The 57,671-nt window shown below is 35.8% G+C and carries 50 protein-coding genes (2 of these 50 only partly in view); 42 read left to right on the top strand and 8 right to left on the bottom strand.

Annotated elements, in window-relative coordinates:
* A protein-coding gene (locus IGJ02_RS15750) for a DUF6287 domain-containing protein (RefSeq protein WP_430602676.1) crosses the window boundary here: on the top strand, positions 1-440 show its 3' portion. Its footprint begins 289 nt before the window's first position; only the last 440 of its 729 coding nucleotides appear in the window; its start codon lies beyond the left edge, outside the window; the stop codon is at positions 438-440.
* Positions 441-1,424: 984 nt separating this feature from the next.
* Entirely contained in the window at positions 1,425-2,915 is a 1,491-nt protein-coding gene (locus IGJ02_RS15745) for a helix-turn-helix domain-containing protein (RefSeq protein WP_430602675.1), read from the top strand.
* 346 nt (positions 2,916-3,261) lie between these two features.
* On the opposite strand, the gene IGJ02_RS15740 is transcribed toward IGJ02_RS15745, so the two are convergent.
* A complete protein-coding gene (locus IGJ02_RS15740; RefSeq protein WP_430602674.1) occupies positions 3,262-4,257 on the bottom strand; it encodes a tRNA dihydrouridine synthase in 996 nt (331 codons plus the stop codon).
* A 223-nt stretch (positions 4,258-4,480) separates the two neighbouring features.
* Between IGJ02_RS15740 and IGJ02_RS15735 the strand changes: the two genes are divergently transcribed.
* From IGJ02_RS15735 to IGJ02_RS15725, 3 genes are read left to right on the top strand one after another with little or no spacing between them, the layout of a single operon-like run.
* Positions 4,481-4,906, top strand: coding sequence for a MarR family winged helix-turn-helix transcriptional regulator (locus tag IGJ02_RS15735; protein ID WP_010762238.1), 426 nt, complete (start codon positions 4,481-4,483; stop codon positions 4,904-4,906).
* 34 nt (positions 4,907-4,940) lie between these two features.
* Positions 4,941-6,020 (top strand): LLM class flavin-dependent oxidoreductase, encoded by a 1,080-nt coding sequence (locus tag IGJ02_RS15730; RefSeq protein ID WP_010762239.1) that lies wholly within the window; start codon positions 4,941-4,943, stop codon positions 6,018-6,020.
* Positions 6,021-6,032: 12 nt separating this feature from the next.
* Positions 6,033-6,599 (top strand): NADPH-dependent FMN reductase, encoded by a 567-nt coding sequence (locus IGJ02_RS15725; RefSeq protein WP_430602673.1) that lies wholly within the window; start codon positions 6,033-6,035, stop codon positions 6,597-6,599.
* Positions 6,600-6,622: 23 nt separating this feature from the next.
* Here the strand turns inward: IGJ02_RS15725 and IGJ02_RS15720 are convergent, their stop codons facing one another.
* Positions 6,623-7,234 (bottom strand): alpha/beta hydrolase, encoded by a 612-nt coding sequence (locus IGJ02_RS15720; RefSeq protein ID WP_430602672.1) that lies wholly within the window; start codon positions 7,232-7,234, stop codon positions 6,623-6,625.
* A gap of 41 nt (positions 7,235-7,275) precedes the next feature.
* Here IGJ02_RS15720 and IGJ02_RS15715 point away from each other — a divergent pair, with 41 nt between their 5' ends.
* The gene (locus IGJ02_RS15715) at positions 7,276-8,256 is read left to right on the top strand and encodes a VOC family protein (protein WP_430602671.1); all 981 of its coding nucleotides are present in this window, start codon (positions 7,276-7,278) and stop codon (positions 8,254-8,256) included.
* Between the two features lie 58 nt (positions 8,257-8,314).
* Here the strand turns inward: IGJ02_RS15715 and IGJ02_RS15710 are convergent, their stop codons facing one another.
* Positions 8,315-9,118, bottom strand: a complete 804-nt coding sequence (locus IGJ02_RS15710) for a hypothetical protein (protein WP_430602670.1) — start codon at positions 9,116-9,118, stop codon at positions 8,315-8,317.
* Between the two features lie 189 nt (positions 9,119-9,307).
* Here IGJ02_RS15710 and IGJ02_RS15705 point away from each other — a divergent pair, with 189 nt between their 5' ends.
* From IGJ02_RS15705 to IGJ02_RS15695, 3 genes are all read left to right on the top strand, one after another.
* Positions 9,308-9,730, top strand: coding sequence for an Rrf2 family transcriptional regulator (locus IGJ02_RS15705; RefSeq protein ID WP_430602669.1), 423 nt, complete (start codon positions 9,308-9,310; stop codon positions 9,728-9,730).
* A gap of 70 nt (positions 9,731-9,800) precedes the next feature.
* On the top strand, positions 9,801-10,424 hold the full coding sequence (locus IGJ02_RS15700) for an NAD(P)-dependent oxidoreductase (RefSeq protein ID WP_430602668.1): 624 nt from the start codon (positions 9,801-9,803) through the stop codon (positions 10,422-10,424).
* Positions 10,425-10,601: 177 nt separating this feature from the next.
* Positions 10,602-11,390: a TraX family protein gene (locus tag IGJ02_RS15695; protein ID WP_430602667.1), complete on the top strand. Its 789-nt coding sequence runs from the start codon at positions 10,602-10,604 to the stop codon at positions 11,388-11,390.
* A gap of 53 nt (positions 11,391-11,443) precedes the next feature.
* On the opposite strand, the gene IGJ02_RS15690 is transcribed toward IGJ02_RS15695, so the two are convergent.
* The gene (locus IGJ02_RS15690) at positions 11,444-12,619 is read right to left on the bottom strand and encodes a hypothetical protein (RefSeq protein WP_010762247.1); all 1,176 of its coding nucleotides are present in this window, start codon (positions 12,617-12,619) and stop codon (positions 11,444-11,446) included.
* Between the two features lie 182 nt (positions 12,620-12,801).
* Here IGJ02_RS15690 and IGJ02_RS15685 point away from each other — a divergent pair, with 182 nt between their 5' ends.
* The 21 genes from IGJ02_RS15685 (at position 12,802) to IGJ02_RS15585 (ending at position 38,088) form a co-directional block, all read left to right on the top strand.
* Positions 12,802-14,049: a competence/damage-inducible protein A gene (locus IGJ02_RS15685; protein WP_430602666.1), complete on the top strand. Its 1,248-nt coding sequence runs from the start codon at positions 12,802-12,804 to the stop codon at positions 14,047-14,049.
* Positions 14,050-14,156: 107 nt separating this feature from the next.
* A complete protein-coding gene (gene recA, locus IGJ02_RS15680; protein WP_010762249.1) occupies positions 14,157-15,206 on the top strand; it encodes a recombinase RecA in 1,050 nt (349 codons plus the stop codon).
* 258 nt (positions 15,207-15,464) lie between these two features.
* Entirely contained in the window at positions 15,465-17,021 is a 1,557-nt protein-coding gene (rny, locus tag IGJ02_RS15675) for a ribonuclease Y (RefSeq protein ID WP_010762250.1), read from the top strand.
* Between the two features lie 171 nt (positions 17,022-17,192).
* On the top strand, positions 17,193-18,845 hold the full coding sequence (locus IGJ02_RS15670) for a peptide ABC transporter substrate-binding protein (RefSeq protein ID WP_430602665.1): 1,653 nt from the start codon (positions 17,193-17,195) through the stop codon (positions 18,843-18,845).
* A gap of 662 nt (positions 18,846-19,507) precedes the next feature.
* Complete coding sequence (locus IGJ02_RS15665) at positions 19,508-20,668, top strand: tyrosine-type recombinase/integrase (RefSeq protein ID WP_010762252.1); 1,161 nt, start codon at positions 19,508-19,510, stop codon at positions 20,666-20,668.
* Positions 20,669-20,916: 248 nt separating this feature from the next.
* A complete protein-coding gene (locus IGJ02_RS15660) occupies positions 20,917-21,603 on the top strand; it encodes a winged helix-turn-helix domain-containing protein (protein WP_010762253.1) in 687 nt (228 codons plus the stop codon).
* Positions 21,604-21,647: 44 nt separating this feature from the next.
* Positions 21,648-24,197 (top strand): lectin-like domain-containing protein, encoded by a 2,550-nt coding sequence (locus tag IGJ02_RS15655; RefSeq protein ID WP_430602664.1) that lies wholly within the window; start codon positions 21,648-21,650, stop codon positions 24,195-24,197.
* An 18-nt stretch (positions 24,198-24,215) separates the two neighbouring features.
* Positions 24,216-24,563, top strand: a complete 348-nt coding sequence (locus IGJ02_RS15650; protein WP_010762255.1) for an LPXTG cell wall anchor domain-containing protein — start codon at positions 24,216-24,218, stop codon at positions 24,561-24,563.
* A 7-nt stretch (positions 24,564-24,570) separates the two neighbouring features.
* Positions 24,571-25,374, top strand: coding sequence for a WxL domain-containing protein (locus IGJ02_RS15645; RefSeq protein ID WP_010762256.1), 804 nt, complete (start codon positions 24,571-24,573; stop codon positions 25,372-25,374).
* 28 nt (positions 25,375-25,402) lie between these two features.
* Positions 25,403-26,197 (top strand): WxL domain-containing protein, encoded by a 795-nt coding sequence (locus IGJ02_RS15640; protein ID WP_010762257.1) that lies wholly within the window; start codon positions 25,403-25,405, stop codon positions 26,195-26,197.
* A 92-nt stretch (positions 26,198-26,289) separates the two neighbouring features.
* On the top strand, positions 26,290-27,363 hold the full coding sequence (locus IGJ02_RS15635; RefSeq protein WP_010762258.1) for a DUF916 and DUF3324 domain-containing protein: 1,074 nt from the start codon (positions 26,290-26,292) through the stop codon (positions 27,361-27,363).
* Positions 27,364-27,547: 184 nt separating this feature from the next.
* A complete protein-coding gene (locus IGJ02_RS15630) occupies positions 27,548-28,213 on the top strand; it encodes a hypothetical protein (protein WP_430602663.1) in 666 nt (221 codons plus the stop codon).
* A 70-nt stretch (positions 28,214-28,283) separates the two neighbouring features.
* Complete coding sequence (gene lepB / locus IGJ02_RS15625) at positions 28,284-28,919, top strand: signal peptidase I (protein WP_430604136.1); 636 nt, start codon at positions 28,284-28,286, stop codon at positions 28,917-28,919.
* An 18-nt stretch (positions 28,920-28,937) separates the two neighbouring features.
* Positions 28,938-29,546, top strand: coding sequence for a signal peptidase I (gene lepB / locus IGJ02_RS15620; RefSeq protein ID WP_430602662.1), 609 nt, complete (start codon positions 28,938-28,940; stop codon positions 29,544-29,546).
* Between the two features lie 28 nt (positions 29,547-29,574).
* Positions 29,575-32,187 (top strand): YfhO family protein, encoded by a 2,613-nt coding sequence (locus tag IGJ02_RS15615; RefSeq protein WP_430602661.1) that lies wholly within the window; start codon positions 29,575-29,577, stop codon positions 32,185-32,187.
* A 28-nt stretch (positions 32,188-32,215) separates the two neighbouring features.
* Positions 32,216-32,920 carry a hypothetical protein gene (locus IGJ02_RS15610; protein ID WP_430602660.1) on the top strand — a complete coding sequence of 235 codons (705 nt, stop codon included), beginning with the start codon at positions 32,216-32,218 and terminating at the stop codon, positions 32,918-32,920.
* 174 nt (positions 32,921-33,094) lie between these two features.
* Positions 33,095-33,979, top strand: a complete 885-nt coding sequence (locus tag IGJ02_RS15605; protein ID WP_430602659.1) for an ABC transporter ATP-binding protein — start codon at positions 33,095-33,097, stop codon at positions 33,977-33,979.
* On the top strand, positions 33,976-34,728 hold the full coding sequence (locus tag IGJ02_RS15600; RefSeq protein WP_430602658.1) for an ABC transporter permease: 753 nt from the start codon (positions 33,976-33,978) through the stop codon (positions 34,726-34,728). The genes IGJ02_RS15605 and IGJ02_RS15600 overlap by 4 nt, the downstream gene beginning before the upstream one ends.
* A 9-nt stretch (positions 34,729-34,737) precedes the next feature.
* On the top strand, positions 34,738-35,856 hold the full coding sequence (locus IGJ02_RS15595; RefSeq protein ID WP_430602657.1) for a sensor histidine kinase: 1,119 nt from the start codon (positions 34,738-34,740) through the stop codon (positions 35,854-35,856).
* Positions 35,849-36,448 (top strand): response regulator transcription factor, encoded by a 600-nt coding sequence (locus IGJ02_RS15590; RefSeq protein ID WP_430602656.1) that lies wholly within the window; start codon positions 35,849-35,851, stop codon positions 36,446-36,448. The genes IGJ02_RS15595 and IGJ02_RS15590 overlap by 8 nt, the downstream gene beginning before the upstream one ends.
* 167 nt (positions 36,449-36,615) lie before the next feature.
* Positions 36,616-38,088, top strand: coding sequence for a MucBP domain-containing protein (locus IGJ02_RS15585; protein WP_430602655.1), 1,473 nt, complete (start codon positions 36,616-36,618; stop codon positions 38,086-38,088).
* A gap of 90 nt (positions 38,089-38,178) precedes the next feature.
* Here IGJ02_RS15585 and IGJ02_RS15580 read toward each other — a convergent pair whose 3' ends face one another.
* From IGJ02_RS15580 to IGJ02_RS15570, 3 genes are all read right to left on the bottom strand, one after another.
* On the bottom strand, positions 38,179-38,517 hold the full coding sequence (locus tag IGJ02_RS15580) for a MucBP domain-containing protein (RefSeq protein ID WP_010762269.1): 339 nt from the start codon (positions 38,515-38,517) through the stop codon (positions 38,179-38,181).
* Positions 38,495-39,940 carry a helix-turn-helix domain-containing protein gene (locus IGJ02_RS15575; RefSeq protein ID WP_430602654.1) on the bottom strand — a complete coding sequence of 482 codons (1,446 nt, stop codon included), beginning with the start codon at positions 39,938-39,940 and terminating at the stop codon, positions 38,495-38,497. Before IGJ02_RS15575 ends, IGJ02_RS15580 begins: the two co-directional genes overlap by 23 nt.
* Before the next feature lie 62 nt (positions 39,941-40,002).
* The gene (locus IGJ02_RS15570; protein WP_430602653.1) at positions 40,003-41,931 is read right to left on the bottom strand and encodes a MucBP domain-containing protein; all 1,929 of its coding nucleotides are present in this window, start codon (positions 41,929-41,931) and stop codon (positions 40,003-40,005) included.
* A gap of 377 nt (positions 41,932-42,308) precedes the next feature.
* Here IGJ02_RS15570 and IGJ02_RS15565 point away from each other — a divergent pair, with 377 nt between their 5' ends.
* The 8 genes from IGJ02_RS15565 (at position 42,309) to IGJ02_RS15530 (ending at position 51,169) form a co-directional block, all read left to right on the top strand.
* Entirely contained in the window at positions 42,309-42,989 is a 681-nt protein-coding gene (locus IGJ02_RS15565) for a winged helix-turn-helix domain-containing protein (protein ID WP_430602652.1), read from the top strand.
* A gap of 126 nt (positions 42,990-43,115) precedes the next feature.
* Entirely contained in the window at positions 43,116-43,409 is a 294-nt protein-coding gene (locus tag IGJ02_RS15560; RefSeq protein ID WP_010762273.1) for an LPXTG cell wall anchor domain-containing protein, read from the top strand.
* Entirely contained in the window at positions 43,406-44,254 is an 849-nt protein-coding gene (locus IGJ02_RS15555) for a WxL domain-containing protein (protein WP_430602651.1), read from the top strand. Before IGJ02_RS15560 ends, IGJ02_RS15555 begins: the two co-directional genes overlap by 4 nt.
* A gap of 58 nt (positions 44,255-44,312) precedes the next feature.
* Positions 44,313-45,131 carry a WxL domain-containing protein gene (locus IGJ02_RS15550; RefSeq protein ID WP_430602650.1) on the top strand — a complete coding sequence of 273 codons (819 nt, stop codon included), beginning with the start codon at positions 44,313-44,315 and terminating at the stop codon, positions 45,129-45,131.
* A gap of 71 nt (positions 45,132-45,202) precedes the next feature.
* A complete protein-coding gene (locus IGJ02_RS15545; RefSeq protein WP_430602649.1) occupies positions 45,203-46,366 on the top strand; it encodes a DUF916 and DUF3324 domain-containing protein in 1,164 nt (387 codons plus the stop codon).
* Positions 46,296-46,922 carry a hypothetical protein gene (locus IGJ02_RS15540; protein WP_430602648.1) on the top strand — a complete coding sequence of 209 codons (627 nt, stop codon included), beginning with the start codon at positions 46,296-46,298 and terminating at the stop codon, positions 46,920-46,922. Before IGJ02_RS15545 ends, IGJ02_RS15540 begins: the two co-directional genes overlap by 71 nt.
* A 118-nt stretch (positions 46,923-47,040) precedes the next feature.
* A complete protein-coding gene (locus tag IGJ02_RS15535; RefSeq protein ID WP_430602646.1) occupies positions 47,041-50,823 on the top strand; it encodes a prealbumin-like fold domain-containing protein in 3,783 nt (1,260 codons plus the stop codon).
* Between the two features lie 118 nt (positions 50,824-50,941).
* A complete protein-coding gene (locus IGJ02_RS15530) occupies positions 50,942-51,169 on the top strand; it encodes a family 1 glycosylhydrolase (protein WP_430604134.1) in 228 nt (75 codons plus the stop codon).
* A 117-nt stretch (positions 51,170-51,286) separates the two neighbouring features.
* On the opposite strand, the gene IGJ02_RS15525 is transcribed toward IGJ02_RS15530, so the two are convergent.
* A complete protein-coding gene (locus IGJ02_RS15525; protein ID WP_010762279.1) occupies positions 51,287-51,484 on the bottom strand; it encodes a helix-turn-helix transcriptional regulator in 198 nt (65 codons plus the stop codon).
* A 469-nt stretch (positions 51,485-51,953) separates the two neighbouring features.
* Between IGJ02_RS15525 and IGJ02_RS15520 the strand changes: the two genes are divergently transcribed.
* The 4 genes from IGJ02_RS15520 to IGJ02_RS15505 all read left to right on the top strand — a co-directional run.
* Positions 51,954-52,862: a helix-turn-helix domain-containing protein gene (locus IGJ02_RS15520; protein ID WP_430602645.1), complete on the top strand. Its 909-nt coding sequence runs from the start codon at positions 51,954-51,956 to the stop codon at positions 52,860-52,862.
* A gap of 117 nt (positions 52,863-52,979) precedes the next feature.
* On the top strand, positions 52,980-53,777 hold the full coding sequence (locus IGJ02_RS15515) for a TIGR00282 family metallophosphoesterase (protein WP_010762281.1): 798 nt from the start codon (positions 52,980-52,982) through the stop codon (positions 53,775-53,777).
* Positions 53,778-53,971: 194 nt separating this feature from the next.
* The gene (locus tag IGJ02_RS15510; protein WP_430602644.1) at positions 53,972-55,477 is read left to right on the top strand and encodes a helix-turn-helix domain-containing protein; all 1,506 of its coding nucleotides are present in this window, start codon (positions 53,972-53,974) and stop codon (positions 55,475-55,477) included.
* Positions 55,478-55,766: 289 nt separating this feature from the next.
* Positions 55,767-57,671, top strand: partial view of a MucBP domain-containing protein gene (locus IGJ02_RS15505; protein ID WP_430602643.1) — the 5' portion only. It continues 501 nt past the right edge of the window; the window shows 1,905 of its 2,406 coding nt (coding positions 1-1,905); it begins with the start codon at positions 55,767-55,769; its stop codon lies beyond the right edge, outside the window.

Below are 57,671 nucleotides of genomic sequence, written 5' to 3'. Positions count from 1 at the left end.
TCTCTCAAATTCAACAAGGCGATTTCACAAGCCTCAATGGAACTTGGGTAAATGGATTAGGGAATACAATTTTTGTGGAAAACGCTACAATGAGTTTTACAGACATTTCTAACCAGAAGCAAGCAGGAGAAATAACAGGGCTAAACGTAGATATTCCCAATCTAAACTCAGCAGATGGAACACCTAATTTAGTATCATATATGGGCGATAGTAACAAAGTTAAGTCCTATGAACAGCAATTAGGACTTGAAGAAAATCAAGGATTTATTTCTTTAAGAAGTAATCTCCCTGGTGCAGTAATCTATGTATCATTTTTGCCCAAAGGTGTAATGGGCGATATAATAGAGGGAGATATAAGCAGCGATAAAATTGTTGCGGTGGGTACGCAAAATACCGCGACATCAGTTCGAGCAGAGTATGTCTATTATAAAGCTGACTAAGTTGTTAGGATACCTTGATAACAAAACAGTGGGATATCTTATATGAAGTACCTACAAAAAGTGGGTGCTTTTTTTATACTGTTTTTTTCGTACTTACTAAATCTCGGTAGTAAAAAAGAAAAAGCGCTCTATTTCTAGATGCGCTTAAAACAACTATATAACCGTATTATTCTGATAAAGGCTCATTTGGTTTCACTTTATAAAACGTCCCTAAAATCTCTCGCACTTTATCAAGAAATCAAAAATCCTGATATCGAATTTCGATGGGATCGATTTGTGGATGACTTGTTCTCATTGCTGGATATGTATCAAATAATGATTCAACAAAAAGAAGCCAAATATGATTTTTAAGAGGTACTGATAGAGTTTGTACTCTCTTCTTTTTGAAAGAATATATCTTTTATATAGTATAAAAATGGCAGCGAGAACACCTGTAAAATGGTATTATGAGATTAATATTTCAACATCTTACTCAACTTATGACGGCTTTAGATAATTCTTTAGAAGAGGCTGCCTATTGTTATATCGACTATCTATTAAATCATGACATTCAGGTAGTTCATCCATGGTTATGGAAAGCGTATTTGAAATTGCATAGTCATGTGAGGAATGGATAAAGAGCACAGTTGTTAGAATAAAAAGTAGTTATTCAATCAAACGAATAATATACTATTTCAGATAAATGCATCAAAATGAATGAGGAAAATAAAAAGCCTTCAATTACTTGAAGGTTTTTTTGTCAGTTTTAAAATCGAATAGCTTAGATTCCTTGTTGAGATAAGTTGTATAGAGAGATTATTATTTTTTTTAGAAAAAATTTTAAAAAAAAAGGATTTTTAAATAAAGAAATGTTGTATCATGATAAATAAGTTTTTCAATAAAGTATTCTTAGAGTGAAAAAAAAGAAATTCGTTTAAAAATCTAATGTGTATATTTAGTATAGTGTGTTTGGAAAATGGATATAATAAAGAAGGTGACTAGAAAATGAGATTATTTTTAGATGATATTTATGATAGAAAAATGAAAATACTTAGCATGATTAACAATAGTAAACAAGAAGTAAGCATTAAAGATATTGTAAATGAAACGGGTTTAGTGTCAAGAACGGTTTCAATGATAGTTAAGCAATTTGAACAAGAGCTGGATGAAGATGTGTTTAAAGTTAACTACACGAATAACATAATTAAAAATGTTTACGCTACGAATATAGATATAAATGCGATAGGACGTAAGTACCTACTACAATCAATAATGTACAAAATCATTGAACAAATATTTCTTTATGAAAAAATTGATGTTAGCAAATTTTGTGAGACAGAGTATATAAGTCAGCCAACTTTTTCAAGGCGTAGAAAAAAATTAAAAAAAATTCTTCAAGAGTGTGGATTAAATCTATCCAGGGAAAATAAAATTATCGGAGAGGAATTACGGATAAGAAATTTTTATTTTCAATTTTTTTCTAAAGCGTCAAACACATGGTTATTTAGGCCACAAGAGTTTCACGAATTAAATGATTACTTTTCTCAAAGAATTGTTGAATGGGAAAACAAAAGTGTGATTCAACAGTATCATATTAGTTTAATTACGTATATTAGTATTGTTCGATCCAAACAACGAAATTTTACGAATAATAAAAAATTAATAGAACTCTCAAAAAAAAGGATAAACTCTCCTAATTTAAAAACGCTATTTGATTATTTCTCAAAAAGTAAAAATAAAACGAATGAACAAATTTGGTCTGAAGCAAGTGCAACATTGTTTATTCTTTATAAGGAAAAAATTTTTAACGACCCTTTAGAAGTAGAGCAGTATGAAATGTTTTTTTCAAAAGAGCACTTTTCTTTCATAGAACATAGTAATATTTTTGTCAAAAAAATTATAAATGCTTTTTTTGATGAATCGACTGATAGATATTTATATTTAAGAGTCAGGCAAGAGATCGATTTATATCATCTGATTGTAAAAACTTGCTTTATCGACTCAAAAAAGTTTGATTATGTTTATGATGAAAGAGTATATACGAACATGGATCAATTTGAAAAAACAATACGAGAAAAAACAATAAGGATTTTTCAGCAGTTAAAAACGACACATTATAGTGAATTTTTTAAACAGATCCCTAAATATATCACAGAAACAGCTTTGATTGATTACATATATTTTTCCATTTACGCATTGTTTGTTGAGTTGAAAAATTCAGAATCTCAGTCTATTAAAATTTTTGTCCAAGATGCAGATATTACTATGAGTAATTTGCTAAAACAAAAAATCAGCTGCTTTTTTGGGAGTAAAGTAAAGTGTGTAGATCGATTAGATTTAAATCCAGATCTTATAATTACAGATACAAATATAGTCTTTGCTGACAAGCAAGTAGAACAAGTTTATATTAATAGGGTATCAGAATTTGATTTTTTGGTAGAAAATATAGAACGAAAGATACTAGAAAAACATAGTAAGGAAAAGAGGGAACTTTAAAATACATAAGAAATGATCATTCATTTTTAAAAGAAATATAGTTCTTTATTGAGCCGTCGATTATTTTGAATTGTTAAATAAGTACAATGCAAGGAAAAAATTTATTTGAAGCGATCAAAATTAAATAGAGCAAGTTAGCTAAGTATGTCTGATAAAGAGAATCGTAAAAATTAAATCAAGTATTATGATTGAACTTTGGACCAACTTATTCTTACTCTATATTTGTTTAATTCTATGCTTATCAAAAGTCCTTAAAGTCTTTTGATAAGCTTTTTTGAATCAATCTATGTAGATAAAAAACACTCTCCATTTCTGAAAAGTGTATGAACTTTCATCATAACAAGAATTAATTCTCTAGTTGCTCGGGCAACGAATCACTTGAGTCATCCATGTAAAATGCCCCCAAAATCTCACGAACTTCATCCGTCGATTTCGTCCCCATCAATTTAACACGCAAATCACTAGCGCCAGGAAATCCCTTCACATAAATCTTAAAGAAACGGTGCAAACCAACGATCGAGCGTGGAACCATTTCTGCATAATGATCCTGTAAATCAAGTTGCATCTCTAATAATCCAAGCAACTCTTTCGGCGAATGCTCTTTTGGTTCTTTTTCAAACGCATATGGATTCTTAAAAATTCCGCGGCCGATCATAATGCCATCTACACCATATTGTTCTGCCAGCTTTAATCCTGTTCGACGATCAGGAATATCACCATTGATTGTAATCAGTGTTTGTGGCGCAATGCGATCACGGATTTCCATGATTTGAGGAATCAAGTCCCAATGGGCATCGACTTTACTCATTTCATTCCGTGTCCGTAAGTGAACAGAAAGATTGGCAATATCCTGCTTTAATAGGTGTGTGATCCAATCCTCCATTTCAGCAATTTCCGCATAGCCGATCCGTGTTTTTACACTAACAGGTAACCCACCAGCTTTGGCTGCTTCAATCAGTTCAGCTGCTACTTCTGGTCGTAAAATAAGACCGCTCCCTTTTCCGCGTCCGGCTACATTAGGGACAGGACACCCCATATTGATGTCGACACCTTTAAAACCCATTTCGGCTAATCCAAGGCTCATCTCTCTAAAGAACTCAGGTTTGTCACCCCAAATATGAGCGACCATCGGCTGTTCATCTTCGGTAAAAACGAGACGTCCACGCACGCTCTCCTTACCATCTGGGTGGCAATAACTATCCGAATTCGTAAATTCAGTAAAAAAGACATCAGGTGCGCCTGCTTCTTTGACAACATGGCGAAAGACAACGTCGGTCACATCTTCCATCGGTGCTAAAATAAAAAAAGGCTTTGGTAGTTCTGCCCAAAAATTATTCATCATTCTATACTCTCCACTCTATTGCTTTCGGTTATGTTCTGAAAAACATACTCATTATACTAATAATACTAGAAAGAATCAAAGGGAAGAACTGTACTTCAGCTAAGGTTAGTGTTAGTCGTAATACAAGTTAAAGATAGAAAGTAAAAATAGTTTGCTTATTTTTAGTAAGTATATTATACTAGCGTTATCAGTTTAGTTCTAAACTAAAGAGAGGTTCAGAAAAATGGAAAAACTATCACTTACAGAAAAAGTAAAATTAAGTTGTTGGATGTCCATCTTGCAGTTTGTTCAAAAGAGTAATCTTCAGTCCAATGAGTTTCTAAAACAATATGACCTAAATGCTTCAAAATTCGATATGCTTCATCAGATTCAGGAAAATCAACCAATCACGCAAAAGGAGCTAGGAGAGAAATTACTTATCTCCAAGGGTGGTGTTTCGCAAATGATCAAACAGTTTGAAGCGGATGGCTGGATCACACGCCAACAGGAGTGGAAGGAAAAATACATTTCCTTGACCGCTAGAGGGCAAGAACAACTAGATAATTGTTTTATTGCCCAAAGTAAGCTGCAAGCATCCGCATTTGATAATTTAACGAAACAAGAAGTCCTTCAATTAGCAAAAATCAGTAAAAAATTGATGAAATCATAACAATAGTTAGAGAATGAAAAAGGAGTGTAGGAAAATGAACAAAAAAATGAACGAAAAATTCGGAATCGATTCTTCAAAAGGCATGGAAATCGGGTTATATTCATTAGGAGATCACGTTAAAAATCCAATGACAGGGAAGCTGATCAGCGAGCAACAACGAATCAATGACATTATCGAAGCGGCAAAATTTGCCGATGAAGCAGGCATCGACGTGTTTGGTGTTGGCGAAAGTCATCAAAGTCATTTTATCGGACAAGCGAACCAAGTGATTTTATCGGCAATCGCAGCGCAAACAAAAGATATTAAGATTTCTAGTTCCGTTACCGTTTTAAGTACCAATGATCCAGTCCGAGTGTATGAAGAATATGCCACGTTAGATTTAATTTCAAATGGTCGCGCTGAAATCGTGGCTGGTCGTGGTTCACGTGTGGGTGTTTATGAACTTCTTGGATTTGATTTAAAAGATTATGAAGAATTGTTTGAAGAAAAAATGCACTTGTTAAAATTATTGAATGAAGCGGCACCAAATGAACGAATGAACTGGGAAGGTGCATTTCGTGCGCCGCTACAAAATGCAGAAATTTTACCTCAACCGCTTCGTGGACAATTACCTGTTTGGCGTGCAGTGGGTGGTCCAGCAGATAGTGCTATCAAGGCTGGATTAGATGGTATTCCAATGATGTTGACGACATTAGCAGGACCTGCACCGATTTTCAAACGGGCAGTGGATGCGTATCGTTTATCTCTGACAGAAGCAGGGTATGATGAAAAAGAATTTCCACTTGCAACAACAAGTTTATTTTATGTTGCAGAGACTGGTAGCCAAGCGCGGAAAGAAATGTATCCATTCTTAAATGCCGGTTGGTCAGCGATTCGTGGTGGAACGTATCCAAAACAACATTTTGCTCAATCACAAGATACCAGAGATACGCTAATGGTTGGAGGCGTCAATGAAATTATCGAGAAGATGCTTTATCAATACGAGTTATACGGACATCAACGTTTTATGGCGCAAATCGATTTTGGCGGTGTGCCGCTTGATCTAGTGAAGAAAAATATTGAATTGATTGCGACCAAAGTGATGCCGGAAGTTAAAAAGTATACCAAAGAATAAGGTGGGATTTTTATGAAAATCGTTGCAATAATCGGATCCGCTTTTGGTAGTAAATCAAGAGTGGCTGTTAATTATACGGTCAATAAAATAAAAGAAGTGCGCAAAGAGGTTGTTGTGGATGTTATTGATTTTTCAGAAATACAATTTCCTTTCGCTGACGGACGGGAATACCTTCAGCATGAAGGCGAAGTTGGGGCAGCCTTGAAAAAAATCATGGAGGCAGATGGCTTGATCATTGGCACGCCGATTTTCCAAGCATCGATGCCAGGAACATTGAAGAATTTGTTTGATATGTTGCCAGTTAACGCTTTCCGAAATAAGGTAGCAGGAATGATCGTCACTGCGGGGTCTGAGAAACATTTTTTGATTCCTGAGCAACAAATCCGTCCTGTACTAAGCTATATGAAAGCTAATTTAGTGCCAAATTATGTGTTTATTACCGATCAAGATATTATTCGCCAAGAAATCAAGAATCCCGATATTGAATTTCGATTGGATCGATTTGTGGATGACTTTTTCTTATTGCTGGATACGTATCAAACAATGATTCAGCAAAAAGAAGCGGCGTATGATTTTTAAAATCATACGCTACTTCTTTTTAATTAAAGAGTTGGTGTTGAGTCATTTATTTCTGCTAACGTTGCTTGAACGTCGTCTAGTTCCTGTGGAGAAAGTTGATGTCCACCGTCTACAAGAAGAAGTTTTACCCAAGTAAATGCTGTTTCGAGTTGGTAAGATAGTTTTAAGACGTCCCCAGCAATGCTTAGCGTGTCTTGGGCACCTGTTGTTAAGATCAGTTTTGTGTCAGCTGAAGCTTGTGTATATTGGTAGATTAAGTTACTTGGATGAAGTAGAATAACTGTATCTGCTATGGTAGGTTGTTGCTCTAAAAGCCCTAAAATAAAATTGGCTCCATTTGAATAGCCGAGAAAGATGATTTCTTCATACTCGTGTGTAACAACCGTTGCCCAATCTTCTGTTAGAAAACTTGAGACCGCTTGATCAAATGCCTCTCTATTTAGTTTCCCGTTTTCTAACGGTGGGAAAAATCGTCTATTTTTATCTGTTCCAATTGAACCTAGATAGCTTAGTAAACTTGCTGCAGGAAACAATTTTGCCACAGTTGTAAGTAACTGATATTCATTTCCACCAGTACCGTGAAAAGCCACAATTAATTGTTTTGAGTCTGCTCCTTTTTGAAAAAAATGCTTCATTAAAAAAACCTCCGATTATGTAATAGAAAGGAAAATAATCTATGCCTGCACGTATTCATCATATTTCGATTATAAACCGTTATATCGAGCCAACATTTAACTTTTATCATAATATACTTGGATTGAAATTACTATTAAAAACGATCAATCAAGATGACCATAAGATGTATCACTTATTTTTTTCAGATGACCGTCAAAGAGTAGGTACAGAACTGACCTTTTTTGAAATCAGAGAAGGTGTAGAGCAGACATTTGGAACGAATACGATTGAACGAACAGTTTTAAAAGTACCAACGGTGGAATCTCTTGATTTTTGGCAAGTCTATTTGGAAGAAAAGGGGATTTGTCAATATGGGATCGAGCTGTTTAATGGGCGACCGATTCTTCGATTTGAGGCACCAGATAATACGCAACTAGCCTTAACGCCACTAAGATCATTTGAGAACATAGAAGATTATTTTCCCTACGTACAAGAGACTGTTCCAGCTGAACATGCTATTTTAGGCATTGATGCAATTCAGTTGAGAGTTCAATATGCAGACGCTAGTGAAAAAGAATTATTGACCCTAGACTGGCAAGTGAAAGCTCAAACATCATTTTTTACGAGTGATAATCAAGTGACGATATTGGAAAATCAAGATGATCGATTTTATCAAGAAGTCCATATTATTCAAGATCGAATAAATCCAATTGCCGAACCGGGGATTGGCGGCGTTCATCATGTTGCGTTTGGCGTACATTCTATTGAACGTTTAAGAGAAGTCGACCAAGCGTTAGAGAAGCGGAATTTTATCAATTCCGGCATTAAAAATAGAGAGTTTTTCCAATCGCTTTATTATCGTGAACCAAATCAATTACTGTTTGAGGTAGCGACAGAAGAGGGTCATTTATCATCTGAAGCTTATGCAAATCAAAGCCATGATTTTCAAAAAATCCCACTATATCTTCCAAATTATTTAAATGATCAACGTGAGAAGATCGAACAACTATTGAGCGTCCAAAAACATACTGATAGTAAATGATAGAAAAACTAGGAGCCATGTCTTTTATTGGGTTAAAGACATGGCTCCTAGTTTTTTATTAAACAACTGTCCATTCATTAAGTGTTTTACCGTTGGCATCGACGAGTTCTAGCCAGCTATTTGTTCCGCCAAAATACAAAAACAAGCCCACTTCATTGACACTTTTTAAAATGATATCTTCAGTTGTAACGAAATTTTTCACTTTATCTTGATGATCTTCTCGAATTCTTTGTCCCATTTTTGCGGAAAATCCTAGAGAGCCATCTTTATTAAGTGGCGGTTCTGCCATCATTGTTGCGCCAGCTTTTAGAAGCATTTCATTACGCTTATGCCAAAGTGCGGTGGCTTTGCTTTCCCTAGTATCGATAGAAAATTCAATTTGGCTGACTTCCTTTGTCCACTTGTGACGCGCTTTTGCAGGTTTTGACTTGGCTTTTTTAGGTTCCTCATGATGTTTTAGGTGATAACCAAATGTTTCAAGTACCAAAAGAACTTGGTCTTTATAAGCTGTGACTGTTTTTTCATAACTTGTTGGAATTTTTGTTTCTAGCTCAGGTATAGTAGCAAGTTTGATGTCGTTCTCAATTGCTTCTGTGATGAATTGTTGGACTAAATAGTTTAGCTCGATGTCCCATGATGGAGCGATCGTGATGATTTTATTAAAATCTAATTCGCTTTTGAATGTGCCTACGGAAGATTTTCCTATTGAAGTAATGATGTTATTTTTTAGTAAAATATAAACTACAGGTCGATCTAGTGTGATTGATTCGCTGTTGTCCAATATATTAATAACGTCTTGGTGGTCATTAAATGCAATGGTTGTTTTGTTCTCTGCGATAAGGACAGATAATTTGATTTCCATGTTAAGCTCCTTTAGAAACTAGATTTATAGGTAGTATTTATTTTCTTTATTGAAGTATTACTTATGTTTGATTTTAGCATGAAAATAAAAATAAATCTTTTGACAGAAGTTTATCCATTGACAATTTTAAATAATCGCAGTATGATTTAAATGTAACTTAATTTGTTACTAAGAGTTGGAGTGATAGACATGGCCATGTCGACGAAATTAAGTGTCGCAATCCACATTCTCAGTTTGATTGAGATCGGGCCACCCGATCGTGTCAATTCTGAATTGATTGCATCAAGTGTAAATACTAATCCGGTTGTCGTCAGAAGGTTGATGAGTAAGCTAAAAAAAGCTGGACTTATCCACACAAGCAGAGGCGCAACTCAAACCTATTTGTTGAAAAAACCAGAAGATATTTCTCTGTATGATGTTTATGAAGCGGTCGAGTTAGATCATGAAGTATTCAACATTCATCAAAATCCTAATCCGAACTGCCTTGTTGGAGCGAATATCCAATCTGCTTTAGAAGAACAATATAGTAGAGTGCAGCAAAGCATGGAAGCCGAATTAAAAGAAATTGCCTTAGCTGATGTGATTCATCAAATTAAGCAACAAGAGACTTAAACGTGTCTCTTCTCTTTTTAAGAGTAAATGTAACAAAAAAAGTTTCATTATAAGAAAGGAAGAATAAAACATGAAAGTAGCAATTTTAGGAGCAAACGGTAAAGCAGGTTCAGCAATTTTGAAAGAAGCAAAAAAACGAGGACTAGATGTGACAGCCATCGTTCGTAATGCTGCCAAAATCACAGATGGTACGCCTGTCATTGAAAAAGACGTATATAAGTTAACAACAGACGATATAAAAGACTTTGATGTTTTGGTCAGCGCTTTAGGATTCTGGGGTGATGTGAGCGAATTTTCTGGCTCCACACAACATTTGATCGACATTTTAACGAATCAAACAACACGTTTGTTCGTTGTCGGTGGCGCTGGAAGTTTATTTGTAAATCCAGAACACACTGTACGTTTAAGTGAAACACCAGATTTTCCAGAAGCATTTAAACCATTAGCGACTGCAATGGGTAAAGGGTTAGAGTTGTTAGAAGATGCAAAAAATGTTAATTGGACGTATATTAGCCCAGCTGCAGAATTTGATGCAGAAGGGGTAGAAACTGGTAAATATGTTACGGCTGGCGAAGAGTTAGAAGTAGATAGCGAGGGTAAAAGCTATATCTCATACGCTGATTATGCGATTGCAATGGTAGATGAAATTGAGAAAAATGCACATCCAAACCAACGTTTTAGTGTTCATCAATAGAAAAATATTTGAGAAGTTAAGACAAAGCTGTGAAAGGTTTTGTTTTAACTGCTTTTTTATTTTGAACCGAAATTCCCTGAATGACAAAATTGATAGATTCCTGCAAGATGATTCTAAGGTAAAAAAAGATCCTTTATTTTATAATACGTTAGGTTCATAAGTGAGGAGTGTATAATAATGGATAATTTAACAACAAGTAAGTTTAAGGGGTTTACGACTTTTGATTTAAAAATAATGGGGATCGTTCTGATGTTTATCGATCATATCCATCAAATGTTTGTTCCAATGGGTGCACCGAATTGGTTGGATTGGTTTGGCCGGCCGGTTGCGACACTTTTTTTCTTTGTCAGTGTGGTTGGATTTAGTCACACAAGAAGCAAGGAAAAATACATGCTGCGTTTGTATTTAGGTATGGTCATCATGACATTGGGAAGCTTTGCTTTACAGAAGATTGTTGGATATGAAGAAGTTCAGCTGATGAATAATATTTTTCGTGACCTTTTAGTCGGAGCAATAATGATGTATGGAATCGATAAAATTTCTGAAGGTCGTTCAAGTAAAAAAATTGTGAAAATTTTAGTAGGGATTGCTATTATACTATTTCCAATCATCTCTTCGGGAATTTTAATGTCGCTTATGTCAAATCCAAGCACGATCATGGCAGCTGTCTGGGGTGCTAATTTTATTCCAGCATTACTGTTTGCAGAAAATAGTGTGATGGTGTTGTTGATTCCGTTGATGTATTTGGCAAAAAATCAGCGTTGGTTGCAATGTGTGCTGATAGCTTCAGTAGCAGTGATGTTCTTTTTCCAAGGGTCAACACAATGGATGATGATTTTTGCCGTGATTCCTATTATGTTGTTTAATGGTGAAAAAGGAAGAGGAATGAAGAATTTCTTTTATTTCTTCTATCCGTTGCATATTTGGATTTTGTATTTGATTTCAGCTTATATGTTTATGCATTGATAGAGAAAAAAATAGGCACTTCCAATCGTAGGAAGGCCTATTTTTTCTATAATTTAATAGCATTTAGAGCAAGGTGTTAGACCGCGTGCTTGTGCCTCTTCTAGTGTTGCAGGAGTGTAGGTTCCATTGCCGCACTTGCGATTATGATATTTTTCTCCCGTCCGAGTAACTAGGACCATTTCTCCAGTTCCTTGTGTATCGGGTGCAGGAGTTTCTGGTGTTTGAGCGGCAGTAGCTTGTGCTTGTTGTTGTTCTGCAGCAGCTTTTTGGGCGTCTTGCTCCGCTTTCTTTTGTGCTTCAGCCACTTTTTTTGCTTCTTCTTTTTGAGCTGTAAGTGTTTGTTTTACACTGTTGGCTCGATTTGTTAATTCAGCATTGCCATTTGGCAGTTCTTTGATTCTCGCGATTGCTTGGTTGTAATGATCGTCTGTCGGTTCTTGTTCGGCTTTCTCTACAGCTTCACGAGCCGAGGCGATTTGTTTTTCTGTCTTTTCTTTTTCTGTAATTTTTTGTTGAACAGTTGTTAAACGCTTTAGTAAAGAGTCTTTATTTAGAGTTGCTTTTGCTACTAAGGCAGTTGCTGAATCGACCTGTTCTTTTGTTTGTTTTGTTTCCGCCAGTTCAACAGCCTCGTAAATCGGTACATTTTCTTTTACGATTGCTAAACGTTTTGTGAAGTCTTCTTTTTCCTTTGTTAATGAAGTGATGCGTGTTGCAGCTTCATCGTAATTTTTTTGCGTAGGCTTACTTTCGGCTAAAACTAAAGCAGTTTCCGCTTTTTTCAGGGTTTCTTGATCTTGTTTTTCTTCATTTAAAAAAGCAACGAACGCCTTTGATGGTTTGACTTCGATTGTTTCGGCTTTGTCCTTATCACCGATGGAAGCTACAAATGTTAGTTTTTGAGGTTGATTATCTTTTAAGGTAACTTTATAAGAAAATTCACCGTTTTTTGTTTCGATTTTTTCTCCATCCAGCGTGATTTTACTTTGATCATTCGTTTTTCCTTCAATGATTGCGGTTCCTTGATTGTTTGTTTCTATTGTTTTATCGGTGAGGGCAATATGTGGCGATGATGTAGGTGTTAAAGCTGCACCAATCATTACGGCAAAACTAGCCCCAGTTAAAATTAAAGCCTTCTTTTTCGGTTGTTTTTTGAAAACTGCTTTTAATGAGAGAAATCCTCCAATTACTATACCTAAAAAACTTAATAATCCAATAAGTGCTGTCATTTTGATATGTATCCTCCTTTTTTTATCAATATACAAATTGTATCATATTATTATATAAATGATAATTATTTTCCTGTTTTAAACTATAAAGTAAATAAAGCCGTTTCATAGTAACAAAAAAATTTCCTGTGATAAAATGAAATCAGAATCGTTTACGTATCTTATTAGAGAAGAGGAGAAAAATGAAAGCTGAGATCATTGCAGTTGGTACAGAGTTGTTACTAGGACAAGTCGTCAATACAAATGCGACGTTTCTATCAAAAGAATTAGCAGATTTAGGAATCGAGGTGTATTATCATACCGTTGTAGGAGACAATCCGCAGCGTCTAGAGCAATTGTTGGGTGAAGCTGAGGATCGTAGTGATTTGATCGTGTTGTGCGGCGGATTAGGGCCGACAGATGATGATTTGACCAAAGATACTGTGGCTGAACATATCCAACATGCTTTAGTTCAGGATGAGTTGGCACTTACTCGTCTTCATGAATTTTTTGAGTTTTCAAAAAACAAAATGACCGAAAACAATTTAAGGCAGACTTTGATGATCGAAGGAGGAATCGCTGTTCAAAATCCTACAGGGTTGGCAGTGGGAACATTGATCACTGAAAACGAGACGACTTATTTGTTATTACCGGGACCTCCCAATGAGTTGAAGCCTATGTTTCAGCAACATGCTCGTCCATTATTAGAAGAACTTTTCCCGCAAGCAGACCAATTGATGTCTAGAGTTCTGAGATTTTATGGGATTGGTGAATCACAATTAGTGACAGAATTAAAAGAATTGATCGACACTCAAACAAACCCGACGATCGCACCATATGCCAAACCAAATGAAGTAACATTACGCTTAACAGCTAAGATTTCGGATGAAACAGAAGGTAAGAAGTTATTAGACAATCTGGAAGCAACAGTCATGAATAAAGTTGGCGAGTATTTCTATGGATATGGTGATGAGAACAGTTTAGTAAAAGTCACAGTTGAGGCATTAAAGAAAGCTGGGAAAACGGTAACGGCTGCAGAAAGTCTGACAGCAGGCCTTTTTCAAAGTACTTTGGGAGATATATCAGGTGTTTCGAAAGTATTTAAAGGCGGATTCGTCACTTATTCTGCTGAGACAAAAGCACGATTTTTAGGTATCGATCCTCTATTGCTTGAAAAGGAAGGGACAGTTAGCGAGGCTTGTGCAATCGCGATGGCCGAACAAGCAAGAAAATTAGCAGATGCAGATTTTGCAGTATCATTTACAGGTGTAGCAGGCCCAGATGAATTAGAAAGGCAACCTGCTGGAACCGTCTGGATTGGTTTAGCAGAAAAAGGTCAGCCGACGATTGCTGTACTCCAGCATTTTAATCGTGATCGAAGTTATATTCGCCAAAGCGCTGTAATGAAAGGATTAGACCTGATTCGAAGAGCAGTTGATAAGAAAAAATAAAAAGGCGAATGTTTGTTCGTTTTTCTCTTGCTTTTTTTAAATAAACCAGTTATGATATATTTATTGAAAAGGAATTTAAATCGTTTATATATAAGGAGGATTATCGATTGGCAGATGATCGTAAAGTGGCCTTAGATGCCGCACTAAAAAAAATCGAAAAGAACTTTGGTAAAGGTTCAGTAATGAAATTAGGGGAAAAGATCGATCAACAAATCTCGACTATTCCTAGTGGTTCACTGGCCTTGGATGTTGCATTGGGTGTCGGCGGATATCCTCGTGGACGGATTGTAGAAGTCTATGGACCAGAAAGTTCTGGTAAGACAACTGTTGCATTGCACGCAATTGCTTCTGTACAACAACAAGGCGGAACAGCTGCATTTATCGATGCAGAGCATGCATTAGATCCTCAATATGCACAAGCATTAGGTGTAAATATCGATGAATTACTTCTTTCACAACCAGATACTGGTGAACAAGGATTAGAAATTGCTGATGCATTAGTTTCCAGTGGTGCGATTGATATCGTTGTTATTGACTCTGTAGCGGCGCTAGTACCTCGTGCAGAGATCGATGGCGAAATGGGTGCAAGTCACGTTGGTTTGCAAGCACGTTTAATGTCACAGGCCTTACGTAAGCTTTCAGGTTCGATTAATAAGACGAAGACGATTGCGATTTTTATTAATCAAATTCGTGAAAAAGTCGGCGTAATGTTCGGTAATCCTGAAACAACACCTGGTGGTCGTGCCTTAAAGTTCTATGCAACTGTTCGTTTGGAAGTAAGACGCGCAGAACAATTGAAGCAAGGAACAGATATTATCGGTAACCGTACAAAAATTAAGGTTGTCAAAAACAAAGTAGCACCACCATTTAAAGTCGCTGAAGTAGATATCATGTACGGCCAAGGGATTTCTCAAGAAGGAGAATTACTTGATATGGCTGTCGAAAAAGATATTGTCGATAAGAGCGGAGCTTGGTATAGCTATAAAGAAGAACGTATCGGTCAAGGCCGCGAGAACGTTAAAGTCTATATGACGGAACATCCAGAAATGGTTGAAGAAGTCTCAAAACGTGTTCGTGATGCATTTGGTATTGGTGATGGAACGGCTATTGTTGAGGAAGAACAAGCACAAGAAGAACTTCCACTTGACGAAGAATAATATAGAGTACAAAGTAAACCAATGAGAGCTGTCAAAAGCATTTCATTGGTTTGTTTTTTTGTGTATCGCAAATTCTTTTTCCCATTGAAGACCTTTCAGCGGGAAAGGGCTTTTTTAAGTTGACACACTGGTGTACAAACATTAGAATAAAGTTGTGTGCAAAACACGTATGCAAGTAGGCATATTGATAATTGATTATAGTTTATCAGAAAACTACATGAATATTGAAAAATTGAAGATAGTACGGAGGTGGAAACAATGGTTTTAGGAATTCTCCTCGCTATCATCGGTTTAGTTGTCGGTCTTGGTTTAGGGTTAGTCGTTGCAAAATCACGTCATGAAAAGGCTATAGATGGTGCAAAGTCCTCTGCAGAAGGTATAATTGAAAGTGCCAGTAAAGAAGCAGAGACTCTGAAAAAAGAAGCTTTATTAAAAGCTATGGAAGAAAACCAGAAGTATCGGTCAGAAATTGAAAGTGAGTTGAAAGAAAGCAAAGTAGAACTTAAATCTCAAGAAAATCGTTTATTACAAAGAGAACAAACGTTAGATCGTAAAGATGATTCTCTTGAAAAACGTGAAAACTCACTGGAAGAAAAAGAAGAGAAACTTGGTGCTAGACAGCAATTAATTGATGAGCGAGAAAAAGATGTAGAGAAACTAGTTGAAAAGCAACACCAAGAAATAGAACGTATTGCTTCACTATCTAAAGATGAAGCAAAAGATATTATCATGAAATCAACAGAAGAAGAATTAAGTCATGAATTAACAGTAATGGTTAAAGAGTCCGAACAACGGGCTAAAGAAGAGTCAGATCGGAAAGCCAAAAATTTACTTTCTCTGGCGATTCAACGCTGTGCTGCGGATTCAGTTTCCGAAACAACTGTCTCTGTTGTTAGTTTACCAAACGATGAGATGAAAGGAAGAATCATTGGCCGTGAAGGTCGTAACATTCGTACATTAGAAACCTTAACAGGAATCGACTTGATTATTGATGATACGCCGGAAGCTGTGGTACTTTCAGGATTTGATCCGATTCGTAGAGAAATCGCTCGTATGACTCTTGAAAAATTGATTCAAGATGGACGGATTCACCCAGCTCGTATTGAGGAAATGGTTGAAAAATCTCGTAAAGAAATGGATGAACGTATTCGCGAATACGGTGAACAAGCAGCTTTTGAAGTTGGTGCGCACACATTACATCCAGATTTGATCAAGATTTTAGGTCGTTTACGTTTCCGTACAAGTTATGGTCAAAACGTATTGAACCACTCAATTGAAGTAGCTAAATTAACTGGTGTCTTAGCCGCAGAAATAGGCGAAGATATCCAATTAGCAAAACGTGCCGGATTATTACATGATATCGGTAAAGCGCTGGATCATGAAATCGAGGGCTCGCATGTTGAGATCGGTGCAGAATTAGCTGCTAAATACAAAGAAAATTCAACAGTTATCAATGCTATTGCATCCCATCATGGCGATGTAGAAGCAACCTCTGTTATTTCTGTATTGGTTGCTGCAGCAGATGCGTTATCAGCTGCTAGACCTGGCGCTCGCAGCGAGTCAATGGAAAATTATATTCGACGCTTAGAAAACTTAGAAAATATTTCTAATGGATTTGAAGGAGTTGAATCTAGTTTTGCCGTACAAGCTGGACGTGAAGTTCGCGTAATGGTCAAACCAGATGAAATCACAGATTTAGAAGCTGTTCGTTTAGTTAGAGATATTCGTAAGAAGATCGAAGACGACCTAGATTACCCAGGACACATTAAAGTGACAGTTATCCGGGAAACTCGTGCAGTAGATTATGCGAAATAAGTAAATATTACTTGGAAAGAAGCAAAGCCGTTAGGTATTTTGCTTCTTTTTTTATTATAATTAGAAAAAATTCAGAATATTTTTACTAAACCAGTTGTAATATTTTAATTATCATAGCCTCGTAAATCTGATATATTCTTTATAGATTTTATTAAAATGGGGGTTTTTTATATGAAATTAAAGAAAATTGCCTTACTAGGCTTGGTTACGGTATCAAGTATTGCCCTAGTTGCTTGCGGCGGAAATTCTAAAAATGCTGACAGCGGATCTGGCAGTAATGAAAATGTATTTAGATTCATTGAAAGACAAGAAATGCCAAGTGCGGATCCTTCACTTGCAACAGATGAAGTAAGCTTTGTTGCATTAAACAATGTTTATGAAGGAATTTATCGACTAGATAAAGATAGCAAACCACAACCTGCTGGAGCAGCTGAAATGGCTACAGTTAGCGAAGATGGTTTAACCTACAAAATTAAATTAAGAGAAGATGCGAAATGGACAGATGATAAACCTGTAACAGCGGCAGATTTTGTTTATGGTTGGCAGAGAACAGTTGATCCTGCGACAGGATCAGAATACGCATATATGTTTAACTCTGTAAAAAATGCTGAAAAAATTTCTAAAGGCGAAATGAAAAAAGAAGATCTTGGGATCAAAGCACTTGGTGATTACGAATTAGAAATCACATTAGAAAAAGCTACACCGTACTTTGATTACTTATTAGCTTTCCCATCATTTTTACCGCAAAGACAAGATATTGCTGAGAAATATGGCAAAGACTACACAACAGCGAGTGATAAAGCAGTTTATAATGGACCATTCACGTTAACTGATTTTGATGGACCTGGAACTGATACAAGCTGGTCTTACACGAAAAATGATAAATACTGGGATAAAGATACAGTAAAATTAGATAAAGTTGCAATCGATGTTGTAAAAGAAGCGCCAACGTCATTGAACCTATTCCAAGATGGACAAGCAGATGAAGTTCCATTGTCTGGTGAATTGGCGCAACAAATGAAAAATGAACCAAACTATATTGTGTTAAAAGGTGCGTCAACTTTCTATCTTGAACCAAATCAAAGAGAAGAAAACTCACCCTATCGTAACGTGAATTTACGTAAAGCAATATCATATGCGATCGATCGCAAAGCGTTAGTTGAACAAATTTTGGCAAACGGTTCAGCAGTTCCTACGGGGTTAGTTCCAGAAGGTCTAGCGACTGATCCTAAAACAGATGAAGACTTTGCCAAAGAATCAGGTGACGAAGTTGTTTACGATGTTAATAAAGCCAAAGAATCATGGAAAAAAGCCAAAGATGAATTAGGTGTTTCTACATTATCAGTAGATTTATTGATTGATGATACGGATAATGCGAAGAAAATGGCTGAATATCTTCAAGGTTCATTATCGGATACATTAGACGGATTAAAAGTATCTGTTAGTCCAGTGCCATTCTCTGTTCGTCTAGATCGTTCTAATAAAGGAGACTTCCAAATCTCCGTTAGCGCTTGGGGTGCAGACTATGCGGATCCAAGTAGTTTCTTAGATTTATTTACAACGGGTAATTCTTATAATAGAGGACACTATTCAAATCCTGAATATGATAAATTAGTAGAAAGTGCTGCAACGACGAACGCAAATAATCCTGAAGCGCGTTGGAAAGACATGCTGGATGCAGAAAAAGTATTAATGGATGATATGGGCGTTATCCCGTTGTATCAAAAAGCTGAAGCACATCTTCGTTCTGATAAGGTCAAAGATATTGTCTACCACTCAACTGGTGCAAAATATGACTTTAAATGGGCATATATTGAAGAATAATTAGTCGGAAAATAGAATGTTATTCTGTTGAAAGAGATGAGAGCAACTTATAAAGTTGTTTTCTCATCTCTTTTTTAGTTTATAGTATCTAGGAAATAATGAATAGTAAGAGTTAAACATTGAGGAAATCTAAAAGTGAGTAAGAAAACAACGTGTTTTGATTCGAAAAAGAAAGAAGGAATTGTTAGTTTTACACTATTTATACAGATAAATAACCCGAAATAAAACTGAATCTTCGTTTTATTTCGGGTTATATTGATTCTCATATAAAAAAGGATAAATTTCCCAAAAAAATTCTGGAAATAAATAGTAATGTAATTTATATGCGTTAAAATAGGTACGCAGGGTATAAAATCAGTTTCAAAAATATATTTATTTAAGATATTTTTGATGGAATTTCTTTATTGTTTGACAATATAGAATGAAATATAAATAGAAAATAATTATTTCTATTACATCTACGATTCTAATGTTAAAACGCAAGTAAGTCAATGGGAGGATAAACTTATTATTTTCATTTTTTTAAAAAATATTTTAAAAATTAGAGAATTATTAATAATTATTTGTATTATTTATATGCAAAACACTGATTAAACAGGCTTTAAAGAGGGTTCTAAAAATAAGCCGTCAAAAATACCGTCAAAAACTTGGAGGAAATCAATATGTCGAAAAAAGGAGAAAATATTTATAAACGAAAAGACGGACGTTGGGAAGGACGTTATATTAAAAATCGTACTCCTGACGGGAAAATTCAATACGGCTATGTTTATGGGAAAAAATATACTGAGGTTAAAGAACGTCTGATCGTTTTGAAAGCAAAATATACTGGCAAACAAAATTCACAAAATATTTATTATGGTGATTTCCCAGATTGGCTATTATTCTGGAGAGAAAAATATTTAAAAAAAATGGTAAAACAAACTACATTTTCTGTTTATTCAGGTGTTATCAATAATTACCTTTTAATGTATTTTAATAAAAAAAGATTAACAAAAATAAATTCTATAGATATTCAAGAATTCATTGAGTACTTGGAAAATTTAGACTTGTCTTCAGGATATATAAGGAATATTTTTCATATTTTAAAAATTTGTTTGCGTGAAGCGGAAAAGCAAGGATACATCAATCAGAATCCTTGTTTAGGGATCACATTGCCGAAAACAAAAATAAAACCTGTACATGCGTTAACCATTAAAGAGCAACGTAAGCTTGAGTTGGCGGCATTTCAATCAAAAAGTTGTTCACCTATAATTTTAGCTTTGTATTCAGGAATGAGGATAGGTGAAATAAGTGGATTAAAGTGGAGTGATATTGACTTTGAAACAGAAACAATCCATGTTCAGCGAACGGTTTACAGAATTAGTAAGTCCACAGGTGATAAAATGAAAACGCAACTCGTTGAAGGAACACCAAAAACAGAGAGCTCAAGAAGAATTATTCCACTATCACAAAATTTAAAAAAATATTTATTAGATAAAAAAAAGGAAATGAACTGTGAATATGTTATTGCTGACAAAGGACGAATATCAGAGCCAAGACTGATCAATTATCGTTTTAAACGCTTGCTTTGTATAGCTGGATTAGAGAATATACATTTTCATTCATTGCGCCACACTTTTGCTACTCGTTGCTTGGAAAATGGTGCCGATATTACAAGTTTAAGTCGTTTACTAGGACATACATCAGTGAAAATGACGTTGGATACATATACAGATTCTATGTTGGAAAATAGACGAGCGGCTATTTCCGCAGTTGATTATTTACTATCTTCCTCTTCACAAAACTTTATTGAAAAGCAAAAATTAGAAAAAATCGTAGGGTGATTCCTACGATTTTTTTGTTTTATGCGCCGTCAGTAAAATCGTCAACGGATAGATAAATCAAGTAATATCAGTCTGCATTAGGCTTTATCTATATTGTCAAACAATAAAGATAAAGGAAATAGACTATAGGTATTGTACAGCTAAAAATAGATTTTTGGTAAAAAATAGCTTGGAAATCACTTGTAAAAGAAAAAATCAAGGTAAATATAGGTTAAGAACCCTCAATAGTTGGAAGGAGAGGAACAGATATGTATCACATAGGCTATGTAAAATTAGCAGAAATAAATGAAGAAAAATACATACATTCAATCGAAAAGGAATGTTCGGTTGAAAAAATCGATCAAAATATATCAGCGCAACAGTTAGAAAAGATAGACGGTCTCATCATTTTTATCGAAAACGATGAGACGATTTGTGCTACAAGCGAAATCATTTTAAAAATAAAAGAGCGGTCGAATACGCTTATTTGGATTGTTGCACAAAAAATGAATACTATCAGCAAAGTTGTTTTTCTCCAATTAGGTGCGGATGGAAACTTTGATGATGAGCAATCTCTAGATATCTTTCGTTTAACTATGATCAATGCGTTGAAAAGAAAACGAATAGACCAACAAGAATTATCATCGACAAAAGATGAAGAAACAACATCATTTACTTTAGATAATAGAAACCAAGTTATGAAGATTGCAGGAAAGCCAACTACTCCGCTAACCAATTTAGAGTATAGAACAATACAAGTTCTTGCAGATAACATAGGAAATACTGTAACGTATGCAGAAATTTATGAAGCAGTCTGGCACAAAAAATATACAGACGAAAAATATAAGATCGCTAATGTTATGTTCCATATTAGAGGAAAAATAGAAGAAGATACTTCAAATCCAATCTACATAAAAACGGTACGATCAAGAGGTTATTTACTTTGTAAAACATAAGGAAAAACGTTTTACTTCATTTGGTGAAAGGGGACAACTAAAAAATGAAAAGAAGAACAATAGTATTTGTTTGGATTGTAGCATGTATTTCAGTAATTGGCATTTTTTTTACGATAAAATCATTTTCTCCAATCAAAGCAGCGGAGCAACCAAATGATCAAATCAAAATCGATTCATTTGCTGAAGCGGACTTGGATCAAGCCACTGTAGTCTTAACGATCGGAGATACTAAAAAACAAAATGTAATACTGCAAACAGAAGGAATCCAAGAAGTTGACAAAAAGTTAATAAGCAGTGGAATTGATTCAGGCTTTGACGGGAAAATTACTGTAGAAGAAACAGAAGCCAAAAATCGTAAAAAGTTACGCATTGAGAATGGCACCAAACCACTGATTTTATCGTTCCCCGTAAAAAAAGAAAAAGCTAGCACACAGGGAAAGATTCGTTTAATGGGAGATGCTCAAGAAAATGTAGCAGAAAAAAGTATTGCCTTTGCTGAAGCATCAAAAGTTAACGAATCCATAGAAACTGAAGATTTAAATACGCCGCCAACGAAACAGTCTAGAGCATTGACAAGAGATGCCACAACACCGCCCGTTGATAGCTTACCGTTATTAGAAGTTTTTCGAGCACCGATAGGAACAGGGCCGGAATTGATCAATGATGGAAAAGTCCTACGGGTCACAAAAAATACAGGTAGCCAAATTGGTGCGATCTGGTCACAAAAAAAAATAAATCTAAAAAAAGATTTTCACCTTAAATCTTATTTATATCTAGGCAATCAAGGAGCAAAAGCTGGAGATGGGATTACGTTTACCTTGCAAAATGATCCTAGAATGGCGACATCACCGACATCAGTTATTGGTTCTTCTGGAATGGGATTGGGTGCTTATTATGGCGGACGTTCTGGAAATCCATATGTTCAAAGAGGTTTATCAATCGAGTTCGATACTTATTTTAATAATGGCTCAAGTAATCGCATGGACCGAGAAGTTGGTGAGAATGGTAAAAAGGGACACGTTGCCTTTGTTACACCTAGTACACAAAATAATAGCTATACAGGTCAGCATCATAGTTGGATTTTATCACCTGAGTATTTATCTAACGATACATGGCGAACGCTGGATGTATTATGGGATTCTGCCACTCAAACTTTGTCTTATACTCTATCTGGAGTAGGTTCAGATTCGTATAGAATTCCTGATTTAAATGCAAAATTTGGTGGTACAGAAGTTTATTGGGGCTTTACCGGATCGACAGGTGGATCATATGAAGAAAATGCAATAGCTATCACACAACTACCAGGTGACGTCGAGCAAACGGCACAGATAGAAAATCTTACACAAAATAGTCAAGCGCAAGAAACGATAGCTGCTAAAAAAAATGATACGTTAAAACTGAAGGATACGATCGTTTTTGATGGAAACAGCATCATGAGTACAGACGGAACAAAAATGAGGGTCAATTTAGCCGAAGGTTTAAGCTACAAAGCGGACTCTTTGGTATTAGATGGTGTAAAAATACCAGAAAGCTCTATTCAGCAGGTAAACAATCAGTTGATTCTTTCTAACCTTTCATTTTCACGTGCAGATTTTCCGTATGAATTAAGTCTAGAGGCAACAGTCACAAGTAATGAAAGCGATGTTCAATTAAAGTCTACATTTGACTATCTTTCTTCAGCGGATGAAGTGGTCTCCTCATCAAATCCCGTTGTTGCAAATATTCCGTTAGTAAAAGGAACGGTGACAATTCATTATGTCGATGAAAACAAAGTTGACTTGGCAACACCTAAAATAATAAACCAAAAAGTCGGTACATCGTATGATGAAACGCCTATTACAATCGCTGATTACCTATATGATCGAACAGAAGGAAATGCATCTGGCACAGTTCAAGAAACCGCACAGGATGTTTACTTCTATTACAAAAAAGCGAAAGCAAACCTGACCGTTCAATTTCTAGACGAATCAGGAGCTGAACTTCACGATGCAATTGTAAAAGAAAAAACGATTGGTGAAAAAATTGATTTGACGAAAGATCAAGATGTAAAAGACGCGATCACGAATGTCTTGGCTAAACGATATTTGCTAGAAAACTCAGGACGTCCCACTAATGAGACGACAGTTCAAATCAGTGCTGATGGAGCGAAAGCCACATACACATTTCAAGGAACCTTATCAATTTACTCAGGACCCACAGAAATTAATTTTGGTAGTCATGAGGTCAGTTGGAAAGGGACAAAAGATGCGAACCCAACGTATGATCAACCCTTGATTATTTGGGATAATCGTAAAACCCTTGATAATTGGAAACTATCCGTCAAGTTAGAAGATGAATTAAGTATGCCAAACAATCCTGAACATGTGCTGAATGGCGTGTTGAGTTATCAAACAGCAACAGACAAAAAAACACTATCTGTCGATGCCCAAGAAGTATTACAAACAAAACACGAAGCATCAGGACAATATAACGTTTCAAACAAAACATGGGGACCTGATAAACAAGGCCTTCGCTTAGATGTACCTTCTGGAGCAGTAAAATTGATTGGTGATTATGAAACAACTTTGATTTGGCGAGTAGAAGAAGCATATTAAATATTGGAGGAAAAATCAATGAAGAGAAACAACCTAATTTATTTCCTATTGACCTCTGTAATCTGCTTCAGTTTTGGGTTAAGTAGTTTTTTGACTGTTGATGCTGAAGAAATAGGACAAGTTCAGACAAATGCAGGTGTTGGTTTTTATGAGGAAAGTACACAAAGTAGCAGTTCAACAGAGACTACAGCCGCAACTACTCAGTCAGATATTTCAAAGAAACCGATAGGCAGATATCCTTCTACAGGTGAACTGGTGAAAAAAAGTGTAGCACTTAGCGGAGTTGTTCTTATTCTTTTTGTTGCCTTATTCATTTTATGGAAACGGAAAAAGAATAATCAAAAGGAAAAGACAAAGGGGGAGTGAATCGTTCATGTTGAAAACCAATAGCGTAATTCTTCAAGCAACCGTTACGATCATGATCCTTTCCTTCATTCAGCCGATAAGTGTGAATGCTGAGTCACTTAGTCATTCAGACAGCGGGAAAGTCAAATTTAGTGGAGAGTATCCTAAAGGTATTGTCGATCCAGAACATCCAAATAAAGGTGTCGATCCAGGTCCTAGTCCTTCGACAGATGGTGCGTTGAGATTCGATTTTGTTCCTCAGTTAAATTTTTGGAACAATGTAATTTCAGAAAAAGATCAAGTATATCATGCAAATGCACAACTGTTTTTAGACGGTACAGGTGCAAGAGGAAATTTTGTCCAACTCTCTGACTATCGGGAAAAAGGCAGCGGCTGGAGTTTACAAGTTCGCCAAGAAACCCAATTGATCAATGCATCTACAAAAAATAAAGAATTGAAAGGTTCTGTGATTTCATTTGATCAATCATGGACGAATTCAATCAATAGTCCATCATACGCGCCAAATGTCTCAAAAGAAGTGATCCATATCAATAATATTGGAGAGACATATGATTTAGCACAAGCAAAACCAGGGACAGGCGAGGGGACATGGTCGATCATCTTCGGTGCTTCCATCGATAATGGCCAGGGGAAAAAAGACACATTAAGCCCTAGGATCGACCAATCAGGCCAGCCATTTTTAGATTCGGATTTTAATAATCAGCCAATCTATCAAAACAGCGCAGTCTCTTTATTCATACCAGGTAAAACAAAAAAGGACCCAGTCCACTATCAAACGATGTTAACTTGGATATTATCTGAGTTGCCATAAATAAAAAACATTTTGGGAGGAAACAAAAATGAAATTAGCACACAAATTATGCGGAGCAGCGTTATTAACAGCGGTCGGAATCGGACTTGCTTTACCATCAGCAACAAAAGCGGACGGAGGAAATGAAAAAGTTCACTCTTCAACCGGTAAAGTAAAATTCACCCAAGAAGGTACAGGAACAGATACGGTCACACCACCAGAAACGGATGGTCCTGAAATTACAGAACCAACTGGAAATACAGACAATGGTCCATTGAAAGTGATTGCTATTTCACCACTTGATTTTGGAACAAATGAAATCACTTCAGCAACTGCAGGTGGTTGGGAGTATTATGCAAAAATCTTTAAAACAACTGAAAAAGGCAATGAATCAAATGAAGTTGAGATGCCAAACTTTGTTACATTCAAAGACGAACGTGCAGATGATAAACCAAATAAATACACATTAACTGCAAAAGCAACAACCTTCACCAATACAGCTGGTAAAGAATTGAAAGCTGCTACAATAACATACGACAACATCCGTCTAACAACAACAGGTGATGCTGGGCAAATCAATTCAGCAGCAGCTCCGACAACAAAAGTATTAGCGACTGACGGAACAACACCTTCTGAATTTGTAAACCAAGATGCAGATGATAAAGGATTTGGTCGTTTTGATTTAGTCTTCGGTAAAATAGCTGACGGAAATGCAGATAAGTCAATCAAACTCTGGATTCCAGCAGCAAACAACAAATTATCAACAGCAAGTGAATATACATCAACAATCACTTGGACAATTGCAGATACACGCGCTCCTGAGGTTCCAGAAGAAGGCGAATAATCTAAGAATCATAAAATATAAGTAGGTTTGGGACAGACTCATCAGTTTTATTTTTGTGATGAGTCCTGTTCTCTTTGAAAGAAGGCAAGAGAATGAAGAAAAAAGTAAGTATTTGGTTAATAAGCATTATATACATAGCGTTGCCACTTTTTGCCATCCCTAATTGTGTATCGGCAGATGAAAAAAGTGAACAGGCTGCGGCTGGTGGGTTTACTTATAAAGTAATCTATCCGGAGAATCAACATAAAGAAGTGAGCTATTTTGATTTAAGAATGAAGCCAGGGCAAAAACAAACAGCCGTTATCCAAATGAGCAACAACTCGGATAAGGAAATTACAGTTGATGTTAGTTTGAATGCTACTAAAACCAATAGTAATGGTGTGTTAGAGAATGGGCCATCAAGTTTAGAGAAAGATCCCTCTTTAAAATATGACTTCGCTGAAATCGTAAAAGGAAAAGAATCTGTAGTAATTCCGCCAAAGCAGACTGTTGATTACCCTCTAGAAATTACGATGCCTGAAACCACATTTGACGGTGTTATTTCTGGTGGTATTTATATGATCCAAAGAGACCAAGAATCTGAGAAACAAGCAGGCATGATCAAAAATAAATATGCTTATCTAGTGGGAATGTTACTTACGGAAACGGATAAAAAAATCAAACCAGATTTGGAATTGAATAAAGTTTATGCAGATCTAAAGAACTATCGGAATACAATTATTGTTGATTTTTCAAATACCCAACCGGCTTATCTGGATGAGATGGCAGTGGATGTTCAAGTAATGGGCGAAAAGTCTGATGAAGTTCTGTATGAAACAAAGCAAACAAAAATGCGGATGGCCCCTAACTCTAAAATCAATTTTCCTGTATCGATGAATGGCGAAAAAATGGTGCCGGGAAACTATCGTGCACATATTTTGGTGACAGCTAAAACGGGTGAAAAATGGGAGTGGGAAGAAAACTTTACTATTACAAATGAAGAAGCTGATAAATTTAACCAAGAAGATGTTAGTTTGCTTCAGGAAAATCGAATTAATTGGCAATTGATCGTAATGATTATTTTAAGTGTTCTTGTAGTTATTTTGATCATATTTGTTAGTGTTCGCGTCATAAATAAAAAGAAAAATAAGAAGAAAAGAAAAGTGGTTGGACGTAAAAAACGCTGATGTTGAAAAGAATAAGATGGAGCGTAGTAAGACGTTGTTACCATACAATATCTAGCATCAAGAGCTAGCCTTTCGGGAAAAAGATAAAATATATCTGTGACAAAAAGCATCACGCCTCTATTTTTCTATTTTCCTGTCAAGGCTGACAGAGCTCTTTCAGCTTTTATATTAGGAGGATAGAAGTATGTCATTACTGGATTGGGTATTTATTGGAACATTATCAAGTGCTATCCTCTTTGCACTATTTTCTTTACTAAGCGTTATTTTCCTTTTCAGTACTCGAAATCAAGTTCGGCAGCTAGCGAGAATTAGGACAAAAAACGCACGAAAACGAAAGAAAATCAAACGAGTGTTGAAAAAAACTGAAGCAAAGCGTAAGAAACAAGGTTGGAATCTAATGGTGTTTATCATGTTAGCTTGCATTATGAGTGGGACAGCATTTTATGCACGTTACTACCAAGCGACAAATTTAGGAGAACGAGATTCAGAGGGAATTGTCCAAGGATACTATTTACTCAATGAAACGAAGAATCAAATCAATATTTTGAATGAAAGTAGTAATCCAGAGAAGGCAGAGAATAATTTACGTGAATTAGCAGCGAAACTATCAAGTTTTGGAATGCGTGGTGCCGATGGCCGATTAACAGCAGAAGGCCAACGATTATTGACTCGCTATTATAATCAAGTCAAAGAATTAGGACTAAATTTGAATAATCAAAGTGTGGAAATGGTGGGAAATACTCAAACACGTGAAACATATATCAACGATTTGCAAAAAGCACAAAAAATCCAATCGAAGATCATTACCTATTTTAAAATCAATGAAAATGCATTGAAACAAAAGAAATAAGCTGATGAAAATAATGACTGAAAAACAAAAGGGAAACAATCAGAACCTCACGAAGAAAAAACGTTCAAAAATACAAAGGTACACGACACGAGAAAATAGAAAAAGAATAAGCAACACCTCTTTTAAAAAGAAGCTAAGGAAACGAAGAAAACAACTAAAATCGACAAGAGAACTTTGGAAAGAAATAGGATTGACTATTCTTATCGTGCTCTTTCTTTTTATTATCCTATCGACAACTATTTTTGCTTTGCCAAAAAGTGAAGGCTATGGCATGGCGCCAACAGTCAACGATGGTGAGCGAGTCTTTGTGAATCGGTTTGGCACCGTTAGACGATTTAATTTGATTTATTTTAAAGTCCCCGATAGTGGAGAAAAATCAATTCGTCGTGTGATTGGTTTACCAGGAGAAAATATTCAGTACAAAAATGATCATCTTTTTATCAATCAACAAGAATCAATTGAGCGTTTTTTACAAAGCCAACTAAAACGAGCAGAACAAAATGAAGCGTTATGGACAGATGATTTTCGGTTGTCACAAATTCCTAATAACAAATTTGACCGAATACCAAAAGGCAAATACTTAGTATTGGGAGATAATCGTCCTTATTCGTCAGACTCACGCTACTATGGATTAGTGGATGAAAAGGAAATCATCGGAACGGTTGAAATGAGGATTTGGCCTTTACATAAGCTGAAAAGCTACTAAAAATCAAAGGATAAACAGATGGAAAAGAAAATAAAACATAAAAATAAACGAGCACAAAAGAAGCGTAAACAAAAGCGTAAACAATTATTAAATTTAGTATCAAACAGCGTGTTTTTCCTTTGTGTCTGTCTATGCTTATTATTTCTATTCAAAGTGAAGACACATAAGGTGGAAGGTTCCTCGATGTTTCCAACTTTAGAAAACGGAGATCGAATTTTTGTAAATAAAGGTGCAGAACCAAAACGATATTCGATCATAACGCTAGATCCATTAAAAAAGAAGAAAGAATCGTATGTAAAACGTGTAATCGGTTTGCCAGGCGATTCTATTTGGCTAGAGGGAACGAGTTTATTTTTAAATCAGGAGTCGTCTAGTTTTATTTTTGAGCCGAAAAATAGCAAATCTAGCCAACTTCCAGATGGCACGATCAAGATTACGGTGGATAAAGCAGTTGCCTCAAAAATAAAAGGAATGAATCAAATCCCTAAAGAGCATTACTTTGTGCTAGGGGATAACCGTAATCATTCCAATGACAGTCGCTCATTTGGATTCGTTTCAGCAAAGCAAATTGAAGGTGTGGCGATGTATCGTTATTATCCATTGAATCGTTTAGGAAGACTGCACTAAAAGTCGAATAGCAATAGAAAGGAATTTTATGAAAAAACAACAATCACTATTTTTTTCAGGAAGAGTTCGATATGCCGCAGCAAGTTTTATATTGCCTGTACTGATATTAGTCGGTGTTTATCTGTCCATTGGTATTTATCCAGGAAGTAAAATGAGTATTTTAGCTAGTGATGGATTTGGCCAGTATGCCAACTTTTTTGCTAGTTTCAACAATATGATGAAAAGTGATCAGAGTATTTTTTATACATGGTCAGGTTCATTGGGGTTAAATTATTTGTCACTAGTCAGTTATTATTTAGGTGGTATTTTTACACCGCTTGTTTATTTCTTTGATAATCAGCAAATACCTGATTTCATCTATTATGTAACCTTGATCAAGGTTGGTTTGATGGGTCTAGCCTTTTGGTATTTTTCTACAAAGACATTTTACTTACCTAAGTGGGGCGATCTTTTACTGAGTCTCAGCTATGCTTTGATGGGATTTACGATCGCTAATTCGGAAATGATCATGTGGCTAGATGGGTTGATATATTTTCCTTTTGTGATTTTAGGCATAAATCTTATCATGGATAAACGCAGTCCAGGGCTTTTATTTATCAGTTATTTTCTGCTGTTTAGTTCTAATTTTTATATTGGTTTTATGATCGGTGTGTACTCCTTTCTTTATTTTATCGTGCGATTATTTACGAATCAGAGGCGTTACATAAAACGTCTGCCAAGTTATTTGTTTACTTCACTGTTAGCAGGAGGATCTTCAATGATTTTACTTTTGCCAACGTTGATCGATTTACAAACAAATGGAGAGGCATTGACTGCAATAAAAGGTTGGAAGACAGCTGTTACGGGACCGTGGGATTTGATCATAAAAAATATGGTCGGGGTTTATGACACAACGCGCTATGGTTCGATTCCGTTTATATATGTTGGATTACTGCCGCTCGTTTTTTGCGTGTTTTTCTTCATGAGTAAAAAGATTATAGGACGAGATAAAATTTGTTACGGGATATTATTGATCGTATTGATCGTCAGCTTTTATGTAGAACCGTTGAATTTATTCTGGCATGGATTACACGCACCAAATATGTTTCTTTTTAGGTTTAGTTTCTTATTTTCTTTTACAATTTTGCTACTGGCTGGATATGGCTGGTCGGTGTATAAAAAAACTGATTTTGAGCAGTTAGTCAATATTTTTATTGGTTTGATGGTACTCTTTGTGGTTGTCCGTGTCGTTACAGCGAAAAGTCATGATTACGAGTATTTGACCCATACTTCATTTATTTTAACCTTGACTTTTCTAGCAGCATATTTGCTTTTCTTCTTTTTTGTTTATAAGGGGAAAGGGAAAAAAAAGGTGTTTATTTGCCTATTTGCGGGAATATATTTCTTAGAATTGGGTCTGAATGCGCAATTATTGGTGAAAGGGATCGATGCTGATTGGGGCTATGCACAGCGTTCAGGTTATGACAAAGAGTATAAAGATATTCAAAAGTTAGTAAAACAAACCAAAGATGAAAATAATTCCTTTTATCGCATGGAAAATATCACAGCCAGTTCTCCTAATGAAAGTTTTCGCTATGGGTACAGTGGCATCGGAATGTTTTCATCAATCAGAAATAGGCATTCTTCTTTTTATATGAACACATTAGGTTTTCGCTCATATGATACCAATTTATCTATCCGATATCAAAATAATACTATTTTGATGGATGCACTGATGGGAGTCAAATATAACCTATCAAACAAGGACCTGTCTAAAGCAGGTTTTGAAAAGATAGCTACAAGTGGTGACTATCAATTGTATAAAAACCAGTATGCGTTGCCAATGGGAATAATGGTGGATGAAGGGATTTATGATGAAGATACGGCCAATGATCCTGCTAGTCTATTGTTGGCACTTTCAGGTGTTAAAGAAGCGCTCTATGCTACAGCCTTTCCAGAACTGGTCGAAACTGAAAATACGGTATTAAGCGAAGGGATTAAATATGATCGTAACACGTTGATTTTAAAAGCGAAGGATAAAAATAAGCCAATGAAAATCAAGTGGAAAGTCAATGCCAATCCTCATTCTCAGCTATATCTAGATTTATTTCCAGCTGATTTTACAGGTCAAGATCGTACAAAAGTACATGTGACAACAGCTAAACAGGAAACAAATACGCAATTAACGAAGACCGGCCAATTTTACTCCTTAGGTGACTACGAAAAAGCCCAAGAAATCACGGTGGAAACAACATTTTATTATACGGATCAGCTAGAATTGTTTGAACCAACTGTGAGGGTATTGAATACAGTCAAATTTAAAGAAGCGGTACAAAAAGCCCAAGAAAAAGGCGTGGATTTTCAAGTGAATGGACGAAAGGCAACGGCTGAGGTTACTACGGAAAAAGAGCGTATTCTATTCACAACAATTCCAGCTGATAAAGGTTGGCAAGCGAAACTAGATGGAAAAATAGTACCGATCCGTACAATCAATGACGGCCTGCTTAGTATTACGGTGCCAGCAGGAAAACATCAAGTGGAATTCATCTATCTGCCACAAGGCGTATTAGCAGGTACATTTTTATTTATCCTTTGCGTGATCGTTTTCGGTGTGTATCAACACTATCTAATTCGTCGTGGCAAAGATCCATTTTACGAATAAAGTCCGAAGAAATGGCGGTGTAAGACAGATGAAAAAAGTAAGGATTTTGATGTTTTGTTGCATTTTACTTCTTGTAGGGTGTACTAACGGAATCGAAAAAAATACTTCTAAGCAGAATAAGGATGTAGCAAAATGGTCAAAGCCCCGTACCAATTTATTTAGTTCATTGGATTACCCGGAACTATCTAAGACAGAAGCAGAAAAGTTGATAGAAGAAAAGTTTGAGTTAGTAATACCGTCTTTTTTTGAACAGTCATTAGCACTAACACAAAAATTATTGAGAATCGAGAATCAAGTACAATACTCAATAAAGAGTGATGCAGAAATTTTGACGATTCGAGGGGTTATAGGAAAAGAGGATAAATCGCCCAATTACGTTGGATTAGCAGAAGCTCAGTTTCAAGTGAATCAACAAAGAAAACAAGTTTATTTAACCAAACAATCGATACTGATTCAAAATATAGCAGCAGGCAATGCGCTTCAGGGAGATTCAATCAGGTCACTAGTAAAAAGAGTAGGCGAAGCAATGGAATTGCCTGACTTGGATCAAGTAATGAAACAATCTGAGAAGAAGATGGCCCATGAAAAAAATGAAGGACCTAACCAGTTGCTCGAAATCTATAATGATAGTGAGACAGCAAAAAAACAACAGAGGGCTAGTCGTATTCTAACTATTTCCTATGACGAGAAGCATCTTGTTAAAGAAATATATGGATTGATTTCGATTGAGTAATGATTAAAATAAAGCGAGACTGTGACACAACTCTTTGAGTTAGTTCATCGTCTCGCTTTATTTGCTGATAAAACTGGGTTGCATGACAAATGTCATATAGAGTGATGACAAGAACCTCTAACGAGAGCCCCTATAATCAGATAAAATGAGGGCATAAGTAAAGGGGAGAAAAAAATGATTACAGTCACTAAACTCACAAAAATGATGAATAAAGCAACAATTTTAAACAACGTTTCTTTTACCGTAAACAAAGGTGAAATCATTGCCTTAGTTGGTCCAAATGGTGCCGGAAAAACTACGTTGATCAATTGCTTAACAGGATTGATTCGCCCGACAAATGGAGAAATAAGCCTTTTTGGTACAAATCCATTGAATAAAAAAAATAAGGTTAAATTAGGTGTGATGCAGCAAGAAAGTACAACGTTAGAAAATGTCAAAGTCAAAGAATTGCTGACACTTTTCCGTAGTTTTTATCCCAAGCCACTTTCTTTAGACGACTTGTTAGATATAACTGGGCTAACCGAACATCGAAATACATATACAACTAAATTATCTGGCGGACAAAAACGTCGGCTAACGTTTGGTTTATCAATTATCGGCAATCCAGAGTTGCTTTTTTTAGATGAACCGACAACAGGAATGGATGTAACGAGCCGCAAAATTTTCTGGAAAAAAATCAATATGTTAAAAGAGCAAGGCAAAACAATTATCTTAACCACACATTACCTAGAGGAAATTGAAAAAGTTGCTACTCGAATTTTACTGATGAAACAAGGTGAAATCGTTCATGATGGCACATTGGAAAGCATTCAGTCTGAAATGCTGCAAAATAAATTGAGCTTTCAGTTACTAGACATTCTTGATGAAGCAAAACTAGTTGATTTACCTTATGTATCAACAATTGAAAAAGTAGAAAACAACGTAACTCTCTATTCGTCAAATAGTGATGAAACGCTTATAGAATTGTTCACAACCGAAATTAAATTCAAGAATTTATTAATTAGTCCAGGGAACTTAGAAACAGCCTTCAATACTTTAGTTGAGGAGGAAAACAAATGAATCCATTCGTTGTGCAAACTAAAACAGACTTAAACCGCTCTTTAATTAGAAGCAAACCATTTATCTTTTTTTCTTTAGGGATGCCAGTTGGTTTTTATCTTCTATTTACCAAAGTATTTAATATGGGGGTTCCACAAGAGTACATGGCTGTTTTCTATAAAGACAGTATGATTCAAATGGCAACCTATAGTGTGATGATCAGCTCATTATTTTCTTTTTCGATGACGTTGATTGAAGACCGTAAACAAGGTGTGAAGCAGTTTTTACGCCTATCACCTATGCCGGAAAGTATTTATTATGCGAGTAAGATTTTAACGCAATTTTTGATCAATAGTTTGTTATTAATCGTTATTTTTCTAGTAGGACATTTTGTAAATGGAGTTCAAATGAATTTTATAACCTGGCTTACCAGTGGATTATGGATTTTATATGGTTGTTTACCGATCGTCGCATTAGCAACGATCGTAAGTCTGGTGAAAGATCCAAATACAGCTAGTGTGTTGAACAATATAATCTTAATGCCGCTTGCGATTGTGAGTGGATTGTGGTGGCCGATCGATATGTTTCCAGAAGTTGTTCAAAAAATTGCGACAGGGTTACCGACCTTTTATGCAGCACAAGGAGCGAAAGAGTTGGCAGCTGGACAATTACCAGATGGAAAAGGACTGTTGATCATCTTCATTTATTTTGTAGGAATTATGGTATTATCAATATATCTGAATGGTCGTAAAGAAGAAATAAAACGTTAGGGGAAAGTGATGATTGGGAAGTTTAGGGTGTACCCGAAAGAGGATGGCTTTGTTTCATTTATATGGTTGATTTTTATTTTGATTCCGATTATTGCAATGTTTCCGTACGATACTTTTGATAAGCAGTTAGCACTGTTTACATTAGGAATTTTTGTAGTGACCTATCGAAATTGTTTATTTAATGGGAAATGGTTTCCGTTTTGGATGGCGTTGATGTATGGAATATCACTGTTTTATACGATATATTTTGGTTATATCTATTTGTTTATCTATCCAGCGTGGATGATTGGTTTTATTCCAATGAAGAAGCACGTGTTTAAGTATTATTATATTGCGTTATTATGTATGCTGACGCCTGTGCCGTTTAGTTTAAGCCGATTGCCAGAATATGTAACACAGGATTTAAAAATCACGATTTTTGTTTATGGCTTTTTTATCTGTGCGGCACCTTTTGCTGGTCGTTCAATTCGTAAGCAAGCAGAGTTACGTAAGCAAATATATCAATCTACCCAGAGGATGGAATACGTGATCAAACAAGAAGAACGTTACCGAATCGCTAGAGATTTGCATGATACATTGGGACAATCATTATCGATCATGACGATCAAAGCAGAGTTAGCAGGGAAATTGGTAGATAAAGATCAGGAGCTGGCTAAAAAAGAAATCGCAGAAGTTGCTGAAACCTCTAGAGGTACTTTGCAAACAGTACGGGAAATCGTTTCAAGTATGCGTCATGTATTGATTGCTGAAGAAATGATCACAATTGAAAAAAGCTTACGGGATGCGAAAATCATCTTATCCACAGAGGGTGAAGAATTAACTGGAGAAATTGCCACAGATCTTCAAAATACCGTGAGTTATTGTTTGCGTGAATGTGTCACGAATGTAATTCGTCATAGTAGAGCCAGTCACTGTAGGATCATCATTGAAAAGAGTGGCGTAAATTATACCTTTACAGTTGAAGATGATGGTAAAGGAATGAAAGACTTGATTCAGGGGAATGGACTGACGGGGTTAAAAGAACGAATCGAAAGCATCTGTGGAAAACTCGAATTTACGCAAAAAAATGGAATGAAGGTTCTATTCACAGTTCCTGTGGATAAAAAAAAGGAGAAGATCCATGATTAAACTAATTATCGCAGAAGATCAAGGGTTACTGTCATCTGCCTTAGCAACGATTCTGGGCTTGGAAGATGATTTGGAAGTGGTAGGTATTGCTAAAAATGGCGTAGAAGCATTAGCGTTGATCGAAAAGCATCAACCAGATATCTGTTTAACTGATATTGAAATGCCATTGAAAACGGGGTTGGATATAGCAGAAGCATTGCAAAATCAGGAACAAAAGGTGATTATTTTAACCACTTTTGCTAGAGAAGGTTATTTTGAACGAGCCGTAAAAGCGAATGTATCGGGCTATCTGTTAAAAGATACACCCACGGATGAACTGATTGGGAATATCCGCGCTGTTATGAAAGGAAAAAAATTTTATTCACCTGAACTTGTAACGGGACTATTTTCACAACAAGAAAATCCCCTGACTGAACGAGAACAAGAAGTGTTGCTGGCAGTAGGGGAAGGCTTGTCCTCTAAGGAAATTGCGGGAAAGCTGTTCTTGACGAACGGAACGGTACGGAATTATATGTCAGAGATTTTGAATAAACTAGGGGCAAAAAACAGAATTGAAGCAGTGAGTATTGCGAAGGAAAAAGGCTGGATCTGATTAGGAAGATACATGTAAAGTAAATAAGAGTAGGAATCGAGTATGTATATATAGTAAAAAAACATTTTTTATTGATTAATTTTTTAATAAGTACCGTGATATAAAATGTATTTATCTAATTTTTCTTTTATTATTTGAGAGTACATTTTATAAAAAGGAGCTTAACTATGAAAAAGACTATTGTCAGCATGATAATTTTAGCAACAGCGGTATTTTTATTGCCATTATCAAGTGAAGCAGCACAACTTAATTTTTATGATATTGATACACTTAGTTCACAGGAAAAAGAAGCTATTATCAAAGAAAAACCTTCAATAAGTTCAGAGTATGAGCAGTATACGATTGTTTATCAAAAGGATTCAGCAGGCGATGGAACGGATGAACATACTGATTTAGGCGGTTCATTTGGACAGGGAAACTCTGGAAAGGCTTTAAAGTCAACGACCCAGTCCGCGTTACCAAAAGCGGGAGAACTTGACCATGCTAATTTACTCTTATACGGAAGTGGCGTTATTGCGATTAGTTTATTTGCTTTGTATAAACGAAAAAAGTATAGCAAGTTGTTATTGGTTATTTTGATTCCTGCTTCGATAGGAACGCGTTCAATGACGGTCTTAGCAGCGGGGGAATCATTGATTCCAACAGAAACTATTTCACTTTCCAAAGGGGAAGTAAAAAGTATTGAGCCTACTGTGATCGAAGGGTATACCTATGTAGGTTATTTTCCAGTAGGGCAAACTAATCCGCCGAAAGGAGACTCGACAATCATTGTCCGTTATATTGACGGAAATAACAATGAACTTCATGGATCGCAGATAATTACGGGGGCAATTGGTGAAAACTATGATGCATCGACAGAAAAATATGTATTAGCAATCCCAGGCTATACTTTAAACGAGGCTAAATTACCAGTGAATGCTACTGGTATGTTTGAAGAAAAAGAGCAAACAGTCACGTATGAGTACGAAAAAGAGGCTGATAAGGAAGGAAAGGTCACGATTCATTATTTAAATACAGATGGTGTTGCCATCATGCCACCTGATAGTTTAAGTGGGGAAATCGGCCAGGCTTTCCATGTTGAGAAAAAGGAAATTCCAAACTTTTTATTTAAACACGCAGAAGGTGAATTTGATGGGGTATTTTCACTGGAAGAAACAACTATCAAGTTATATTATACAGATGAAGTGAAAATTAACATTCATTACATTAATAAAAGCACGAAAGAACCACTTATGTTGAACTCTCTAAACTACTATGCTGATTACTTACGACCAGAGCTAAGTGATATTGATGATTATTATTATACGAGTTCCTATAATGGGAAAACATATAACTCAGGTAGCGTTGTATCATCTGATCAAGTAACAGTAAAAGCTGGAACGGAGTATATATTACCAAAAGAAATCAGATTTTTGATCACCAAACCAGATGGACAAACAATGGATAGCTTCATTTTTCCAAAGGTCATTGTAACATCTGAAGGTGGATGGATCGCAGGTATTTATAGTTATTCCAACTACTTGTATTTTAGTGAACGACCAGAGTACATTCCTGAAAACTATAAAGGAACGGCAGATCAACTTGAAATAAATGTTACGTATGAAGTAAGCTATACCACAATTGCGATTCCAGAACCTTGAGGCTCTATTAAACTTCAAATAAGCATGAAGACAAACTGTTCAAAGGTTGCTTCATGCTTATTTTTTTTGGATCAGCTTCTCATTCAATGATTACAATCGAGTTGAACCAAAAAGAAAGATCCCGGAAAGATTTCCTAATAATATTCCGTATTGTGTGGTCGGTTTCTGTCCAGGAGGAACCACTACAGTAGGATATTCTATTGTGAGCATTCGCGAGGGAATCGAGGCTGTCTTTTTCCGATAAACAAAAACAACTTCTTGAGGCTCGTTTGTAAATATTCCTTCTTGTGAAGCAGAGTGACTCACTAATTCCCAGTATTGACGTTCTTCCTCCTTAGCATAAAAAATAATCGTTGTTGGCTGGGCGATTAGTAAAAAAGCAAGAAAAACTGTTAATACACACAGATTAAAAGATATTGTTTTTTTCATTTTCGTTCTCCCTTAATTCAATCACTAAATCAGCAAATTTTGCCCAATCAGACGGAGTTGGCGGCTGTTTCCAAATGATTTGCCGACAACTTGTTTCTTTTAGATGGTAATCAGACAAAAAGATATGGGTGTCATTGTTAAATTTCTTCTGAATACTAACATTTAAATCACGAAAGCGCCGCAAGCTTTGACAAATATACTCTGTATAGGCTATTCCATGTGAAAAATCGATATAAATATTGATCGGTGTTCCTAATTGAGAAGGTTCTAAAATAGACAATACGGAAAACATTATGTCATAGTAAAGTTTTGCTTGATCGTTTTTGGACAGTTCTAGAGCTATCAGAAAGTGAGTTTTTCGGATAAACCGCAAGATCAATGTATGTAAGGGATAATAAACCTCAGCAAAATAGCTATACGCTGCCGTTTCGACAAACGTAGTATAACTTTGTTTGAAAATAGATAGACTTAACAATTTTTTTAAAAAAGAATCATATAGCTGCGTTTTTTGTAAATCTGTAATTTGAAATTGAGCAGCTATACGCTCTACTAGTTCTTGTGTAGCCTCTTGGTTTTGCGTAAACAACTCTTGATTGAATGTCAATTCAGGTGTAAACATTTCAGAAACAAATAGAAAGGCTAATAAGTAGTTACTTTCATTGAACGATTCTGGAACTGAGTCTTTTGTTGGACGGAGTGCTTGCTCAATCAAGGTCATCTGTTGTGCAAGTGAGTGATTGGTCTTTTGATTGATAGAACACAGGTTTTCTTTTACCTCGTGGTGCTTTTTTATTCTAATGTAGACGATGTGGATAAATAACGCTAACTTTTTTTTCTGAAAAAAGGTTAAGTCTAAATCAAAATGCGTAGTCAACAACTGTAAAAGCTGTTGTATTTCTTGATTGCTATCCTTGGAAAATGGATAGTCTTCTCCAAAATAGAAATAAGAAACAAGGTCAAAAATAATGGAACGTACTTTCATCTCGTTTCCAGTCAGTTTGTTTTTTTGAATCACGATCCGCTCTTTTTTTAGCTGAGTTAACACTTTGCTGCGAATTTGGTAAAGCGTTGTTTTTGCAATATGTTGTTCTTCTTGAAATTTTTTTATCGTTTTCTCTTCTACTAGCACCTCAATAAAAAAACGAAATTTCAATGAACGTTGAGCGAAAGTATGTTGTATCTTTTGAATCATATCATTAGAGATCGGCTGATAAATCAATTCATCGTAAATTTCTTCAGAAATCGTTATTTCTGGACACTCTTCATTTAACTCTTTTATATATTTTTCCAATAAAAACTTCGATAACCCTGTGAGCTCCAGTAATCTTTTTTGCGTTAAATATTGATCGTTGTAAAGTTGTAAGTTCATAAGTAAGTGTAACTTATCGCGATCTTCTTCATCTAAAAATTGTAAGTATTCCATGATTTTCTCCCCATTGTTGGTCAGAAGCAAAGCTGTTAAAAAAGTTGCTTCTAAGCCAGTGCTTAGTTTATTTTTTTTACTTTTTTGGCTGTGATTCTGTAAGATTCTCCGATTTTCCCTGTAATAGTACTCGGCGCAGCAAGTTCATTGCCTTGTTCATCAACAAACTTAATCGTCACAGAGCCTTTACCATCATGATGTGTTTGTTTTTCCTTAGATTGTTGTTTCACCGTTTCTTTGGAATCAATCATTTTTTCAGTGGCTGGCAGCGTATTCGGAAACAATGTTGGCAACACTAGAGCCTCTTTTAATGCCTCAGAAACGTCTACTTGGTTCTTAACGATGTGAGTAATGCTGCTAATGATAGGGTCAGTTCCGTAACCAAAATATTCTCTGGGGAATGTAGAATGTGAATTGGTCAAAGGAATCAATGGTTTCTCTATCTTTTTATACAAGTAATGGACTGCTTGTGCTTGATTCGTAAACGAGCCACTAGCATTTTTAGGAAGTGCTATTAGTTGCCAGCCTGTTATTTGTTTGTTTACAGAAGTATAAGGTGTATCAAGCTTTCCCTGCAATTTTTCTGGTTCAACAAGTGTATTCCCATTTATATCTGTGTAGTAGATCATTACAGGTTCACCAAGTGCTCTTTTATAGGTAAAAATAACTTCCTGTGGATTTTGTGTGAAGGAGCCTTCTGTATTCCCAGTGGTTGATTTCAATACCCACGTGTTGATGTCTTTAGGTACAGCGGTGAATGAGGCATCGATTTTTCCTTCTAAGACAGTAGATTCACTAATGGGCTGACCTGCTTCATCCTGGTATTTAATGGTCACTGGTGCTCCGTCTTCAGGTTCGTCAATCACGTTAAATTGTTGGAAGTACGTTCCAGCAGAAATGGCATAGAAACTAAAATGAGGTGGGGTCTCATAGCTTCCTACAGGATTATTTATCCGAGCATTATATGTAATACTAGCGAGACTATGAAATTCCTCTTCTGTAACAGCTGAGACAGTAATTCCGAGATCTGTGATTTGTAAGCGATCTGCTGGCAATTGTGCATCATTGAATTCAAGTACAGTGTTACTAGCAGAAGTTGATGTGGTAAATGGCGGTACATAACCGTCAAAATTTGTGAGTCGGTTAGGCATTCCAGCAAATGGAATAAACATTGTTTGCTGTGTGGCATCATAGTCTAAGATACTCCGGGACATCGTTACTGGAAGACTTGTTAGACCGGTATTTTGCCCAAACGCTGCTAGGTCATTCAACGCTGGAAAATCATTGATTACAGTAAAATCTGTAATACCGCAAAATTGAACAGAAATGGAACGTAATTTAGGTAAATTTTTCAAAGGTTCAAGTGTCGTAATAAACATGTTTTTATCCAAATATAGACGTTCAAGGCTCATAAATGTAGTGAATTTTGATAAGACCGCATTATCTAGTTGCCTAGAAGTTACTGAGATATGAGTAATTCCAGTACTTTTGCTTAGATCAGGAAAAGTGCTAGAGGTTAAAAAGTTCCCACTTAAACTGACGAAAACGAGCGATGTCAATTGTTCTAAAGGGGTAAAGTCCGCCACGTTGTTATTATCTAAAGAGATAGCCCCTAAGTTTGTCGCGTATTCTAGACCTACCAAATTGTTGATTTGTATAGACGTATCATTCGTTATCGTTAAAGAAGTCAGGCTCTCCATATCTTGCTTAGTAAGTACATCATCTGTTGATTTTCCTAATTTCTTTAAAATAGTTTCTCTTAGAACCTTGTCAGGAACGGATACTATTTCTGATGCAACTCTTGTAAAAGGAAGATCTGGACTGGATGAGTGTAGAGAAGAATTGTACGGAGCCGATTCAGAAGAAGGTATGGGTTCAATTGTCGTTGGGTCATCTTGGTTGATTGCTGTCGCTTCGATGGGCAAATTTACTAAAGTATAAATACTCAAACAGAGCATCGAAGGTAGGAAAATTTTTTTTGCGTTGTTCAATAGTAATACTCCTCAATAAATATAGTTATAAAGTGAAAGAATCAATCTGTTTGTGAAGTTTATTTTTGATTAAAAATTGTCTATTTTTATAGATTATTCTTTCTGGATAACTTTTTAATATCAAAAATATTTTATATAAGAAAAAGAAATCAACTAATATAGTACACTTTTTCACTAATAACATCTATAAAATAATCAAAAGAATTTCTTTATTTTTTTGTAAGTTCGGAAAAAATGCGGACATTTGCAAAAAAACGGGAAAATAGTTTCTTTCGTGTGATTGTATTTTATTTGTATCTAGACGAATATTAAATAAGCAAAATAAAAATAATTGTGATTTGTTTTTGAGATTTTTTATTGAATAGGAGAGGAATGTTATGAGGGTTGGGATACTAAACACAGAAAAAAAGAGTAGTGAAACATTTATTTCCTATAAAGCCTCTGGATGTTTAGTAGAAAATAAAAAAGTAGTCGATGAGAAGGACTTACAAGATATAGATGCATTACTCATTTGTAAAAATCAGACATTCAGTGTTGTAGAGGTTTGTGAATGGGTTATCAAAAGTAAAATGTGTCGTTCGATTCCGATCTGGATAAGCACTACTGAAAAACAAGTAGAAGAAAAAAATATTTATTTACAATTAGGTGTTTGTGGGATTTTTGAAGATTATACCATTGAAGAAATAGATTTGGCTATTAGCAACAGCTTAAATACAATGAAACCGACGCAACACATGAAAGTGAAAGAAGAGTCAATGTTGCAATTAGATCCGTTAAAGCTAAGCCTTAATGTTAATAATGTAACCATTTCACTGACAAAATCAGAATATTATCTGGTTGCTCTTCTTTATGAAAACAAGGAAGAGGTCTGCACCTATGAAATGCTTGCGGAATCTATTTTTGGTAAAGATAGTGAGTTATTGGGTGAAAGTGGGCAAAGTAGAGTAGCGAATATTGTTTGTAAAATTCGAGCAAAAATAGCCCAAGCCAGTGATGGAAAAAAAGAGTTGCTCAAAACAATCCGCTCAAGAGGCTACATGCTAACTTTATCCGAATGAAGCAAACATGGAGAGGAGGTGAGCAATAGAATCTGACGAGTCAATAGACAAGGCAAATCCTCCGACAAACAAAATCGGTACTTAGTAGAAAAGAATATCGTTATTTAAGGCAGAGGGGAGGCAATTATGAAAAAACTAATTCAATCTAGTATTTGTTTACTGCTCTTATTTGTCCTATTTTATGGAACAACTGCAGAAGCCTCTGGAAAAACGCAATCAGATATTACTTTTATTCAAGGTGACCATCCGAAAAAACCGATTATTGATACTATTTTTTCTGGAAATAAAAAAGGAATACTTCCTCATACAGGGGAAGCGTTAAGCCTGTACTTACTTATTATCGGGATTTGTCTGTTGATTTTCATTTATCTAGGGTTTTACTTAAAAAATAAAAACACACGAAAGAAGGAACAAGAATGAAAAAGAAATTAGTTGCAAGTTTATTGTTGAGTGGATTGGTATTAAGTTACGGCTCTACAGGGGTTTATGCAGAGGAAACAAGTGCAGTAGCCAAAACAAAAGCTGAAACAGAATTTACTGCTGGGGATCGTCCTGATCCATCGAAACCAGAAGAAGGACCAAAAGATCCTAATCCAGTAGATCCAGACCCAGATCCGACAGATCCAACGAAACCCAAACCACTACCAGAAGCAAATAATGTTTATGTTACCCATTTACCAGACATTTCATTTGGTTCAAATAAAACAGAGTTGAAAACAATTGAATACGAAGCGCTAACTGAAAAAAGAACAAAAGGGCAAGGCACTGAAACATTTTATATGCCTCATTCTGTTCAAGTAGCAGATTTATCCGGGAATAGTGAAACAAAATGGAAATTGAGTGTTCAACAAGATGACGTATTCAAAACAAACGATAGCACACCGAAAAAATTAGACAATTCTCGTATTCGAATTTATGGAAATACATTGACAAGTACCGCCTATGCAGCCGCAGATTTAGTGGACAAAGTTGCAGGTGTTGCACTAAATGAGACGGATGAATTTGGCGCGTTTTCAACGATCCCAGTTAAAAGTGATACACAAGATGAATTAGTGGTGTTGGAAAACAAAACACCTGGCTTCACATTGAACTCGTATACTTCTTCTGTTTTTAGAAATAGTTATATTGAAGAAGACTACGATGCGACTAAAACACCTACAGCATCTCGCTACGAAGGGGTCAAATTAAATGTGCCAGCCAGTGATCAATCACAAGCGAAAGCTTATTCAACGAATTTAACTTGGACATTGACTGTAGAACCGTAAAAATCGAATCATTAAATAAAAAAACATCTCATCAGCAACAAAGATAAGGAGCGGAAAAATGAAAACAACTATAAAAAGAATTTTAGGATTAAGCTTAGCAGCAGCGGGAATTTTAAGCTTAGCAACACCCGCTTTTGCCGAAACAGGAGCAGTAAAAACAGATGGAAAAGCGTCCTTTGTGCCTCAATCTGGTGACATCAATACGATCAAACCTGGTACAGATGAAAAAATCGATATCGTAGACGGAAACAACGAACGAGTAACCGTTGAAAATATTCAATTAATGCATGTTCCAGATTTTGATTTTGGTAGTAATGAAACAAGTGTTGATACAAAAAATTATGATGCTATTTATGAACATTATCAAAAAACAGGCGATACGACAAAATACGCCATTCCTCATTTTGTACAAGTCGGGGATGTTTCTGGTGTGCAAGGAACAGCATGGGTCGTGACAGTGGAACAAGAAGCGCTGTTTAAAGAAACTGGAGGACATGCCTTGAAAGCATCCAGAGTCAATTTATACAACCAAACCTTGACCAATAATGTTCAAACGGGAAATGTGACTGACGTTGTGACCGGATTGACGATCCCAAGTGATGGTGCGGTTCAAGTTCCTGTAAAAGGTGTGGATACAACTGGCAGTATTGCGGTACTAACATCTAAAGCTGGAAAGACTGACCAAACAACCACAAACGGAACCATCAGTTCAGTTGTTTTCCAAAAAGATTACGACGAATCAAACTATGGAAAAGTAGATTCACCAGCGTTAACAGACAAAAATACGGATGTAAAACTAAATGTTCCACAAAGCGATGGTGTACAAGCCAAAGCTTACGGGGCTAAATTAAATTGGACGTTAACGGTCGGACCGTAAAATCCAGTTTTATTGGTGGAAAGTTCCATTTTTAGGAACTTTTTGCCAATTTTGTTAGAAAGGAAAAATGTATGACTCTACTAAAACAATCAACGGGCTGGAGCAGACGAGTCTTTTTATGTTTAGCTTTGCTGATCCTACTACCATTTTCTCCAGCGTATGGAGAAGAAATTCCCATTTCCGTCAAAGCAATTTTACCAGATAATCAAGTGACAAAAGATGCCGGCTATTATGATTTAAAAGTGAACCCGGGAGAAAAACAGGAGCTCTCTTTTCAACTCTATAATCAAGGAGACAAAGACGCGACAGTCAATATCAACATCAATCCAGCCTATACAGGAGACGGCGGTTCATTTGTCTATACAGAAGATGAAGCCAACAAAGATTCTTCTTTAAACTACCCTTTATCAAGTATTGCAACCTCAGAACAAACGGTCAGCATTCCAGCAAAAGGCACGACCGTTACGAAAGTAACATTAGATATCCCAAGTGAGCCTTTTGAAGGACTGATTCTTGGTGCAATTCGTGTGACAAGTGCCGATGCAGGAGAAAAGAAAACGGAAGAAACAAAAAAAGGCTTCAACATTTCTAACAATTTTGCTTATTCAGTAGCGATTCAATTAAGAGAATCAGATGATTTGCCAAAATCCGATTTAGCACTCAAAAAGGTCTTTGCCTCCCAAGTTGCAGGGCGCAATACAGTAAAAGTAAATCTGCAAAATCCCACAGCAACGATTATCGATAACGTCTCCTATGATGCTACGGTCAGTAAAAAAGGAGACAACGCGCCTTTGCATGAAACAAAGGTAAAAGGCTATCGAGTAGCGCCAAACACTAACTATAATGTTCCGATTAGCTGGGAGAATCAACCTTTTTCAGCAGGTACATATGTTGCCAAAGTTAAAGCAAAATCAGAAGATACAGGACAAGAATGGCAATTCGATCAAGAATTTGTCATCAGTGCAAAAGAAGCAAACGAGCTGAATGAACAAGCAGTGGATCTTGAGAAGGACTATTTGTTCTATATCTTGATTGGTGGGGGAATCTTCATTTTACTTGTTATTGTTCTTATTATTCTATTGGTCATTTTATCCAAAAAGAAGAAAAAACGAAAAGAACAAGCAAGACGAGCGCGTCAAAAAAAGCAAAAAAAAGGAAAAGAACATGACAAACGAAAACAACGAACAACTGATAAACGATCATCCCAAAGTTCAGGAAACCATAAACGAAGATAAGCAAAAGCCTTTTTCTTTCTACCTTGTTCTGACCTTATTAATCTTACTTTTAATAAGCGGTGGTATTGCAGGGTATATCTGTTATCCATTCGCCAATAAAATCAGCGGCAACTGGGTATCGACCGATCAAGCCATGCAGCTAACGAGCCAAGGGAATATGTGGGAATTAGCTATTGCGGATTACCAAAAAACAAAAGGGTTTACGCTTGTGTTTACAGGAAAATGGACAGCCGCAGGGGTCAATAAATATGATGGGAAACAAGTACAATTATTCGCTAAAATAGCGAAAGCGAACTTTTCTAAAGAGGAAATCAATACATTGGAAAAAAAGTCCGATCTATACACAGTTTCTGATCAAACTGAAAAAGAGCTGACCTTGCAGTACACAAAAAAAGGAATCAAACAAATTCAGCCAGGTTCTAATTTGAATAAAGTCGTACATATGACGTTAGAAAATAGTCATTGGACGAAGCAGAAAGAAAAGTTGTACCTAAATAGCAGTTATTTTTCTACTGAACGGATTGAATTTACGTACAAAGGTGAAAACGAAATATAAAGTGTTGTTGAACATCGGACGAAACGAGAGGAGTGAACAGTTGAAATAGTGTTCTATTTCACGGCTTATGAAAAGAAAAAAGTATATTCTCTCTTTGCTTATTTTAGGGGTTAGTTTAGTGACAGGTATTTTTATCGCTACTTCTTTAAGTTCTAAAAATAAGCTCCAAGCGCAAGAAGTACAACCAACCAGAGCAATCACAGATAATATTTTTCAAGAAGTGAAAATCATCGTTCCAAGCGAAAAAAGTCGAGTATTAGAGCAAGAAGATTACCTCAAAAATGATTCGGAAGTTAAAGCTACGATGATGTTTAAATTCACGAATAAAAATTATAAAACAGGCGATACGTTTGAAACGACGTTACCAGAAGGGTTCACTTTTTCGCAAGTCATAGAAGGTCAGTTAAGTGATACAGCGGCTTATCGCATTGATCCAGCAACAAAAAAATTAGCTTTAACGATGATAAAAGATGTCCAGTCGGCAGAATATAAATTGGATTTAGTCACACGTATCAAATTTGATAGCAAACTGAATTCCAAACAAACCATGCCTTTTGAAACACAAACGCCAACAAATTATATCTTTCATCTATATGAGAAAACCAGCACACAATATCTTTATGGAAAGGCTTTTGACAAAGATAAGAATGAAACAACATTGATGCCGGCAAGTGGCGGTGCTTATGGCGCAATGGACGTCAATTACGCCCGTGTAGATTTATCAAAAAATAATCTTCAAGTCAGTTTCTCAACAAAATTAATGCCAAGTGGTTGGAGTGACGGTTACGTTAATGCAACACAAGACCTTTCATCATTTAAATTCTATACGTATGAAACAATGATTGATGGAACGCGCATAGGTGAAAAAAAAGAATTAAAGGTCAATGAAGATTTTGATGTGATTGAAAAAACAAATGTGTTGAGCCAAATTAAGTTTAAAGAGAGATTCCATGAAGCATTAGAAGTTTCAGAGGGGGAAATAAAGTTTGACTACACTGGTTTTAACCCTATCTCTAACGGGAAAAGAGGAACAGTATCATCTTGGAACACATTTAATGTTTATCCAGGAACAACTTCTGATAATTTTATCAGTTACAGCCGGTTTTCAGTTAACTTCTTTGTCGTGGAATTAGGCTATTTAGGATTAGGGACAATTGTTGCAGATACTAATGTCAAAGAAAGTGAAATGATTGTTAAAACACCGATCTACATCAATGGAACCAATCAGCAACTAAAAAAAGGGGATACATTCACTCTGACAAATGATAAGGATCCAGCTTTGGTGGCAATTGATACAAAATTGGCTCAAGAATATAATGTCACATTCAATGCCAATGGCTCTATTGTCGAAGGGGCTAAAAAAGCAATCAGTAACTGGAAAATCACGAGTACTGCATTCGGTGAGGTAACACTGACATACTTAGGTGAGGATACGACGAACACATTTGGCTTGGATATTTATACTGGAATAGATGAGACGGTTACACCACCGTATAATAGTAAATATATTCTTTCTGGAAATGGATACGAAACAAACGGGACGACAACCTTTAAAGGTCAAGCTGCCAACGTGAAAAGCGGGACATTCAACACGGAAAAAAATAGCATCGCTTGGACAGCAACCATCAATTCTCTTTATCAAAAAATCACGAAAATAACAGATACATTTGGTGATGGTGTCAAAGCTGGAACCTTGAAAAATTTAAAAATCAGCTCTGTGGAATTTGGAAGAAATGGTGTGAAAAAGGAGTTAGTTGAAGGAACCGATTATGAAGTGATTGATTCCTCCAACACTTTTGAAATCAAATTCTTAAAAGAAACCAAAGAAAAACTTACGATCACCTACGAAACAGGTGTTGATCTTCAGACGATCGATCCTAAAGTATTGCGGGCGAAAAACACCATCACCCCAAAACTGGCATTTGCTTCTTCTACAGAAAAAGAATTTCCAACGGATGGATACGCTTATATACCAAGTTATCTTTTTACAAATTCACCATTTGTACTAGGAAAAAATGGCATGTATGATCTGGCTGAAAAAATCCAAGGACAACCTGTAAACCAAGTGAAATTACTGATAAATCCATCAGGAACTGATCTTACAAATAATGAAGTCGTTATCAATTATAAAAGTATGGATGTTTCGATTTTAGATAAAAAGTTTACAGTAAACAAGGTTAAACAATTTTCTACAACAGATTATACTAAGCTACTGCCAGATGAAGAAATCACTTCTGACAGTGAAGACTATCCTGAAATAAGTATCGAAGAGAATCAAATTCGCGTGAAAAACAAGAAATTGACCCAATCAATCATCGTTAGTTTTACTTTAGGCAAAAATAATTATTATAATGCTGCGAGTGATTATGCAAAGATCAGTCAAACAAATGATAGCTTTGACCCAGTCAATGCAACGTCGGCCAGTCTGTATTTTAATAACCAGTTAGCAAAAAGTTTTACGCTAAAAACAAGTGAGGCGTACGCCAATATTGCTGAAGGAACCTTGACAGTCAATAAAAACAACGGATTTGCTTTAATCAAAGGGACGAAAATCGACCTTGCAAATATTATTCCGGCAAGGGACTCGGGAGAACTCTCAAGTTTAAGAGAAGTGACAGATGTAGACGGCAATCCTTTACCAGTATCAACTATTTCAGTGGGTGGTGGTGGTTATTCAGCGTGGAATATCACCATCAATGATGATCAGCTGAAAAATGGGTTGATCGTAAAATTAAAATGGAATTTTAACACTAGTGGTTCGAAAAGCTACTCAGGTGGAAGTTCAAGCCATCCGTTTATTGATTATCGGGGGTACACAACAACGCAAAATTATTCAAACAATAATTGGTCGGGAAAATTTGATATCGATAATTCTGGGGCAGGTGGCGGCGGAAATCTGATTTTAAAAGATATGACGATTACTATGATCGATTCTGTGACCAATAAACCGTTAACTGGTGCAACATACGAGATCATCGATAAAGATGGAAAGGTAAAAGATACGCTAACATCAAATGCAAATGGACAAATCCTTTTAAAAGAATATGTCGTTACAAACTATACCTTGAAAGAAATCAGTCCGCCAGAGGGCTATGTGTCTAATCAGGAGTATAAAGAGCCAGGTAAGGAAATCACTTTGACGCCAACAGGTGAAAATAAACTGACGATTCCCTACGTTAAAGAAGGGAAAATCAATGTTCATTTTACCTACCAAGATGGAACGGATATAGAAATGATCGATCCGATAACAATCAAAGGCGGTAATGGCACTATCGTTAATTTAAAAGAGCAAAAAGCAATCACAGACCAACTTGATGCGTTAGCGCTAGAAAATCTAGATTATCGTTTTTTAACCTTTGATAAAGGGAAAATGAACGGCTCAGAAGAAGCGCTGACGATTCCTTATGATAGTGAAGCAGTCTACTATAAATACGAAGGGCTGATTTCATTGAAGGTGCCAGAGCTGTTAAATTTTGAAACAGGATTTGTATCACCGTTTACACAGGTACTTTCGTATGCTAATTCAGATGATTTTGAGATTGCCTTTAGAGACAGTCGCCAAATCACTACATCTTCCACAACGAAACAAGGGAAAACACGAGGCAACATTCGCTTGAATGCTTTTTTATCGAAAGAATTTACGACACAAGAAAACAAGGTCTTGAAAGATGCCCGTTTGATTTACCGAAATGGCGGAACCGATATTGTTTTAAATGGATCGGGTGGGGAATTAGTGAATAATAAACAAGATGCTAACGATAAAGGGAAAAAAGACTTTAATTTCATTTTAGATACAGCGGGAAGTGAAAACCGAGGCTTTAAACTGGAAGTACCAGCTAAAGGGACATTGGCTGATGAATATACAGGGGAAGTTACTTGGGAAATCATTCAAGAACCGTAAGGCTACTGAAACAATATAAATTCCTCTGCTTATCACTGAAGATGGTTTAGGAGCAATCGATACGCTGACGGAAGAGCAACAAGTGCCTGCTGAATATCGTATTGAGTAGTTAAAGAAACTGCTTGAGCAGATTCAGATGTCGATAACTGAAAATAACGTGAGCGTTTTTGATTTTTGCCTATGGTCATTTATTGATCTAATCAGCACGACCAGTGGCTTTAAAAAACGGTATGGGTTTGTTTACGTAGATCATACAGATACTGAGAACAGGGAATTGATTAGGTATAAAGAAGATAGCTTTTACTGGTATCAAAGAGTTATCGAGAGTAATGGAAAAAAGTTGTAACGATAGAGTTTGAAGGGGCAAATTGAAGTTAGATCAGATTCTAGGTAAGATGGAATCTGATCTTTTTTGAATGTTCTGTCAATTTTTTCTGCAAAAAAAAGCTTATATTTTAGCGACCTAAGAAAAAATCTCAGTAACTTCCTTGTTTAGTGAACGGGCAATATTAAGCGCTAATGAGTCAGAAGGTTTATACTTTCCTTTTTCAATGCTTTGGATCGTTTGAATCGACACGTCGACTTGATTGGCAAGTTCTTCTTGGGTCATATTGCTGTTATTACGGGTTTCTTGCAAATTATTTTTGATTGTTTTTTTCATAGTGAATCGCCTCTTTCTTTAGTGATTATGATGGTAAGAAAATAACGTACAAAACATTTACTAATAAATTTTACTTAAAAAATATATACTAATTTGACCTTAGTGTGTTATATTTAATACGTAGTGGTGAACTACAGATAGATGGAAACCCATCTATTTATCGAGGACTTCTAGCATGAATAACTTCCCCAAGTTTTATGATTGCTAGGAGTTTTTTAGGTACTAAGGTCCTACTTGCCAAGTATAAACACTAATAATACAAGCGAGTGCAGTAAAAAACATTTCTTTTCCTCCTTAAGCATATTTATGTTTGTCAAGTTATCATAAATATATGATATCTAATACTAACAAAAATTAAGCTGGTTATAAATATATTATTAAATAAATTGTTAAATCCTCATAAAGTAATAAGAAATAAGGTGAAAATCAATGTTTTTGTGCAAATATGTCATTGGAAGGAGAGTAAGTTTTGGAAATATATGAAGCTTTACGATTTTTTAGGAAAAAATTGAATTTTACTCAAAAAGAAATTTTACCTGATGTAGATCCTTCTGTTTATTCTAGAATTGAGAGTGGAAAACAAGAACTCAAAATAAATGACTTGAAAAGAATATTAGACAGCCTATCGCTTTTACCAGAAGAAGTTTTTTCTATGGCACCATTAAGTAAAGATCAACAAAAATTTCATTTTTTGTTTACTAATTGTGCAGAGAATTTACACGGTGAGAATAGGAAAGATGACTTGATTAATTACTACCATGAACTATCTGATAAAAATAAAGATTTAAGAGAATTATCCAATTATTTTGCTATAAAGAGTTACTTTGCTCAAGTATGGAGTGAAGTTGATGAGATCGGTGTGGAGGAATTAGATAATATATTTACTATGTTGTCTAATAAAGAATATTATCAACATTATGACTATATAATTATCAGAAATGCGATGCGAATTCTTGAAAAGGAAAAGGCTGATATATTGATTAAAAAGATTTTTTTCACTAAAAAAAATAAACTAGAAACGGAGCCTATGGATGATGCTTTCTATTATATCCTCTTAAATGCAACGACAACAAGAATATATGAAAAGGATTATACTAGTGCTAAAAAATATATTCATTTAGCAAAAATGCAGGATAAGGAACGAAAAAATATTAATTATCGAATTCATCTAAAATATTTAGAGAATTTGTTAGATTATATAACTATCGGTGATTATCAATATATTCAGCGAATTCAAGAGTATATTCATTTACTTAAGGATATAGGAGACCTTGTATTAGCTAATCAAATTAGCACTGATGTTAAACTAGTTTTAGATGGTATTGATGAACACATTGATAAAAAAGATTATCCAGTTATTTTTGTAAAATATACTTAAGTACCTTTTTCTTATACACTCAGCACAGTCAAACTCTCAAGATATCTCCACCTCTTCCTTTCTACTCCAAAAACCTCTATAATAAAAACAGTAAATCAAAAGAGAAGAGGAAGTTTTTTGCGTATATTATTTATAGGAGACGTCGTAGGATCTCTAGGTCGCGATACGATAACCACTTATTTACCAAAATTAAAGAAAAAATATCGTCCCCAAGTAACCATTCTTAATGGCGAAAATGCTGCAGCAGGTCGCGGAATCACAGGGAAGATCTATAAGAAATTTTTACAAGATGGTGTAGATGTTGTCACATTAGGCAATCATACATGGGATAATAAAGAAATCTTTGAATTTATTGGCGATGCTAAAAAAATGCTTCGCCCAGCTAACTTTCCAGAAGGAACACCTGGACAAGGGATGGTTTTTGTTAAGGTCAATCAACTTGAACTGGCTGTGATCAACATGCAGGCTCGTGTTTTTATGGCAGATATCGATGATCCGTTTCGTAAAGCAGAAGAACTGATTGCCGAAGCACGCAAGCGGACGCCGCTGATTTTTGTTGATTTTCATGGAGAAACGACTAGTGAAAAGCAAGCAATGGGCTGGTTTTTAGATGGACAAGTTAGTGCTGTTGTGGGGACCCATACGCATGTTCAGACTAATGATGCACGGATTTTACCAGCAGGAACAGCTTATTTGAGTGATGTTGGTATGACAGGACCATATGATGGTATCTTAGGGATGAAGCGTGGACCAATCATTGAGAAGTTCAGGACAGCATTACCAAAACGTTTTGAAGTCGTTGAAGAAGGTCGAAGCTTATTATCGGCTTGTGTGATCGATATCGATGACCAGACAGGACAAGCTAAAAAAATCGAACCGATCCAAATCAGTGAAGATCGACCCTTTGAAGAATAAATAGTGAATCTATTCAACGATAAAATAGAAAAAGAATCAGCGGCTAGCTTCAAGCACCAAAAGAAGCAGTGTCTGATTCTTTTTTTGTTGAAAGTAAGGGTGAGCATTTGTGAACAAGAGAACCATGAATTGTTCTATAATAGGAACAGATTCCATGTACAATAGTCAATACAGCAGATTAGAAGGAGGCGTCTATGCGAAATTCTTTTATGGGAAAAAAAGAGCGGGTAAAGTTTGAACTATTTAAATCGATTGTTTTCTCAAAAAGTGGTTTGAGCTTTAATGTGTTGAGGCAAAAACATAATCTTACGAAAAGCACATTGAGCAGATATTTGAATGATTTGGCGCAAGAGGTCGAAACGACATTTGCTGAAAAAGTACATTTGATCCAAAATACTCATACTGGAAACTATCAGGTCCAAACAGCAGAATCTTATAGTATTGGGTATTTGATTGATTATATTCATTTATATTACGTTCAAAAAAGTGGTGTTTTTTTTATTTTAGATGCGCTATTAAGAAATCACTATAGCTCAGTTGAAGCAATGGCACTTGATTTACATATGAGTAGTTCGTCAGTCTATAAACAAGTACGAGCACTTAAAGAAATGTTAGTTCCGTTTGGTGGTACGATTTCATTTGAACCACTTGCAAGTCCGTTAACAGGCAATGAAGTTGGGATTCGTTTGTTTGCTTTTTATTCCTATTGGTCGGTGTTCAAATCGACAGAATATGATAATAAACATTATCCTGAATCTTGGTGGGATGCCAAGGAGCTAGAAGAATATTTTGATCATATGGCGTCACTTTCAGAATCGCAACGGGCAAAATTAAGGTTTATTCAGTTGATTACACTAAAAAGAGTACTCTGGCAAAAAAATTATATCGAGCTTTCAGATAGCTTTCTAGCAGATACGGTCTACTTTGATACGAAAGATACCGAACTTCTACCATTGTTAAAACAACGGGTACCAAATGCGTTATATCAGAAAGAACGAGCGTTGCTGTTGTATGCGACTCGAGGACTTGTTTACAATTTAGACTCATTAGAAACAAAAAAGCAAATCGTTCAACATTATCAACAATCATCCTTAGAAATTGCAGCCTATACAACGAAGCTGATGACTGAGGTACAAAAGGAATTTGACTTAGAATATACGGAAGAAGGCTATATAAACTTCTATTTTTATCTACTTATTTTATTGATCTATATCAAACATATCAACATTGATATCTCTGGCTACTACAAAAATGAACTCTCATTTCATTCAATGATCGACTATGATGAAGCAAATGTAGAAATCTTTCAAAAAATCACTAAGATTATTGAACAGCAGGAATTTTATTCTAAAATAAGTAAGAAGTCATTGAAAGGTGTTTTGTCGATTCTTTCCTTGACGATTTATTCAGGTATTTATTTAAATAAAAAGGCTGGAAGCATGTCGATCTGTGTCATATTCAATAATAATTTGATTTTAGCAGATGGTATCAAAAAAATTATTTTAGATGTTTATAATAAGGACCGAATCCTTTTTACGAATGATGTGTTGCAGGCAGATTTAGTTATCTCTGACTCTTATGAAGCAGCCAATTCTGATGCGGAATATTTCTATTTTGATGAGCAATTGAATCCAGAACAGTGGGGAAAAATGATCGATGCGATCAATGATATTTTTTATAAAACGATTTTTTTAGGTTGACGAATGGCAAAAGGAATCGTGCAATCTAAGAGAATCTCTTATTTATCGCTAAATTATCACGTAATTCTATGTTTTTAAAGGCTGAGGCAAAACGATTCTATGTTTTGTTTCAGCCTTTTTATGTACGTCTCTATTGGATTTTCAGGATAAAGAACTGTTGTTTTTTTAAATCTGAAACATATTGTTTCAGAAATATACAATTTTTTTCTGAAAAAAATTGTATTATTTCATAGTAGTGAAGAGTTGTTTATCACAAGCTTGAATAAAATAAGCAGATAGGAGACGCCCGATGAAAAAGCATATGTTTGGTTTACTCGTTTTGTTTTTCTGTCTTTTATATAGTACAGGTTCAATGGACCATGTTTTTGCTGAGGAAATATTACCCCCTCCTAACTATCCGCTAGGTGTTTCAACAAAAACGAACTTGACTGCTGGTGGTACGTTGTATTTTAATACCGATCAATTGCAGGAAAAACAATTGGTTGGTCAGTTCTTAGCAAAAAATATAACATCAACTGGTTCCTCTGGTTTATCAAAAAGTGGTTTTCAAAACTATCAAAATGCGACGCGCCAGTTAGCGTTAGATGAAATCGATCCTGCAGTAGTTTCTGAAACAATTACTGGCAGTGATATTATTCGTTGGTACGCTAATGCAACAAGTTTCAACTATCAGGATGGTTCAGATCTGCATTACTACTTAGGGAATTTACCGACAGAGAAAGAATTGAATGAGGCGCTACAATACTACCCAGAATTAAAGGACAATTTTTCCAAACGACGCTACAATGACTCGTTGACTTCATTTCCTTCTTTTGTAGATAACGGCATTGCTGATTTCTCCCAAGTGACTGGAAATATCCAAGTGGTTAGTGATTATTATGCAGCATTGACAGATAGCGATCAAACAGCAGTATATAATTCAGCAGTTCAAGCAGCGGAAATCAATACAGAGAAAAAAGTAGTAAACCCTAACGATTGGGGTGGACAATCTTCGATCCAGATCAATATTGCATTGAAAAAAAATGTAACCGCCCAAGCGGTAGTCATTATCGATGTAGACGGTCAAATTGAGCATTTTAAAAATGCTCAGGATATTTCAATCAATTATACAAACTATGATCCCGACATGATGTTGCCACCGTATGTATTTATTAATTATAAACACTTTCCATCCTTTAATTTCAGTGGGAGTACATTTTTCCATGCGACCGCTTATCCTAGTTTGCCTGGGGAGGAAGAATATCAATTTGCAGGAAATCAAGGGGTCTTTTTTGAAGGGAAATATGCAGATAAAGCTGTTCCTTTAATAAAATCTGATAGCCATACAATTTCTGATGAGTTAAAGGAGAAAACGTACAAAACAGCAACCCATCTTGTGCATAATTTTAATGATGAAGAAAATGAGATTCAGTTTAGAAGTAACGCCTCATTATTCATTGGGACTGTTTTAGCACCGAGAACTTCGGTGACACTAGATGATACGCAAGGACGAGTACTGGGAAGCGTGATTTCTGGTTATGATATTCATACAAATATGCCCATCAGTCTAGAAGAAAGTAGTGCTATGTTTGACTATGATGATTACCCAGGATTAGGTGATATCACAGGCGGTGAAGAGATTGAGATGCCGAATAAAATCGGAGCAAAGTTTGATTATACTGGGCATGAAAAGAGACTATTATATACGATCACTCAAAAAATACCAGCATATTCTTCATGTTTTCCGATCCAGAATTTGAAAATAACTGATCCGTTGGCAAAAACGCTGGCAGTTGCTGAAGAAGATGTAGCAATTAAAGATGAAACGGGAAACGACGTTGCTGATTATTTTACTATTCACCAAGATGCAAACAATGAATTAACCGTAGAAGCAAAACCAGAAAGTTTAACAGTTGAATCATTCTATGGAAAAACGTACACGTTTGAATTAAATGGTGACCTGAAGCTAACCGAGCAAGTGCTAACGGACCCTACAATGGATCAAATCCAAATTCCAAATACGTCCGTTACAACGGTCAATGATGAAGTGAAGACCAGTAACGAAGCTTTGCTAAAAGTAGATTTTATTCAAGGCGAACCTGTTAACGTAAATTATTTAAACGAAGATGGGGAAAAGATTGCCCCAACAGAAACTTTAACGGGAAAAATCGGTCAGCCCTATTTGGCTAATGCTAAAACAATTTCAGGTTATACG

Source organism: Enterococcus sp. DIV0724b (assembly GCF_050531475.1).
Lineage (GTDB): Bacteria > Bacillota > Bacilli > Lactobacillales > Enterococcaceae > Enterococcus_L > Enterococcus_L haemoperoxidus.
Note: the sequence above shows the minus strand (reverse complement) of the source record. Positions and strands in the feature narration are given on the sequence as shown.

What these genes read in the sequence shown, in the direction of transcription:
- IGJ02_RS15745 (WP_430602675.1), top strand. Translation starts at nt 1,425, where the DNA reads ATGAGATTATTTTTAGATGATATTTATGATAGAAAAATGAAAATACTT.
- IGJ02_RS15740 (WP_430602674.1), bottom strand. Translation starts at nt 4,257, where the DNA reads ATGATGAATAATTTTTGGGCAGAACTACCAAAGCCTTTTTTTATTTTA.
- IGJ02_RS15735 (WP_010762238.1), top strand. Translation starts at nt 4,481, where the DNA reads ATGGAAAAACTATCACTTACAGAAAAAGTAAAATTAAGTTGTTGGATG.
- IGJ02_RS15730 (WP_010762239.1), top strand. Translation starts at nt 4,941, where the DNA reads ATGAACAAAAAAATGAACGAAAAATTCGGAATCGATTCTTCAAAAGGC.
- IGJ02_RS15725 (WP_430602673.1), top strand. Translation starts at nt 6,033, where the DNA reads ATGAAAATCGTTGCAATAATCGGATCCGCTTTTGGTAGTAAATCAAGA.
- IGJ02_RS15720 (WP_430602672.1), bottom strand. Translation starts at nt 7,234, where the DNA reads ATGAAGCATTTTTTTCAAAAAGGAGCAGACTCAAAACAATTAATTGTG.
- IGJ02_RS15715 (WP_430602671.1), top strand. Translation starts at nt 7,276, where the DNA reads ATGCCTGCACGTATTCATCATATTTCGATTATAAACCGTTATATCGAG.
- IGJ02_RS15710 (WP_430602670.1), bottom strand. Translation starts at nt 9,118, where the DNA reads ATGGAAATCAAATTATCTGTCCTTATCGCAGAGAACAAAACAACCATT.
- IGJ02_RS15705 (WP_430602669.1), top strand. Translation starts at nt 9,308, where the DNA reads ATGGCCATGTCGACGAAATTAAGTGTCGCAATCCACATTCTCAGTTTG.
- IGJ02_RS15700 (WP_430602668.1), top strand. Translation starts at nt 9,801, where the DNA reads ATGAAAGTAGCAATTTTAGGAGCAAACGGTAAAGCAGGTTCAGCAATT.
- IGJ02_RS15695 (WP_430602667.1), top strand. Translation starts at nt 10,602, where the DNA reads ATGGATAATTTAACAACAAGTAAGTTTAAGGGGTTTACGACTTTTGAT.
- IGJ02_RS15690 (WP_010762247.1), bottom strand. Translation starts at nt 12,619, where the DNA reads ATGACAGCACTTATTGGATTATTAAGTTTTTTAGGTATAGTAATTGGA.
- IGJ02_RS15685 (WP_430602666.1), top strand. Translation starts at nt 12,802, where the DNA reads ATGAAAGCTGAGATCATTGCAGTTGGTACAGAGTTGTTACTAGGACAA.
- rny (WP_010762250.1), top strand. Translation starts at nt 15,465, where the DNA reads ATGGTTTTAGGAATTCTCCTCGCTATCATCGGTTTAGTTGTCGGTCTT.
- IGJ02_RS15670 (WP_430602665.1), top strand. Translation starts at nt 17,193, where the DNA reads ATGAAATTAAAGAAAATTGCCTTACTAGGCTTGGTTACGGTATCAAGT.
- IGJ02_RS15665 (WP_010762252.1), top strand. Translation starts at nt 19,508, where the DNA reads ATGTCGAAAAAAGGAGAAAATATTTATAAACGAAAAGACGGACGTTGG.
- IGJ02_RS15660 (WP_010762253.1), top strand. Translation starts at nt 20,917, where the DNA reads ATGTATCACATAGGCTATGTAAAATTAGCAGAAATAAATGAAGAAAAA.
- IGJ02_RS15655 (WP_430602664.1), top strand. Translation starts at nt 21,648, where the DNA reads ATGAAAAGAAGAACAATAGTATTTGTTTGGATTGTAGCATGTATTTCA.
- IGJ02_RS15650 (WP_010762255.1), top strand. Translation starts at nt 24,216, where the DNA reads ATGAAGAGAAACAACCTAATTTATTTCCTATTGACCTCTGTAATCTGC.
- IGJ02_RS15645 (WP_010762256.1), top strand. Translation starts at nt 24,571, where the DNA reads ATGTTGAAAACCAATAGCGTAATTCTTCAAGCAACCGTTACGATCATG.
- IGJ02_RS15640 (WP_010762257.1), top strand. Translation starts at nt 25,403, where the DNA reads ATGAAATTAGCACACAAATTATGCGGAGCAGCGTTATTAACAGCGGTC.
- IGJ02_RS15635 (WP_010762258.1), top strand. Translation starts at nt 26,290, where the DNA reads ATGAAGAAAAAAGTAAGTATTTGGTTAATAAGCATTATATACATAGCG.
- IGJ02_RS15630 (WP_430602663.1), top strand. Translation starts at nt 27,548, where the DNA reads ATGTCATTACTGGATTGGGTATTTATTGGAACATTATCAAGTGCTATC.
- lepB (WP_430602662.1), top strand. Translation starts at nt 28,938, where the DNA reads ATGGAAAAGAAAATAAAACATAAAAATAAACGAGCACAAAAGAAGCGT.
- IGJ02_RS15615 (WP_430602661.1), top strand. Translation starts at nt 29,575, where the DNA reads ATGAAAAAACAACAATCACTATTTTTTTCAGGAAGAGTTCGATATGCC.
- IGJ02_RS15610 (WP_430602660.1), top strand. Translation starts at nt 32,216, where the DNA reads ATGAAAAAAGTAAGGATTTTGATGTTTTGTTGCATTTTACTTCTTGTA.
- IGJ02_RS15605 (WP_430602659.1), top strand. Translation starts at nt 33,095, where the DNA reads ATGATTACAGTCACTAAACTCACAAAAATGATGAATAAAGCAACAATT.
- IGJ02_RS15600 (WP_430602658.1), top strand. Translation starts at nt 33,976, where the DNA reads ATGAATCCATTCGTTGTGCAAACTAAAACAGACTTAAACCGCTCTTTA.
- IGJ02_RS15595 (WP_430602657.1), top strand. Translation starts at nt 34,738, where the DNA reads ATGATTGGGAAGTTTAGGGTGTACCCGAAAGAGGATGGCTTTGTTTCA.
- IGJ02_RS15590 (WP_430602656.1), top strand. Translation starts at nt 35,849, where the DNA reads ATGATTAAACTAATTATCGCAGAAGATCAAGGGTTACTGTCATCTGCC.
- IGJ02_RS15585 (WP_430602655.1), top strand. Translation starts at nt 36,616, where the DNA reads ATGAAAAAGACTATTGTCAGCATGATAATTTTAGCAACAGCGGTATTT.
- IGJ02_RS15580 (WP_010762269.1), bottom strand. Translation starts at nt 38,517, where the DNA reads ATGAAAAAAACAATATCTTTTAATCTGTGTGTATTAACAGTTTTTCTT.
- IGJ02_RS15575 (WP_430602654.1), bottom strand. Translation starts at nt 39,940, where the DNA reads ATGGAATACTTACAATTTTTAGATGAAGAAGATCGCGATAAGTTACAC.
- IGJ02_RS15565 (WP_430602652.1), top strand. Translation starts at nt 42,309, where the DNA reads ATGAGGGTTGGGATACTAAACACAGAAAAAAAGAGTAGTGAAACATTT.
- IGJ02_RS15560 (WP_010762273.1), top strand. Translation starts at nt 43,116, where the DNA reads ATGAAAAAACTAATTCAATCTAGTATTTGTTTACTGCTCTTATTTGTC.
- IGJ02_RS15555 (WP_430602651.1), top strand. Translation starts at nt 43,406, where the DNA reads ATGAAAAAGAAATTAGTTGCAAGTTTATTGTTGAGTGGATTGGTATTA.
- IGJ02_RS15550 (WP_430602650.1), top strand. Translation starts at nt 44,313, where the DNA reads ATGAAAACAACTATAAAAAGAATTTTAGGATTAAGCTTAGCAGCAGCG.
- IGJ02_RS15545 (WP_430602649.1), top strand. Translation starts at nt 45,203, where the DNA reads ATGACTCTACTAAAACAATCAACGGGCTGGAGCAGACGAGTCTTTTTA.
- IGJ02_RS15540 (WP_430602648.1), top strand. Translation starts at nt 46,296, where the DNA reads ATGACAAACGAAAACAACGAACAACTGATAAACGATCATCCCAAAGTT.
- IGJ02_RS15525 (WP_010762279.1), bottom strand. Translation starts at nt 51,484, where the DNA reads ATGAAAAAAACAATCAAAAATAATTTGCAAGAAACCCGTAATAACAGC.
- IGJ02_RS15510 (WP_430602644.1), top strand. Translation starts at nt 53,972, where the DNA reads ATGCGAAATTCTTTTATGGGAAAAAAAGAGCGGGTAAAGTTTGAACTA.